The organism is Hamadaea sp. NPDC051192, assembly GCF_040682475.1.
In the GTDB taxonomy this organism is placed as follows: Bacteria; Actinomycetota; Actinomycetes; order Mycobacteriales; family Micromonosporaceae; genus Hamadaea; species Hamadaea flava.
In genome coordinates, this window is record NZ_JBFBAZ010000029.1 from 1 (window position 1) to 56,113 (window position 56,113).

General features: G+C 70.3%; 58 protein-coding genes and 2 pseudogenes (1 of these 60 cut by a window edge). 47 read left to right on the forward strand and 13 right to left on the reverse strand.

Annotated features, from left to right (window positions below; genetic code table 11):
* The coding region (locus AB0M47_RS15050; RefSeq protein ID WP_363413065.1) for a hypothetical protein at positions 1-201 on the reverse strand (201 nt) is incomplete at its 3' end.
* Between AB0M47_RS15050 and AB0M47_RS15055 the strand changes: the two genes are divergently transcribed.
* The 6 genes from AB0M47_RS15055 to mltG all read left to right on the forward strand — a co-directional run bounded on the left by AB0M47_RS15055 (position 200) and on the right by mltG (position 6,570).
* Positions 200-748: a hypothetical protein gene (locus AB0M47_RS15055; RefSeq protein ID WP_363413067.1), complete on the forward strand. Its 549-nt coding sequence runs from the start codon at positions 200-202 to the stop codon at positions 746-748. The genes AB0M47_RS15050 and AB0M47_RS15055 overlap by 2 nt on opposite strands.
* Positions 749-835: 87 nt before the next feature.
* Positions 836-1,291, forward strand: coding sequence for a DUF948 domain-containing protein (locus AB0M47_RS15060; RefSeq protein ID WP_253762196.1), 456 nt, complete (start codon positions 836-838; stop codon positions 1,289-1,291).
* Positions 1,292-1,293: 2 nt separating this feature from the next.
* Positions 1,294-1,620: a hypothetical protein gene (locus AB0M47_RS15065; protein ID WP_253762198.1), complete on the forward strand. Its 327-nt coding sequence runs from the start codon at positions 1,294-1,296 to the stop codon at positions 1,618-1,620.
* A complete protein-coding gene (alaS, locus tag AB0M47_RS15070; protein ID WP_363413069.1) occupies positions 1,617-4,301 on the forward strand; it encodes an alanine--tRNA ligase in 2,685 nt (894 codons plus the stop codon). The genes AB0M47_RS15065 and alaS overlap by 4 nt, the downstream gene beginning before the upstream one ends.
* A complete protein-coding gene (gene ruvX, locus AB0M47_RS15075) occupies positions 4,298-4,795 on the forward strand; it encodes a Holliday junction resolvase RuvX (RefSeq protein ID WP_253762200.1) in 498 nt (165 codons plus the stop codon). The genes alaS and ruvX overlap by 4 nt, the downstream gene beginning before the upstream one ends.
* On the forward strand, positions 4,792-6,570 hold the full coding sequence (gene mltG, locus AB0M47_RS15080; protein ID WP_363413071.1) for an endolytic transglycosylase MltG: 1,779 nt from the start codon (positions 4,792-4,794) through the stop codon (positions 6,568-6,570). Before ruvX ends, mltG begins: the two co-directional genes overlap by 4 nt.
* A gap of 71 nt (positions 6,571-6,641) precedes the next feature.
* Here mltG and AB0M47_RS15085 read toward each other — a convergent pair whose 3' ends face one another.
* A complete protein-coding gene (locus AB0M47_RS15085) occupies positions 6,642-7,202 on the reverse strand; it encodes a peptidoglycan-binding protein (RefSeq protein ID WP_363413073.1) in 561 nt (186 codons plus the stop codon).
* A gap of 87 nt (positions 7,203-7,289) precedes the next feature.
* Between AB0M47_RS15085 and AB0M47_RS15090 the strand changes: the two genes are divergently transcribed.
* Positions 7,290-8,105: a shikimate dehydrogenase gene (locus tag AB0M47_RS15090; protein WP_363413075.1), complete on the forward strand. Its 816-nt coding sequence runs from the start codon at positions 7,290-7,292 to the stop codon at positions 8,103-8,105.
* 167 nt (positions 8,106-8,272) lie between these two features.
* On the opposite strand, the gene AB0M47_RS15095 is transcribed toward AB0M47_RS15090, so the two are convergent.
* The 5 genes from AB0M47_RS15095 to AB0M47_RS15115 all read right to left on the reverse strand — a co-directional run bounded on the left by AB0M47_RS15095 (position 8,273) and on the right by AB0M47_RS15115 (position 14,404).
* On the reverse strand, positions 8,273-10,621 hold the full coding sequence (locus AB0M47_RS15095; RefSeq protein ID WP_363413077.1) for an excinuclease ABC subunit UvrA: 2,349 nt from the start codon (positions 10,619-10,621) through the stop codon (positions 8,273-8,275).
* Between the two features lie 87 nt (positions 10,622-10,708).
* A complete protein-coding gene (locus AB0M47_RS15100; protein ID WP_363413079.1) occupies positions 10,709-11,065 on the reverse strand; it encodes a VOC family protein in 357 nt (118 codons plus the stop codon).
* Positions 11,066-11,274: 209 nt separating this feature from the next.
* Positions 11,275-12,465, reverse strand: a complete 1,191-nt coding sequence (locus tag AB0M47_RS15105; protein WP_363413081.1) for a Bcr/CflA family multidrug efflux MFS transporter — start codon at positions 12,463-12,465, stop codon at positions 11,275-11,277.
* Positions 12,466-12,531: 66 nt separating this feature from the next.
* A complete protein-coding gene (locus tag AB0M47_RS15110; RefSeq protein WP_363413083.1) occupies positions 12,532-13,770 on the reverse strand; it encodes an MFS transporter in 1,239 nt (412 codons plus the stop codon).
* Between the two features lie 31 nt (positions 13,771-13,801).
* Positions 13,802-14,404: a class I SAM-dependent methyltransferase gene (locus AB0M47_RS15115; protein ID WP_363413085.1), complete on the reverse strand. Its 603-nt coding sequence runs from the start codon at positions 14,402-14,404 to the stop codon at positions 13,802-13,804.
* A 70-nt stretch (positions 14,405-14,474) separates the two neighbouring features.
* On the opposite strand from AB0M47_RS15115, the gene AB0M47_RS15120 reads away from it, so the two are divergent.
* From AB0M47_RS15120 to nusB, 7 genes are all read left to right on the forward strand, one after another.
* Entirely contained in the window at positions 14,475-14,738 is a 264-nt protein-coding gene (locus tag AB0M47_RS15120) for a hypothetical protein (protein WP_253762216.1), read from the forward strand.
* A gap of 100 nt (positions 14,739-14,838) precedes the next feature.
* Entirely contained in the window at positions 14,839-16,017 is a 1,179-nt protein-coding gene (aroC, locus tag AB0M47_RS15125; protein WP_363413087.1) for a chorismate synthase, read from the forward strand.
* Positions 16,014-16,517, forward strand: coding sequence for a shikimate kinase (locus tag AB0M47_RS15130; protein WP_363413089.1), 504 nt, complete (start codon positions 16,014-16,016; stop codon positions 16,515-16,517). The genes aroC and AB0M47_RS15130 overlap by 4 nt, the downstream gene beginning before the upstream one ends.
* A complete protein-coding gene (aroB, locus tag AB0M47_RS15135) occupies positions 16,514-17,578 on the forward strand; it encodes a 3-dehydroquinate synthase (protein ID WP_363413091.1) in 1,065 nt (354 codons plus the stop codon). The genes AB0M47_RS15130 and aroB overlap by 4 nt, the downstream gene beginning before the upstream one ends.
* Positions 17,575-18,030 carry a type II 3-dehydroquinate dehydratase gene (aroQ, locus tag AB0M47_RS15140; protein WP_363413093.1) on the forward strand — a complete coding sequence of 152 codons (456 nt, stop codon included), beginning with the start codon at positions 17,575-17,577 and terminating at the stop codon, positions 18,028-18,030. The genes aroB and aroQ overlap by 4 nt, the downstream gene beginning before the upstream one ends.
* Before the next feature lie 64 nt (positions 18,031-18,094).
* Entirely contained in the window at positions 18,095-18,652 is a 558-nt protein-coding gene (gene efp / locus AB0M47_RS15145; RefSeq protein ID WP_253762226.1) for an elongation factor P, read from the forward strand.
* Between the two features lie 23 nt (positions 18,653-18,675).
* Positions 18,676-19,083 (forward strand): transcription antitermination factor NusB, encoded by a 408-nt coding sequence (nusB, locus tag AB0M47_RS15150; RefSeq protein ID WP_363413095.1) that lies wholly within the window; start codon positions 18,676-18,678, stop codon positions 19,081-19,083.
* Positions 19,084-19,136: 53 nt separating this feature from the next.
* Here the strand turns inward: nusB and AB0M47_RS15155 are convergent, their stop codons facing one another.
* Positions 19,137-19,634, reverse strand: coding sequence for a transcriptional regulator (locus AB0M47_RS15155; RefSeq protein ID WP_253762227.1), 498 nt, complete (start codon positions 19,632-19,634; stop codon positions 19,137-19,139).
* Positions 19,635-19,917: 283 nt separating this feature from the next.
* On the opposite strand from AB0M47_RS15155, the gene pyrR reads away from it, so the two are divergent.
* The 16 genes and pseudogenes from pyrR (at position 19,918) to AB0M47_RS15235 (ending at position 37,946) form a co-directional block, all read left to right on the forward strand.
* Positions 19,918-20,496 carry a bifunctional pyr operon transcriptional regulator/uracil phosphoribosyltransferase PyrR gene (pyrR, locus tag AB0M47_RS15160; RefSeq protein ID WP_363413097.1) on the forward strand — a complete coding sequence of 193 codons (579 nt, stop codon included), beginning with the start codon at positions 19,918-19,920 and terminating at the stop codon, positions 20,494-20,496.
* On the forward strand, positions 20,493-21,413 hold the full coding sequence (locus AB0M47_RS15165; protein ID WP_363413099.1) for an aspartate carbamoyltransferase catalytic subunit: 921 nt from the start codon (positions 20,493-20,495) through the stop codon (positions 21,411-21,413). The genes pyrR and AB0M47_RS15165 overlap by 4 nt, the downstream gene beginning before the upstream one ends.
* A gap of 58 nt (positions 21,414-21,471) precedes the next feature.
* Entirely contained in the window at positions 21,472-22,761 is a 1,290-nt protein-coding gene (locus tag AB0M47_RS15170) for a dihydroorotase (RefSeq protein ID WP_363413101.1), read from the forward strand.
* Positions 22,758-23,864 carry a glutamine-hydrolyzing carbamoyl-phosphate synthase small subunit gene (carA, locus tag AB0M47_RS15175; RefSeq protein ID WP_363413103.1) on the forward strand — a complete coding sequence of 369 codons (1,107 nt, stop codon included), beginning with the start codon at positions 22,758-22,760 and terminating at the stop codon, positions 23,862-23,864. Before AB0M47_RS15170 ends, carA begins: the two co-directional genes overlap by 4 nt.
* Positions 23,864-27,190, forward strand: a pseudogene (gene carB, locus AB0M47_RS15180) (carbamoyl-phosphate synthase large subunit); the annotation flags it as partial. The gene carA and the pseudogene carB, both read left to right, overlap by 1 nt.
* Positions 27,191-27,273: 83 nt before the next feature.
* Entirely contained in the window at positions 27,274-28,395 is a 1,122-nt protein-coding gene (locus AB0M47_RS15185; RefSeq protein ID WP_363413105.1) for a quinone-dependent dihydroorotate dehydrogenase, read from the forward strand.
* A complete protein-coding gene (locus AB0M47_RS15190) occupies positions 28,385-29,680 on the forward strand; it encodes an adenosylmethionine--8-amino-7-oxononanoate transaminase (protein ID WP_363413107.1) in 1,296 nt (431 codons plus the stop codon). Before AB0M47_RS15185 ends, AB0M47_RS15190 begins: the two co-directional genes overlap by 11 nt.
* 35 nt (positions 29,681-29,715) lie before the next feature.
* Complete coding sequence (gene pyrF / locus AB0M47_RS15195; protein WP_363413108.1) at positions 29,716-30,549, forward strand: orotidine-5'-phosphate decarboxylase; 834 nt, start codon at positions 29,716-29,718, stop codon at positions 30,547-30,549.
* Positions 30,550-30,781: 232 nt separating this feature from the next.
* On the forward strand, positions 30,782-31,099 hold the full coding sequence (gene mihF, locus AB0M47_RS15200; protein ID WP_253762238.1) for an integration host factor, actinobacterial type: 318 nt from the start codon (positions 30,782-30,784) through the stop codon (positions 31,097-31,099).
* A 192-nt stretch (positions 31,100-31,291) separates the two neighbouring features.
* Positions 31,292-31,888: a guanylate kinase gene (gene gmk / locus AB0M47_RS15205; protein WP_253762239.1), complete on the forward strand. Its 597-nt coding sequence runs from the start codon at positions 31,292-31,294 to the stop codon at positions 31,886-31,888.
* A 34-nt stretch (positions 31,889-31,922) separates the two neighbouring features.
* Positions 31,923-32,192, forward strand: a complete 270-nt coding sequence (gene rpoZ / locus AB0M47_RS15210; RefSeq protein ID WP_253763928.1) for a DNA-directed RNA polymerase subunit omega — start codon at positions 31,923-31,925, stop codon at positions 32,190-32,192.
* Between the two features lie 37 nt (positions 32,193-32,229).
* On the forward strand, positions 32,230-33,432 hold the full coding sequence (gene coaBC / locus AB0M47_RS15215) for a bifunctional phosphopantothenoylcysteine decarboxylase/phosphopantothenate--cysteine ligase CoaBC (protein WP_363413111.1): 1,203 nt from the start codon (positions 32,230-32,232) through the stop codon (positions 33,430-33,432).
* A gap of 126 nt (positions 33,433-33,558) precedes the next feature.
* On the forward strand, positions 33,559-34,749 hold the full coding sequence (gene metK / locus AB0M47_RS15220) for a methionine adenosyltransferase (protein WP_363413113.1): 1,191 nt from the start codon (positions 33,559-33,561) through the stop codon (positions 34,747-34,749).
* Positions 34,750-34,831: 82 nt separating this feature from the next.
* Positions 34,832-36,760, forward strand: coding sequence for a primosomal protein N' (locus tag AB0M47_RS15225; RefSeq protein WP_363413190.1), 1,929 nt, complete (start codon positions 34,832-34,834; stop codon positions 36,758-36,760).
* Positions 36,761-36,877: 117 nt separating this feature from the next.
* Complete coding sequence (locus AB0M47_RS15230) at positions 36,878-37,138, forward strand: hypothetical protein (RefSeq protein ID WP_253762246.1); 261 nt, start codon at positions 36,878-36,880, stop codon at positions 37,136-37,138.
* Positions 37,125-37,946 (forward strand): M15 family metallopeptidase, encoded by an 822-nt coding sequence (locus AB0M47_RS15235; RefSeq protein WP_363413115.1) that lies wholly within the window; start codon positions 37,125-37,127, stop codon positions 37,944-37,946. The genes AB0M47_RS15230 and AB0M47_RS15235 overlap by 14 nt, the downstream gene beginning before the upstream one ends.
* A gap of 153 nt (positions 37,947-38,099) precedes the next feature.
* Here the strand turns inward: AB0M47_RS15235 and AB0M47_RS15240 are convergent, their stop codons facing one another.
* Genes AB0M47_RS15240 through def form a run of 3 tightly spaced genes read right to left on the reverse strand, consistent with a single transcriptional unit; the run spans position 38,100 to position 41,009 of the window.
* The gene (locus AB0M47_RS15240; protein ID WP_363413117.1) at positions 38,100-39,494 is read right to left on the reverse strand and encodes a transcription antitermination factor NusB; all 1,395 of its coding nucleotides are present in this window, start codon (positions 39,492-39,494) and stop codon (positions 38,100-38,102) included.
* Positions 39,494-40,420, reverse strand: a complete 927-nt coding sequence (gene fmt / locus AB0M47_RS15245) for a methionyl-tRNA formyltransferase (RefSeq protein WP_363413119.1) — start codon at positions 40,418-40,420, stop codon at positions 39,494-39,496. Before fmt ends, AB0M47_RS15240 begins: the two co-directional genes overlap by 1 nt.
* A 16-nt stretch (positions 40,421-40,436) precedes the next feature.
* Positions 40,437-41,009, reverse strand: a complete 573-nt coding sequence (def, locus tag AB0M47_RS15250) for a peptide deformylase (protein WP_363413121.1) — start codon at positions 41,007-41,009, stop codon at positions 40,437-40,439.
* A 112-nt stretch (positions 41,010-41,121) separates the two neighbouring features.
* Here def and rpe point away from each other — a divergent pair, with 112 nt between their 5' ends.
* From rpe to AB0M47_RS15285, 7 genes and pseudogenes are all read left to right on the forward strand, one after another.
* On the forward strand, positions 41,122-41,775 hold the full coding sequence (gene rpe, locus AB0M47_RS15255) for a ribulose-phosphate 3-epimerase (protein ID WP_363413123.1): 654 nt from the start codon (positions 41,122-41,124) through the stop codon (positions 41,773-41,775).
* Positions 41,776-41,935: 160 nt separating this feature from the next.
* A pseudogene (locus tag AB0M47_RS15260) lies at positions 41,936-42,901 on the forward strand (response regulator); the annotation flags it as partial.
* Positions 42,902-43,064: 163 nt separating this feature from the next.
* Positions 43,065-44,129, forward strand: a complete 1,065-nt coding sequence (ribD, locus tag AB0M47_RS15265; RefSeq protein WP_363413125.1) for a bifunctional diaminohydroxyphosphoribosylaminopyrimidine deaminase/5-amino-6-(5-phosphoribosylamino)uracil reductase RibD — start codon at positions 43,065-43,067, stop codon at positions 44,127-44,129.
* A gap of 2 nt (positions 44,130-44,131) precedes the next feature.
* A complete protein-coding gene (locus AB0M47_RS15270) occupies positions 44,132-44,737 on the forward strand; it encodes a riboflavin synthase (protein WP_253762256.1) in 606 nt (201 codons plus the stop codon).
* Positions 44,734-45,960 carry a bifunctional 3,4-dihydroxy-2-butanone-4-phosphate synthase/GTP cyclohydrolase II gene (locus AB0M47_RS15275; protein ID WP_363413127.1) on the forward strand — a complete coding sequence of 409 codons (1,227 nt, stop codon included), beginning with the start codon at positions 44,734-44,736 and terminating at the stop codon, positions 45,958-45,960. Before AB0M47_RS15270 ends, AB0M47_RS15275 begins: the two co-directional genes overlap by 4 nt.
* A gap of 1 nt (position 45,961) precedes the next feature.
* Positions 45,962-46,432, forward strand: a complete 471-nt coding sequence (gene ribH / locus AB0M47_RS15280) for a 6,7-dimethyl-8-ribityllumazine synthase (protein ID WP_363413129.1) — start codon at positions 45,962-45,964, stop codon at positions 46,430-46,432.
* 44 nt (positions 46,433-46,476) lie between these two features.
* On the forward strand, positions 46,477-47,307 hold the full coding sequence (locus AB0M47_RS15285) for a GerMN domain-containing protein (RefSeq protein ID WP_363413131.1): 831 nt from the start codon (positions 46,477-46,479) through the stop codon (positions 47,305-47,307).
* On the opposite strand, the gene AB0M47_RS15290 is transcribed toward AB0M47_RS15285, so the two are convergent.
* Positions 47,304-47,933, reverse strand: coding sequence for an MBL fold metallo-hydrolase (locus AB0M47_RS15290; protein WP_363413133.1), 630 nt, complete (start codon positions 47,931-47,933; stop codon positions 47,304-47,306). The two genes, AB0M47_RS15285 and AB0M47_RS15290, sit on opposite strands and share 4 nt — an antisense overlap.
* Before the next feature lie 85 nt (positions 47,934-48,018).
* Here AB0M47_RS15290 and AB0M47_RS15295 point away from each other — a divergent pair, with 85 nt between their 5' ends.
* Together AB0M47_RS15295 and hisG are read left to right on the forward strand one after the other, a co-directional pair.
* Positions 48,019-48,282 (forward strand): phosphoribosyl-ATP diphosphatase, encoded by a 264-nt coding sequence (locus AB0M47_RS15295; protein ID WP_363413135.1) that lies wholly within the window; start codon positions 48,019-48,021, stop codon positions 48,280-48,282.
* Positions 48,283-48,331: 49 nt separating this feature from the next.
* Entirely contained in the window at positions 48,332-49,180 is an 849-nt protein-coding gene (gene hisG / locus AB0M47_RS15300) for an ATP phosphoribosyltransferase (protein WP_363413137.1), read from the forward strand.
* A 228-nt stretch (positions 49,181-49,408) separates the two neighbouring features.
* On the opposite strand, the gene AB0M47_RS15305 is transcribed toward hisG, so the two are convergent.
* Complete coding sequence (locus AB0M47_RS15305; protein WP_363413139.1) at positions 49,409-49,810, reverse strand: YidB family protein; 402 nt, start codon at positions 49,808-49,810, stop codon at positions 49,409-49,411.
* A gap of 117 nt (positions 49,811-49,927) precedes the next feature.
* Here AB0M47_RS15305 and AB0M47_RS15310 point away from each other — a divergent pair, with 117 nt between their 5' ends.
* The 8 genes from AB0M47_RS15310 to pheT form a co-directional block, all read left to right on the forward strand.
* Positions 49,928-50,389 carry a PH domain-containing protein gene (locus tag AB0M47_RS15310; RefSeq protein ID WP_363413193.1) on the forward strand — a complete coding sequence of 154 codons (462 nt, stop codon included), beginning with the start codon at positions 49,928-49,930 and terminating at the stop codon, positions 50,387-50,389.
* Between the two features lie 391 nt (positions 50,390-50,780).
* Entirely contained in the window at positions 50,781-51,377 is a 597-nt protein-coding gene (infC, locus tag AB0M47_RS15315) for a translation initiation factor IF-3 (protein ID WP_308197843.1), read from the forward strand.
* A gap of 61 nt (positions 51,378-51,438) precedes the next feature.
* Positions 51,439-51,633, forward strand: coding sequence for a 50S ribosomal protein L35 (rpmI, locus tag AB0M47_RS15320; RefSeq protein ID WP_253762263.1), 195 nt, complete (start codon positions 51,439-51,441; stop codon positions 51,631-51,633).
* A 34-nt stretch (positions 51,634-51,667) separates the two neighbouring features.
* A complete protein-coding gene (rplT, locus tag AB0M47_RS15325) occupies positions 51,668-52,039 on the forward strand; it encodes a 50S ribosomal protein L20 (protein WP_253762264.1) in 372 nt (123 codons plus the stop codon).
* A gap of 8 nt (positions 52,040-52,047) precedes the next feature.
* Positions 52,048-52,827 (forward strand): RNA methyltransferase, encoded by a 780-nt coding sequence (locus AB0M47_RS15330; RefSeq protein WP_363413142.1) that lies wholly within the window; start codon positions 52,048-52,050, stop codon positions 52,825-52,827.
* A gap of 7 nt (positions 52,828-52,834) precedes the next feature.
* The gene (locus tag AB0M47_RS15335; RefSeq protein WP_253762266.1) at positions 52,835-53,083 is read left to right on the forward strand and encodes a hypothetical protein; all 249 of its coding nucleotides are present in this window, start codon (positions 52,835-52,837) and stop codon (positions 53,081-53,083) included.
* Positions 53,084-53,385: 302 nt separating this feature from the next.
* Positions 53,386-54,468: a phenylalanine--tRNA ligase subunit alpha gene (gene pheS / locus AB0M47_RS15340; protein WP_253762267.1), complete on the forward strand. Its 1,083-nt coding sequence runs from the start codon at positions 53,386-53,388 to the stop codon at positions 54,466-54,468.
* 1 nt (position 54,469) lies between these two features.
* Positions 54,470-56,113 carry the 5' portion of a phenylalanine--tRNA ligase subunit beta gene (pheT, locus tag AB0M47_RS15345; protein ID WP_363413145.1) on the forward strand. The gene runs 837 nt beyond the window's last position, so the window shows 1,644 of its 2,481 coding nt (coding positions 1-1,644); its start codon is at positions 54,470-54,472; the stop codon falls past the right edge of the window.

Sequence of the window (56,113 nt, forward strand, 5' to 3'; positions counted from 1 at the left end):
GATGCCGCTGGAGGTGATCACGATCTGGTCGACGCCGGCGAAGTAGCCGCCGCTCGCCGCGTTCTTGCCGACGATGCGCAGGGTCAGCGTGTGGTCGACACGGCGCGGCCTGCAGGCCGGTGTCGGCGCGTTCAAGGACGCCCGCTCGGAGCTGCGCAAGCGGATGCGCGAGCGGCAGCGCCTGCGGATGCTCACGCTCATGGCGGTCGTCGTCACCGTGCTCGGCGCGCTGCCGCTGTACCTGCTGGTGCAGGCGGCGACCCGGGATCCGGTGTTCACCTCGCTCGACGCGCTCCAGGTCCCGGCCTGGGCCGCGACCAGCCACGCCGACGAGGTCGACGGGAGCCGGTGGTGCGTCATCGAATGCCGGTACCGCGAACGGGACGTCGCCTCGCAGAAGTCGCCGGACGAGACCAACACCGCCTACGTCAAGGCCTTGCAGGACGCCGGATGGCAGCGCTGGAGGGTGCCGGACTGTCCGATGCAGGCGGCCGGGGTCACAGTGGAGGGCCACTACACCTGCTGGCGCAAGGACGAGTACACACTCGACCTTTGGGTAAGGAACAAGCCGTGTCCCGACGAGTTGCTGCGCAACCGGCCGACGGTCGGCCCGTCGGGATCGACGGCCGCCTCACCCGGGACGCAGGACTGCAACGGTTCGCTGGTGTCGTTCAAGGTCTATAACGCCATCGCGGACGACCGGCTCAACCGGACCGGCACCGACGCGACCACGTCTCCCGGCGGCTAGCCGCCGGAGATCAGCGGGGCGCAAGGGGCGCAACGCGGCCGAAAAGGTAAGGTCTGCACGTCGGGCTGAGTCGAGGGAGGCCGCGCCATGCGTGGTTGGGAGATCGCGGCGTTGGTCGCCGCGGGGGCGTTCGCGGTGCTGATGCTCGCATTGGTCGTGCCCGTGCTGCGGCTGCGGCACACCATCGACGCCGCGACGCAGACCTTGAAAGACGTTCAGGTGCGCACCGGCCCGCTGCTCGACGAGGTGCACGGCACGGTGGACAACGTGAACACCGCGCTCGGCCAGGTGCAGGTCACCCTGGACGGGGTGAACGTGCAGCTCGCGCGGGTCGACACCATGACGCAGCACGCCCAGGCCGCCACCGCCAACGTGGCCAACCTGGTCGGCGTCGTCTCGGCGGCCGCGTCGAGCCCGCTGGTCAAGGCGGCGGCGTTCAGCTACGGCCTGCGCCGCGCCAACTCCGCGCGCCGCCAGGCTGACGACGAGAAAGCGGTCCGCGCGACGCTCAAGGCGCAGCGCAAGGCCGCGAGGGGGCGGTAGTGGTGAAGCGGCTGCTCTGGCTGGGCGCGGGGCTGGCCATCGGGGCCTTGGTCGTACGCGCGGTGAGCAAGCGCATGCAGCGGCTGACGCCCGGTGGCATCGCCGAGAGCGTGTCCTCCTCGATCGGCGGGATCGGCGAGACGATGCGCGAATTCGTGGAGGACGTCCGCGACGGCATGGCCGAGCGGGAGGATGAGATACATCGGGCGTTCGCCGACGGCGTGGCGCTCGACGACACCACGGCCCTGCCCTGGGCCCGTGGCGTCGGGGAGAAGTTCTACTCGAGCCAGTATTTCAGAGAACAGCAGGAAGGTGACACAAGCCGATGAGAACCGCCGAGGTCAAGCGCCGGTTCCTGGCCCACTTCGAGGCGAACGGTCACACGGTGGTGCCCAGCGCCCCGTTGCCCGCCATCGACGACCCGAACCTGTTGTTCATCAACGCCGGCATGGTGCAGTTCGTCCCGTACTTCCTCGGCCAGCAGCCCGCGCCGTTCAAGCGTGCCGTCAGCGTCCAGAAGTGCATCCGGACGCCGGACATCGACGAGGTCGGCAAGACCAGCCGGCACGGCACGTTCTTCCAGATGAACGGGAACTTCTCGTTCGGGGACTACTTCAAGGCCGAGGCGATCAAGCTGTCGTGGGAGCTGATCACCAACCCGATCGAGGCCGGCGGGTTCGGCATCGACCCGGAGAAGATCTGGGCGACGGTCTACCTCGACGACGACGAGTCCATCGAATACTGGCGCAACGTCGGGCTGCCGGCTGAGCGGATCGTCCGCCGGGGCAAGGCCGACAACTTCTGGTCGATGGGCATCCCCGGCCCGTGCGGTCCCTGCTCGGAGATCTACGTCGACCGCGGCCCGGCGTACGGGCAGGAGGGCGGTCCCGCCGTCGACGAGGACCGCTACATGGAGATCTGGAACAACGTCTTCATGCAGTTCGAGCGCGGTCCGGGCACCGACAAGGAGAACTACCCGATCCTGGGCGAGCTGCCGGCGAAGAACATCGACACCGGTATGGGCCTGGAGCGGATGGCCTCGATCATGCAGGGCGTCGACAACCTCTACGAGATCGACGAGGTCCGCCCGCTGATCGACAAGGCGTGCGAGATGACCGGCAAGCGGTACAACGTCACGCATACGCACACGGCCAGTGAGTCGCACCCCGACGACGTCCGGCTGCGCGTCATCGCCGACCACGTCCGCACCGCGCTGATGCTGATCGGCGACGGGGTCACGCCGTCCAACGAGGGCCGTGGCTACGTGCTGCGCCGGATCATGCGGCGGTCCATCCGGGCGATGCGCCTGCTGGGTTGGCAGGAGCAGGCCCTGCCGCAGCTGCTGCCGGTGGCGCGGGACTGCATGGCCCCGTCCTACCCCGAGCTGGCCACCGACTTCGAGCGCATCTCGCAGTACGCGTACGCGGAGGAGGACGCGTTCCTGTCGACCTTGCGGGCCGGCACGACGATCCTCGACACCGCGATCGCGGAGACGAAGCAGGCCAGCGGCGCGACCCTGGCCGGGGACAAGGCGTTCCAGTTGCACGACACCTACGGCTTCCCGATCGACCTGACCCTGGAGATCGCGGCCGAGCAGGGTCTGTCGGTGGACACCGACGGCTTCCGGGCGCTGATGGCCGAGCAGCGTAAGCGGGCCAAGGCCGACGCCCACGCCCGCAAGACCGGCCATGCCGACCTGTCGGCGTACCGGGGTTCGCTGGAGGCCGGTGGCGAGGTTCAGTTCACCGGATACGCCGAGATCGCCCGCGAGTCGCGCGTACGCAGTCTGCTGACGCCGGCCGGCGAGGCGCTGACGGTGGCCGGCGAGGGCGACCTGATCGAGCTGGTGCTCGACACGACGCCGTTCTACGCCGAGGGCGGCGGCCAGCAGGCCGACACCGGCTTCATCACGGTCGGCTCCGGCCGGGTCCAGGTGATGGACGTGCAGAAGCCGATCCCGGGCCTGATCGTCCACAAGGTCAAGGTGCTGTCCGGCGAGGTCCGGGCGGGCGAGGCCGGGTTCGCCGAGATCGACATCACCCGCCGCAAGGCGATCTCCCGGGCGCACACGGCGACCCACCTGGTGCATCAGACGATGCGCAACTTCCTCGGCGAGGCGGCGACCCAGGCCGGGTCGCTCAACGCGCCGGGCCGGCTGCGGTTCGACTTCAACACGCCGGGCGCCGTCCCGGGCAGCGTGCTGGTCGACGTCGAGCAGAAGATCAACGAGGTCCTGCTGGAAGACCTGGAGGTCCGGGCGTTCCTGACCTCGCAGGCCGAGGCGCGGGCGATGGGCGCGATGGCGCTGTTCGGCGAGAAGTACGGCGACGTCGTGCGGGTCGTCGAGGTCGGCGAGTACGCGCGGGAGCTGTGCGGCGGTACGCACACCGAGCGCTCCGGCCAGCTGGGCCTGGTGAAGATCCTCTCCGAGTCGTCCATCGGCTCCGGCGTACGCCGGGTGGAGGCGCTGGTCGGCCTGGACGCGTTCAGCTACCTGGCCAAGGAGCACCTGCTGGTGTCGCGGCTGGCCGAGCTGTACCGGGTGCCGAACGACCAGGTCGCCGACCGGGTCGAGCAGACGGTGGCGCAGCTGCGCGACGCCGAGCGCGAACTGGAGAAGATGCGGGCGCAGATGGTGCTGGCCGGGGCGGCGTCCCTGGCGGGCGCGGCGACCGATCTCGGCGGGATCGCGTTCGTCGGCACCGAGGCCCCTGAGGGCGCCGGCGCCAACGACGTACGCACCCTGGCCCAGGAGGTCCGCGGCAAGATCGCGGCCGATCGTCCCGGCGTGGTCGCCGTGGCGGCCCGCGCCAACGGCAAGGCGTCGCTGATCGTCGCGGTCAACGGAGCCGCCCGAGCCCGGGGCTTGGACGCGTCGGCGCTGGTCAAGGGTGCGCTGTCGGGCCGGGGCGGCGGCAACGCCGACCTCGCCCAAGGCGGTGGCCTGCCCGCTGAGGATGCGCCGAAGCTGCTGGCCGCCGTCGAGAACGCGGTACGGCAGGCCGCGTGACTTCTCCGTGGGTCCGGGGCGTACGCCTCGGCATCGACGTGGGTTCGGTACGCGTCGGGGTCGCCAAGTGCGACCCCGACGGCATTCTCGCCACCCCCCTCATCACCCTCGCCCGGGATTCCTCGGTCGACGTCTCGGTCCTCGACTTGGCCGGGATCCGGTCCGCCACTGTGGGCGTACCAGCTGATATCGCGGAGATCGCGCGCCTCGTGACTGAACATGACAGCGTAGAGGTTGTCGTGGGTTTACCAGTCAATCTTGCGGGAATGGAGGGTCCGGCCGCGAAAAAGGTTCGCGAATATGTCCGGGTTCTTGCTGAAGCCATCGCTCCTGTCCCAATTGTCATGGCGGACGAGAGGATGTCAACCGTTACGGCAGCCCGTAGGCTCTCCGATCGAGGCGTGAAGGGAAAACGCCAGCGAGCCGTCGTGGATCAGGCGGCCGCCGTAGAGATCCTGCAGCACTACCTGGAGAGTCGACGGAGGCAAGGATGATCGACGACCTGAACCTCGATTTCGAGGATCATGATCGCGGTCGTGGCCGGCGCCGACGGACCGAGCGCTGGGACAGCGGCGCCGAGCACCGCCGGCAGGACGCGAGTCAAGACCAGTGGCAGCAGCAGGGTGGTTGGGCTGGTTCCGGCGCACAAGCGCGTGGTGGTTATGAGCCCCGGTACGACAGTGACCCCCGCTACGACAGCGATCCCCGGTACGACACGGGAACGCAGCGCGGCTACGACCCCCGCTACGACCAGGATCCGCGCTACGCGCCGGATCCGCGATACGCGCCGGACCCCCGTCAGGACACGGGAACGCAGCGTGGTTACGACCCGCGCTACGCGCAGGACCCCCGTTACGACACCGGTTCGCAGTCCGGCTACGACCCCCGGTACGACAGCGACCCCCGTTACGCCAGCGAACCCCGCTACGAGCCCGACCCCCGCTACGACACCGGTTCCCGGGCGTACCGCAAGCTCGACGACCGGTACGACACCGGTTCCCGGCGCGGCGGCTTCCTCGAAGAGGGTTACGACGGGGACGGCCCCGGCCTCCTGCCCGGTGGCGGCGACTATCGCGACGATGACGACGGCGGCAAACGCCGTCCGCGCAAGACGAAGAAGAAGCGGCGCGGCCGCAGCTTCCTCGCCCTCTTCATGACGCTGCTCCTGCTGGGCGCGCTCGGCGGCGGCGCCTACCTGGCGTACGACAAGGTCGCGGGCTACTTCCTCACGCCGGACTACGACGGCGCGGGCACCACCGAGACAGTGGTGATCGAGGTCAAGGACGGCCAGCTGCTCGGCGACATCGCCAACACGCTGGTGACGGCGGACGTGGTGAAGAGCTACAAGGCGTTCGTCTCGGCCGCCGAGGAGGACCCGAAGGCCAAGAACATCCAGGCCGGGTTCTACAACATGCACAAGCAGATGAGCGGCAAGGCCGCCGTCGCCGCGATGCTGGATCCCAAGAACCGCAACGTCCATCAGGTGACCATCGCCGAGGGCATGATCAGCATCGACATCTACGCGGTGCTGTCCAAGGAACTGAAGATCCCCGTCGAGGACTTCAAGAAGGCGGCCGCGAACCCGAAGGCGCTGGGCATTCCGGACTGGTGGTTCGTCCGCAAGGACGGCAAGAAGGTCGCCACCGGCGTCGGCGCCATCGAGGGCTTCCTGTTCCCGGAGACGTACGCGTTCCCGCCGAACGCGACGGCCGAGTCGGCGCTTAAGCTGATGGTGAACCACTTCCTGACGGTCACCGGAGAGATGGGCTTCGCCGAGAACGTCCAGAAGAACCTGGGTGGGGTCTCCCCTTACGAGGCGCTCATCGCCGCCTCCATCGGGCAGAAGGAGATCATGTTCGACAAGGATCTCCCCAAGGTCGCCCGTGTGCTCTACAACCGGGCGTACAAGGACTTCCCGTGCAACTGCCTCCAGGTCGACAGCGCGGTCAACTACTGGCTGCGGATTTCGGGCAAGAAGGCGAAGGACTCCAACGACATCACGACGGCCGAGCAGATGGACACGAAGAGCCCCTATCGGACGCACGTGAACGCGAGCACGCCACCGGCGAAGGGCATGCCGGCCGGGCCGATCTCCAACCCGGGCAAGGCGGCTCTCCAGGGTGCGATGGCTCCGGCGGCCGGTAACTGGACCTACTTCATGTCCATCGACAAGAAGGGCACGATGGGGTACGCGCACAGCCAGGCGGAGTTCGACGCTCTCATCAGAACGGCCTGTAAGAACGGCGTCCTGTACGGCGACCTCTGCTGATCACTCTCGACGAATGAGCCCGGCCGCGACGCGGCCGGGCTCATTCGTGTTCAGGCGGATTCGCGGCGAACTCAGCAGTAGTCAGGCGCCGAGTTGTAGTACGCCCGCCAAGAGCCTTGGCCGCCCGTCTGGTTCAGGATGACGTAGCCGTTGTGGTAGGTCGACGAGTCGAAGTCCCGCATGAGATACAGGACGTGGACTTTGCCGTGGTACTGGGCGTTGCCCACCGAGTCGCCGAGCGGGGCTTCGAGCTGGTCGTCCGCGCGGCCGAACGTCTCGGTCCCGACGACTCCGTCGACGCCTACACCGTGGTCGCGTTGCCAATTCCGAGTCGTGGCAGTCGTGTTCGGGCCGAAGTCGCAGTCGACGTCGGCCACATCGAAAGTGGTCCCGTCGCTCTCCTTGGTGCCGTCGGCCCAGAGGATCCACTGCCACAGCAGCGTCGCCCCGCTGAAGCGATGCGAGCTGGACGACAGCACCCCTTCGTCACCGAAGTCGTTCTTGATGGCACCGGCCCCGGCGATGAAGCCTTCCGAGGTGTTGGCCTGCGCGGGTGCCGCGATCGTCAGGCTGGCGGCGATGGCCACCGCCGAGGTGACGGCCAGCAGGACGCGTTTTGTACGATTCCCCATGTCGTTCCTCCCGTGGTTACCGGCCCGGGGATCGGAACCAGTGATGAATGAGAATACGGAAATCAACGGTTTCGTAGGGGGCGCCGCATGTCAGCCCAGCACAGGGCCGCTGTGCTCGGTCAGCCGATCGAGCACTCGCTGTCCCCGGTGATCCACAACGCCGGGTACGCCGCCGCCGGGCTCGGCGGGTGGGCGTACGAGCGGATCGAATGCTCGATCGACCGCCTGCCGGGGCTGATCGCGGGGCTGGGGCCGGAGTGGGCCGGCCTGTCGCTGACCATGCCGCTCAAGGAGGCCGGACTGACCGTGGCCGACGAGGTCGCCCCGACCGCCGCCGCGCTCGGCGCCTGCAACACCCTGGTACGCCTACCGTCCGGCGGCTGGCGTGCCGAGAACACCGACGCGCCCGGGATGGTGGACGCGTTGGGCTGGGCCGGTGTCACGAGCGCGCAGCGGGTGGCGATCCTCGGGGCCGGCGGCACCGCGCGGGCGGCGCTGGCCGCGGCAGGGGAGTTGAAGGCGGCCGTGATCGAGGTGCACGCCCGGCGCGCGGCGGCGGTCGACGAGCTTCGGCCGGTCGCCGAACTGCTCGGCCTGCCCGACATCGCGTACGCACCCTGGCCGTCGCCGGCCCAGGTCGCCGAGGCTGACGTCGTGGTCTCGACGCTGCCGTTCGGAGTCGCCGACGACCTGGTCGTGCCGTGGCGGCCGGAGACGGTCGTGTTCGACGCGGTCTACAAGCCCTGGCCGACCCCGTTGGCGGGATCGGCCGCGGCGGCGGGCTGCCGGATCGTGTCCGGCCTCGACCTGCTGCTGGCCCAGGCGGTGCATCAGTTCGAGATGTTCACCGGGGTCAGCGCACCGGTCGAGGCCATGCGTACCGCCCTCTTCAGCGCCGCCTAGGCTGGCCGCTTTCGCGCTGGCCGCTTTCGCGCTGGCCGCTTCGCGCTGGCCGCTTCGCGCTTCGCTTTCGCGCTGGATCAGGGATCCGGGTCGAATCTTTCCCCAAGATTCGACCGAGATCCGTGATCCAGTGCCGTCCGCAGCCGGCGGCGGACGCCGTTGGCGGCTTAGCCGCCGATGTAGTGGGCGAGGTGCTCGCCGGTCAGGGTCGCGGGCTTCTTGACGAGGTCGGCGGGAGTGCCTTCGAAGACGACCTGGCCGCCGTCGTGACCCGCTCCCGGGCCGAGGTCGATGATCCAGTCGGCGTGGGCCATCACGGCCTGGTGGTGCTCGATGACGATCACCGACTTGCCGGAGTCCACCAGCCGGTCGAGCAGCCCGAGCAGGTGCTCCACGTCGGCGAGGTGCAACCCGTTGGTCGGCTCGTCGAGCACGTAGACGCCGCCCTTCTCGGCCATGTGCACGGCGAGCTTGAGGCGCTGCCGTTCGCCGCCGGACAGGGTGGTCAGCGGCTGGCCCAGGCTGAGGTAGCCGAGTCCGACGTCGGCGAGCCGGTCGAGGATCGCGTGCGCCGCCGGCGTACGCGCGTCGCCGGAGCCGAAGAACTCCTCGGCCTCGGTCACCGGCATCGCCAGCACCTCGCTGATGTCGCGCCCGCCGAGTCGGTATTCGAGGACCGAGGCCTGGAACCGCTTGCCTTCGCACTCCTCGCAGACCGTCGAGACCTGAGCCATGATGCCGAGGTCGGTGTAGATGACCCCGGCGCCGTTGCAGGCCGGGCAGGCGCCTTCGGAGTTGGCGCTGAACAGGGCGGGCTTCACGCCGTTGGCTTTGGCGAACGCCTTGCGGATCGGGTCGAGCAGGCCGGTGTAGGTCGCGGGATTGCTGCGCCGCGAGCCCCGGATGCCGGTCTGATCGACGCTCACCACACCATCGAGTTTGGACACCGAACCGTGGATCAGGGAACTCTTCCCCGAACCCGCCACGCCGGTCACCACGACGAGTACGCCCAACGGGATGTCGACGTCCACGTCCCGGAGGTTGTGCGTACCGGCGCCGCGGATCTCCAGCTTGCCGGACGGTTTGCGTACCTTGGCCTTCAGTGCGGCCCGGTCGTCGAGGTGCCGGCCGGTCAGCGTCCCGCTGCTACGCAGACCTTCGACCGTGCCCTCGAACATCACCTCGCCACCGGCCGAGCCCGCGCCGGGACCGAGGTCGACGACGTGATCGGCGATCGCGATCGCCTCCGGCTTGTGCTCCACGACCAGGACCGTGTTGCCCTTGTCTCGCAACCGCTGGAGGAGGCCGTTCATTCGCTGGATGTCGTGCGGGTGCAGGCCGATGGTGGGCTCGTCGAAGACGTAGGTGACGTCGGTGAGCGACGAACCGAGGTGCCGGATCATCTTCGTCCGCTGCGCCTCGCCGCCCGACAGCGTGCCGGACGGCCGATCCAGGGAGAGATAGCCGAGCCCGATCTCCACGAACGAGTCCAGCGTCTGCTGCAACGCCGTCAGCAGGGGAGCGACCGAGGGCTCGTCTAGACCGCGTACCCAATCGGAGAGGTCGCTGATCTGCATCGCGCAGGCTTCGGCGATGTTGATGCCCGCGACCTTCGACGACCGGGCCGGAGCGGCCAGGCGGGTCCCCTCGCACTCCGGGCAGGTCGTGAAGGTGACGGCCCGCTCGACGAAGGCTCGGATGTGCGGCTGCAGGGCGTCGACGTCCTTGGAGAGGAACGACTTCTGGATCTTCGGGATCAGGCCCTCGTAGGTGAGGTTGATGCCGTCGACCTTGATCTTCGTCGGCTCCTTGTGGAGCAGGTCGTGCAGCTCCTTCTTGGTGAACTTCTTGATCGGCTTGTCCGGGTCGAAGAAGCCGGAACCACGGTAGATCCGCCCGTACCACCCATCCATGCTGTAGCCGGGGATGGTCAGCGCGCCCTCGTTGAGCGACTTCTCCTCGTCGTAGAGCGCCGTCAGGTCGAAGTCGCTGACCGAGCCCATGCCCTCACACCGTGGGCACATGCCGCCGGTGCTGGTCCGGGAGAACGTCTCGGTCTTGCCCTCGCCGCGCTCGACGGTGATCGCACCGGTGCCGCTGACCGAGGGGACGTTGAACGAGTACGCGTTCGGCGAGCCGATGTGCGGTACGCCGAGCCGGCTGAACAGGATGCGCAGCATCGCGTTGGCGTCGGTCGCGGTGCCGACCGTCGAGCGGACGTTGGCGCCCATCCGCTCCTGGTCGACGATGATGGCCGTGGTCAGCCCGTCGAGGACGTCGACCTCCGGCCGGGACAGCGTCGGCATGAAGCCCTGGACGAAGGCGCTGTAGGTCTCGTTGATCATCCGCTGCGACTCGGCGGCGATCGTGTCGAAGACCAGCGAACTCTTGCCCGAGCCGGACACGCCCGTGAACACGGTCAACCGGCGTTTGGGGATCTCGATGCTGACGTCCTTGAGATTGTTCTCGCGTGCCCCATGCACACGGATCAAGTCATGGCTGTCGGCAGCGTGCATCGTCACTCCGTCCCTCGTGTCTGATTCGGCCGGTCCCAAAGTAGCCGGGCCCGCCGACATTCGGCGGACCCGGCTGACTACTACGGGTTACTTGTCCTCGAGGAGGCCCAGCACATTGCCGTCGGCGTCGGTGAACGTGGCCACCGTGCGTCCTGGACCGACCTCGCGCGGCTCGTCCTTTACCTTCCCGCCCGCGGCGGTCACCTCGGCCAGCTTGGCGGCGATGTCCGAGACATGCCAGTACGCCACCGGCGACGCCATGGACTGCGGCCCGCCCTTCGGCACGAGTCCGATGTGCTGGCCGGCGAGGTCGTAGCCGACGTAGTACTCCGAGTCGGCCTGCGGCTCGATGCCGAGCAGTGCGGTGTAGACCGCCTTGGCGGCCGCGAGATCGGACACCGGGTGCAGAACGGTCTTAATGCCCTCGTTGGACACGTCAGTCATAGTCACTCCTAGCTCACGGATTTCCCCTCTGACCTCACGCTACGTGCTGGGGGTGGGCCGTGCTTCTTCATTCCTGATCGATTCCGCCCGACGTCGGTCCTAGGCCTGTTTGATCAGGGGGTTGGGGGACCGAGCAGGGTGCTATGGACACGACACGCCGGTCGATCGCGACCGATAGTTCATGATCACGCGGATAACCCCGGGCGGGGTCAGGCGGTGACGGGGCGAAGCTCGTCCCGGGTCAGCAGCGAGACGACGACGAGCGAGGCGAAGGCGAAGCCGAGCATCACGGCGGCCATGGGCACTCCGCTGGCCGCGCCCAGCGCCGCGACCAGCGGCCCGGCGATGGCGCTGATGGCTGATTGGGTCGCGCCCATGAAGGCGGCGGCCGTGCCGGCCATCTCGGGATGCTGGTCGAGGGCGAGCGCGGTGCTGTTGGGGAAGACGACGCCGAGGCTGCCGATGAACAGGAACAGCGTGGCCATCACCAGGGGCAGGCTGCCGGTCTCCGCGCCGGCCAGCAGCACGGCGGTCGCGCCGAGTCCGATGACCAGCGCGGTGAAGAGCAGGGCGCGGGGCGTACGGCGGCCGACGATCCGGGCCGAGAGCTGTCCGGCAGTGACCAGGGCGATCGCGTTGAGGCCGAAGATCAGGCCGTAGACCTGCGGCGACACTCCGAAGACGTCTTGCAGGACGAACGAGCTGCCGGACAGGTAGGCGAACAGCCCCGCGAAGCTGAGCCCACCGGCCAATGAGTATCCCAGGTAGCGCCGGTCGCCGGCGAGCCGGCCGAAGCCGCGCAGAACCGTTGTCAGGCCGCCGGTGCGCCGGGCCGAGGCCGGCAGTGTCTCCGGCAGGAACCGCAGGATCGCCACACCCAGGAGCACGCCGTAGGCCGCCAGCAGCACGAAGATGCCGCGCCAGGTGGTGAAGCGCAGGACCGCCGCGCCCACCGTCGGGGCCACGACCGGCGCGACGCCGAACACGAGCAGGATGCGCGACAGGTAGCGGGAGGCCTCGGCGCCCGAGTACAGGTCCCGGACGACCGCCCGCGAGATCGCCGTGCCGAACCCGCCGCCGATGCCCTGGAGCAGCCGCAACGCCACCAGGATCGGAATGCTGGGGGCGAACGCGATGAGCACCGAGGTGATCGCGAACACGACCGTGCCGACGAGCACCGGGCCGCGGCGGCCGAACCGGTCCGAGATCGGCCCGCCCAGCAGCTGCCCGACCCCGATGCCCACCAGCGCCGCGGTCAGCGTGAGCTGCACCTGGGGCGCCGTCACGCTGAGGTCCTCGGCGATCGCGGGGAAGGCCGGCAGGTACATGTCGAACGAGAACGCGCCGACCGCGCTCAATCCACCTAGGACGGTCAAGAGCAGGCCAGGTCGCACACGCACGGTCACATGCTCGGCCAACGCGCGCCTCACTCTTTCCATTTCTTGATACGCCGAGAGTAGTGATCGTCACACGACAGGTCGAGGCGAGCGCAACTCGGTGACGCCACGCACCAGGAAGACGCCGTACGTCGAGGCGACCATGACGAAGACGGCGATGGCCACGAAGGCGCCCATGCCGATGGTGGAGGCGAGCAGCGGGGCGACCGCGATGGCGATGGGCTGCAGGGCGAAGTTGCCGATCGACTCCAACGAGAAGACGCGCCCGTGGACCTCGGCCGGGAACTCGGTCTGCAACGCGGTGAACCACAGTACGAAGAAGACGCCGATGCCGCCCCAGGCCAGCATCTCGACCAGGCACCACAACGGCAACGACACCGGCAGGGCCAGGCAGAGCGGCAGGATCGCACACGGGACGAGCGCGTTCATCGCCCAGAGGCCGGGGCGCTTCGTCCGGATCCTTCCGGCGACGGCCGAGCCCAGCATCATGCCGATCGAGGCGGACGCCGACAGCCACCCGTACGCCTCCGGCCCCCACCGCTGCTGGCTGACGATCGGCACGAGGGCGTAGTTCGGGGCGAACAGGAAGAACACCTGCAACGTCCCCTGGATCATGATCACCAGCGCCCAGGGGCGGCGGCGTACCTCCCGGATGCCGTCGCGCGCCTCGGTGAGCACAGCTCGTACGCCCGGCGGCACATCCCCGGTACGCAGGGCGGGCAGCCGCAGCCAGAGCAGCGTCACCAGGCTTACGGCGTACGTGGCGAGGTCGACGACGAACGCGCCCCGAGCGCCCACCGTGGCGATCAGTACGCCGCCGAGCAGCGCACCGCCGGCCGCGCCGAGCCGCTTCGTGGCCGATTCGAGCGCGTTCGCCTTCTGCAGCAGCGCCTCGGGCACCACCTGCGGCATGGCGGCGCGGTGTGCGGGCTGGTAGATCGCCCCACCGACGCCGACCAGGCAGGCCGCCCCCATCAGCAGCGCCAGCGGGCCGGATTCGGCGAAGGCGAGGAATCCGGCGACGCCGACCACGCAGACGGCGTCCGAGATCGCCATGACGACGCTGCGGGAATAACGGTCGGCGATCACCCCGCCGAACAGCAGCAGGAGCACACCGGCCAGCGCCTGTGCCGCGATGACCAGGCCGAACGCGGTGGCGCCCCGGGCCGGCAGGACCAGCGCGGGCAACGCGATCAGCGACACCGAACTGCCGACGACGCTGGTCACCTGCCCCAGCCAGAAGGCCAGATAGCGCGGGTACGCGAACAGGGCGCGATAACTCGGCGGGACGGCGTCGGCGGTGGTCACGCCGACATCCTGCTGTCTTCGGCGACGGTGATCAAACCAGTTTGGCCGCGCGTACGCCCAGCCAGGCCCGGTAGTGCGACCGGTGCGCCGCGTCGAGGACGGTCAGCCCGGCCTCGGCCAGCAGCGCGGTGAGCGAATCGAGCCGGTGGTACGCGAACCACCGCAACCCGTCGCCGCCGTATCCGTGCCGTTCCCAGCCTTCGCCGTCGCCCTCGGCGACCACGAGGTGCACGGCGCCGCCCGGCCGCACCACGCGGGCGAACTCGGCCAGCACCTCGGGAACGTGGTCGTGCGGGATGTGCAGCAGCGCCGCCTGGCACCACAGCCCGTCGAGGCAGCCGTCCCGGAGCGGCAGCGCACGCATGTCGGCCTGCGCCACGCCGGCGTGCCCGCCGGCTCGGAGCATCTCGGCGGACAGGTCAAGCCCGATCGTGCGGAAGCCGATCCCGCGCAGCAGAGCCAGATCGCGCCCGGGCCCGCAGCCGACGTCGGCGACCCGGGAACCGGCGGAAATCCGACTGGCCAGCCAGTTCAGGTCGGCCGTCAACTCCGGATAACCCTCCGCCTGCGCCTCGGCGAACTGCGCGGCGATCACGTCGTACGTCGATCGGGTAACGGACACCGCGTCGGCCATGGCGTGGAGGGTACGCCCGGCGTTAATGTTGCCGCTGCCCGTGCGGGACCCAACGCGGGTAGGAGGTCGGTTGGACTCCACGGAGCTGCAACGATTGCACCGGCTCGTCATCGAGTTCCTCGGCGACGTCGCCGTCGACGTATTGGATTATCCGACCGGCGCGATCGCCCTCACCATCTATCGCCACAGCCGGGTCGCCGTCCTCGACGGGATGGCCGACCGATCCCAGTGGGGCGTCACGGTCATCACCGAACCCGAGTTCTTCCACGCGGGCTACGACCAGGTCTTCGAAACGCTCGCCGAAGCCTTGGCCTACCTCCGCGACCGCACCTGACCCGGCACCGCACCGCGGATGCGGCGCTGGGCGTACCCCAATGTGAGACGCGGGGCACGGGGTGGCGGAGGTCGCCGGCGGGGCGTGACAGACTGATCAGGTGTTGCGTTGGTTGACCGCAGGGGAGTCGCACGGCCCGTCCTTGACGGCTGTGCTGGACGGCCTGCCCGCCGGTATCGAGATCACGAGCGCCGAGATCGGCCGCGACTTGGCGCGGCGGCGGCTGGGTTATGGCCGGGGCGCCCGCATGTCGTTCGAGCAGGACGTCGTGACCGTGACCGGTGGTGTCCGGCACGGGCTGACGCTCGGCAGCCCCGTCTCGATCATCGTCGGCAACTCCGAGTGGCCGAAGTGGGAGACGGTGATGGCGGCCGATCCGGTCGACTCGGAGCTGCTCGCCGCGCAGGCGCGTAACGCGCCGCTGACCCGGCCCCGCCCGGGGCACGCCGACCTGGCCGGGATGCAGAAGTACGGGCACACCGACGCCCGGCCGATCCTGGAGCGGGCCAGCGCCCGGGAGACGGCTGCCCGGGTGGCCGTCGGCGCGGTCGCCAAGGCGCTGCTCAAGCAGGGGCTCGGCATCGAGATCGTCTCGCACGTCGTCGAGCTGGGCTCGGTCGCGGCCAAGCCGGGCCTGGTCCCGATGCCCGCCGACGCCGAGCGGGTCGACGCCGACCCGTTGCGCTGCCTCGACCCGGAGGCGAGCGCGGCGATGGTCGCCGAGGTCGACGCGGCGAAGAAGGACGCCGACACGCTGGGCGGCGTCGTGGAGGTGCTGGCCTACGGGGTGCCGCCGGGCCTGGGCAGCCACACCCAGTGGGATCGCAAGCTCGACTCGCGGCTGTCCGCCGCCCTGATGTCGATCCAGGCCATCAAAGGTGTGGAGATCGGCGACGCCTGGTTGCAGGCCCGGTCGCGGGGGTCGGTCGCGCACGACGAGATCTTCCCGAGCCCGGACGGCGTACTGCGCAACACCGACCACGCGGGCGGGCTGGAAGGCGGCATCACCAACGGCCAGCCCGTGCGCGTACGCGCGGCGATGAAGCCGATCTCGTCGCTCAACCGGGCGCTGAACACGATCGACGTGACGACCGGCGAATCGGCGACCGCGATCAACCAGCGGTCCGACGTCTGCGCCGTGCCGGCCGCGGCCGTGGTCGCCGAGGCGATGGTGGCGCTGGTGCTGGCCGAGGCGGCGCTGGAGAAGTTCGGCGGGGACTCGGTCGCTGAGATCCGCCGGAACCTCGACGGCTACCTCGAGAACCTGGTGATCCGATGAGCCGGCCGGTCGCGGTGCTGGTCGGCGCGCCCGGCAGCGGCAAGACCACCATCGGCGAGCTGCTGGCCGACGCGCTGGGCGTACCGTTCCGGGACGTCGACGCCGACATCGTGGCGAGCGCCGGCAAGCCGATCTCGGACATCTTCGTCGACGACGGCGAGGAGCACTTCCGGGAGCTGGAACGGGCCGCTGTGGCCGTCGCGCTCGCCGAGCACGCCGGCGTCGTCTCGCTCGGCGGCGGGGCCATCCTCGCCGAGCCGACCCGGGCGCTGCTGGCCGAGCACACCGTCGTCTACCTGAGCGTCGACCTGCCCGACGCGGTGCACCGCATCGGGCTGGGCCAGGGCCGGCCGCTGCTGGAGCTGAACCCGCGGGCCACCCTGAAGTATCTGCTGGACCAACGGCGTCCGCTGTACGAAGAGGTCGCCACCATCACGGTGAAGACCGACGGCCGCGAACCCGCCGACATCGCCGCCGAGCTGCGCCAGGCGCTGGCATGACCACCACGATCACCGTCGGCGGGCCGCGGCCCTACGAGGTGCTCGTCGGGCGGAGCCTGCACGGCGAACTGCCCCGGCTGGCCGGCAAGGCCACCCGGGCGGCGGTGATCTTCACGCGGTCGGTCGAGCACTACGCCCAGCACGCGGCGCACGCGCTCATCGACGGCGGGCTGAGCGTACTGCCGATCGAGATCCCCGACGCCGAGGCGGGCAAGACCCTCGCGACCGCCCAGTTGTGCTGGGACGCGCTGGGGGCCGCCGGGTTCACCCGGTCCGACGTCATCGTGGGCGTCGGCGGGGGAGCGGCGACCGACCTCGCCGGCTACGTCGCCGCCTGCTGGCTGCGCGGTGTCGCCTGGATCCCGGTCTCGACCAGCGTCAACGGCATGGTCGACGCCGCGATCGGGGGCAAGACCGGGATCAACGTCGCCGCCGGCAAGAACCTCGTCGGCGCGTTCCACACGCCGGCCGGCGTGCTGTGCGAGCTGTCGGCGCTCGACACACTCCCTGGTGACCAGTTGCGCGCCGGGCTCGCCGAGGTGGTCAAGGGTGGGTTCATCGCCGACCCGGTGATCCTCGACCTGTTCGAGGCCGACCTGGCGGCCGCGACCGATCCCGCCGGGCCTGTGCTCCGCGAGCTGATCGAGCGGAAGGTACGCGTCAAGGCCGAGGTGGTCGCGGAGGACCTGACCGAACAGGGCCGCCGCGAGATCCTCAACTACGGGCACACCCTCGGGCACGCCATCGAACGCGTCGAGGGCTACACCTGGCCGCACGGGCACGCCGTCGCGGTCGGGATGGTGTACGCCGCGCTGCTGTCCCGGCGTACCGGCCGGGTGGACGTGGTGGACCGGACCCGGAAGATCCTGACCGATCTGGACCTGCCGGTGACCTATCGCGCGGACGCCTGGGAGCGGCTGCTGCCCGCGATGCGCGTGGACAAGAAGGCACGCGGCGCCGCGCTGCGGTTCGTCCTGCTGGACGAGGTGGCCAAGCCGGTGACCGTGCCGATCGAGGACGAGGCGCTGCTGCGCGCCGCCTACGAGGAGCTTGTACGGTGACGAAGGTTTATGTCTTGAACGGGGTGAACCTGGGCCGGCTCGGCTCCCGGCAGACCCTGATCTACGGCGCGACCAGCTACGAGGACCTGGCCAAGATGTGCGTCGTGGAGGGCGAGCGGCTCGGCCTGGACGTCGAGTGCCGGCAGACCGACGACGAGACCGAGATGATCCACTGGCTGTACGAGGCCGCCGACGAGGCGATCCCGGTGGTGCTCAACTCGGCCGCGTGGAGCCACTACTCGTACGCCCTCCGGGACGCCTGCGCGATGTTGAAGGCCCCGCTCGTCGAGGTGCACATCTCGAACATCCACGCGCGGGAGGAGTTCCGCCACCACTCGGTGATCTCCGGGGTGGCGACCGGGGTGATCGCCGGGCTCGGCGTCGACGGCTATCGGCTGGCCCTGTCCTACCTGTCCCGCGTGATCACCGACACCTCGGCTCCAGCGGCCTGATGACCGGCCGGTAAACTGGTCAGGCTTGTTCGTTATCAATTTCGCATACCCGGGAGCTTTTCCAGTGGCCAGCACGAACGACCTCAAGAACGGCTTGGTGCTCAACCTCGACAACGAGCTGTGGAGCGTGGTCGAGTTCCAGCACGTCAAGCCGGGTAAGGGTCCCGCGTTCGTGCGGACGACCCTCAAGCACGTGCTCTCGGGCAAGGTCGTCGACAAGACCTTCAACGCCGGCACCAAGGTCGAGACCGCCAACGTCGACAAGCGCTCGATGCAGTACCTGTACGCCGACGGCGAGGACTTCGTCTTCATGGATCTGGACACCTACGACCAGATCCACGTCTCCGGGACGACCGTGGGCACCAACGCCAACTACCTGCTGCCCGAGGCCGAGGTGGTCGTCGCCACCCACGAGGGCGCCCCGCTGTACATCGAGCTGCCGACCTCGGTCATGGTCGAGGTCACCTACACCGAGCCGGGCCTGCAGGGCGACCGCTCGACGGGCGGCACCAAGCCCGCGACCATCGAGACCGGCGCCACCGTGCAGGTTCCGCTGTTCATCACCACCGGCGAGAAGATCAAGGTCGACACCCGCGACGGGCGTTACCTGGGCCGCTCGTAATGGCGGAGGCACCGAAGTCGCAGATGCCCGCTCGCCGCAAGGCGCGCAAGCGGGCTCTGGACGTCCTCTACGAGGCCGACCTGCGCGACCGCAACATCGCCAAGACGCTGTCGGACTACGTCGAGCGGCTGGAGTTCCCGCGCCCGGAGCACCTGCCCTACGCGGTGTCGCTGGTGGAAGGCGTGTCCGCCCACCTCGACCGGATCGACGAGCTGATCGCGAGCTACGCCGAGGGCTGGACGATCGACCGCATGCCGGTGGTCGACCGCAACCTCGCCCGGATCGCCGTCTACGAGCTGCTCTACGTCGAGGACGTGGACGACCCGGTGGCGATCACGGAGGCGGTCGAGCTGGCCAAGGAGTTGTCGACCGACGACTCGCCGCGCTTCCTCAACGGCATTCTCGGCCGGATCGCCGACTACGCCCACTGATCGCGTCGTACGCGAAAAGCCGCCCCTCGGGGCGGCTTTTCGCGTACGCGGGGTCAGCTGCCGGCGAAGAAGGCTCGCGGGTCGGGCACGAGCACTCCCAGCTCGGCCAGCCGGTCGGTGAACTCCGACGGCGACTTGTCGTACATGATGGCGAGCGCCCGCATGTCGTCCGCGCGGATCGACAGGATGCGGCCGTTGTAGTCGCCGCGCTGCTGCTGGATGGCGCGGGCGTACCGGGCGACGTAGCCCAGCTCCTCGTTCGAGGACTCGTAGAGCTTCTCGAGGTCCAGAACGATCTTGGTGGCGCGTTCCTCGCTCTGCTTGACCTCGGCGCCGTCCGGAAGCAACTCGGACACGGGTACCCGGTAGAAATCGGCCAGCTCGGCCAGGCGCGAGACGGTCACCGCGCGGTCGCCGCGCTCGTAGGAGCCGACCACCACGGCCTTCCAGCGGCCGTTCGACTTCTCCTCCACGCCCTGCAGGGAGAGGCCCTGCTGAGTGCGGATCGAGCGCAGCCGGGCACCCAGTGACCTGGAGTATTCCGTCGACATCTACACCCTCCCACAGTGCTGATCCACGAGTGATCGTTACGCAGCGTGACGGTACGTCGGTTACGCGCTGTGGTCAAGTGCTGCTAGCCCACTTGTTGGTACGCCGATGGGCCGAACGGCTTCCCCGCGCCTGCCTGAACCGGCGGGACGACCCTCACATTGGCTGCTCATAGCCGAGTTGGTAGGGTCGTCGAAGACCTTGACGATCTCCTTGCGGGGAGCCGGAGAGGCATATCCAGACACTCTTTAATCCCGTCCCGTGAGGCGGGGAAGGGGGTCCCTGTTGGCCTACAAAGTCATACTCTCAGAAGCGGACATTCACCGCGTACTCGATCGAATCGCTCATCAGATTCTCGAGAAGACTCAGGGTGCGAGCGACGTCGTCCTCCTCGGAGTCGCCACCCGCGGAGTTCCGCTGGCCCATCGGCTCGCCGAGCGCATCAACGCCTTCGAGCAGGTCAAACTGCCGGTCGGCACGCTCGACATCACGCTCTACCGCGACGACCTCGCGCGGCAGTCCATCCGGGCGGTCGGCCGGACCGAGCTGCCCAGCGGCGGCATCGACGGCTGCCAGGTGATCCTCGTCGACGACGTGCTCTACTCCGGGCGTACGGTGCGGGCGGCGCTCGACGCGATCAGTGATCTCGGCCGCCCCGCGGCGGTGCAGCTGGCCGTCCTCGTCGACCGCGGCCACCGCCAGCTGCCGATTCGGGCCGACTACGTCGGCAAGAACATCCCGACCTCCCTCGCCGAGCAGGTCAAGGTGCTGCTCAGCGAGGTCGACGGCGTGGACGAGGTCCGGCTCGCCACCAGCGGCGCGTCGGCTGAGCCTGCCGGAGCGCAGTCAGGGAGTGCCCTGTGATCAAGCATCTGCTGTCGGCGGCCGACCTGGACGCCGTGACCGCCACCCAGATCCACGACATCGCCGCCGAGATGGCGACGGTCGCGGGCCGGGAAGTCAAGAAGCTGCCGACGCTGCGTGGGCGTACGGTGGTCAACCTGTTCTATGAGGACAGCACCCGGACCCGGACCTCCTTCGAAGTCGCCGCCAAGCGGCTGTCGGCCGACGTCGTGAACTTCTCGGCCAAGGGCTCCAGCGTCGAGAAGGGCGAGTCGCTCAAGGACACCGCCTGGACGCTGCAGGCCATGGGCGCCGACGCCGTGGTCATCCGGCATCCCGCCTCGGGCGCGCCGCACCGGCTCACGCACTGGGTGCACGGCAGCGTCCTCAACGCCGGCGACGGCACCCACGAGCACCCGACCCAGGCGCTGCTCGACACGTACACGATGCGGTCGCGCATGGGCAAGGTCGAGGGCCTCAACGTGGCGATCGTCGGCGACGTCCTGCACAGCCGGGTCGCCCGGTCGAACGCGCTGCTGCTGCACACGCTGGGCGCGAAGGTGACCCTGGTCGGCCCGCCGACCCTGGTGCCGCCCGCGTTCGGCAGTCTCACCCCGAGCCTGGGCGTCAGCTACGACTTCGACTCGGTGCTGCCCCACGCCGACGTGGTGATGATGCTGCGAGTCCAGAAGGAGCGGATGAACGCGGCCTTCTTCCCGTCGTCGCAGGAGTACTACAAGCGCTACGGGCTGGACAGCGCGCGGCTGCGGCGGATGCCGGACCATGCGATCGTCATGCACCCCGGCCCGATGAACCGAGGCGTCGAGATCGCTCCCGAGGTGGCCGACTCGCCCCGCTCCACCATCGTCGAACAGGTCGCCAACGGCGTCTCCGTCCGGATGGCGTGTCTCTACCTGCTCCTTGGAGCAGGTCGATGACTCAGTCTGCTCCTTGGAGCGCGTCGATGAAACTCAGCTTGTTGCTTGGAGGTCGTTCGTGAGCTACCTGATCCGCAACGTCAGCGTGCTGGGCGGCGCTCCCGTCGACCTGGTCGTCCGCGACGGAGTGATCGTCGACAGCGCGGACGGCACCGAAGAGGTCATGGACGGCACCGGGCTGATCGCCCTGCCCGGCCTGGTCGACCTGCACACGCACCTGCGCGAGCCCGGCCGGGAGGACGCCGAGACCGTGCTGACCGGTTCCCGGGCCGCCGCGCTCGGCGGCTACACCGCGGTCTGCGCGATGGCCAACACCAACCCGGTCGCCGACACGGCCGGCGTCGTCGAGCAGGTCTGGCGGCTCGGCCGGGAGGCCGGGCTGGTCGACGTGCAGCCGATCGGCGCGGTCACCGTCGGCCTCGGTGGCGAGAAGCTCGCCGAACTCGGGGCGATGGCCGACTCCGCCGCCACCGTCCGGATCTTCTCCGACGACGGCATGTGCGTGCACGACCCCCGCCTGATGCGCCGGGCACTGGAATACGTCAAGGCGTTCGACGGCGTCATCGCGCAGCACGCCGAGGAGCCGCGGCTCACCCAGGGCGCGCAGATGCACGAGGGCGACGTCTCGGCCCGGCTCGGGCTGACCGGCTGGCCGTCGGTCGCCGAGGAGGCGATCATCGCCCGCGACGTGCTGCTCGCCGCGCACACGGGTGCCCGCCTGCACGTCTGCCACGTCTCCACGGCCGGCAGCGTCGAGGTCATCCGCCAGGCCAAGGCCCGGGGCGTACGCGTCACCGCCGAGGTCACGCCGCATCACCTGCTGCTCACCGACGAGGCGGTCGGCGGTTCGATCGAGGGCACCGCGCCCTACGACCCGGTGTTCAAGGTGAACCCGCCGCTGCGTACCGCCGAGGACGTCGAGGCGCTGCGGAGCGGGCTCGTCGACGGCACCATCGACGTCGTCGCCACCGACCACGCCCCGCACGCCGCGCAGGACAAGGAATGCGAGTGGGCGTACGCCCGGCCGGGCATGCTCGGCCTGGAGACCGCACTGCCGATCGTCCTGCACACCGTCGGCGACGCGCTGGGCTGGGACGGCATCGCCGACCGCATGTCGCGTACGCCGGCCCGCATCGCCGGGCTCGACGAGCACGGCCACACCCCGGTCCCGGGTTCCCCGGCGACCTTCATTCTGATCGATCCGCAGGCCCGGTTCACCGTCGATCCGGCCGCGCTCGCCAGCCTCAGCGCCAACACCCCGTACGCGGGGATGGAGTTGCCCGGCAAGGTGGTCGCGACCTTCCTGCGGGGTAAGCGCACGGCCCTCGACGGGAAGGCAGCAGCATGAGTGAAGCCATCTTGGTGTTGGAAGATGGCCGGACCTTCCGCGGCGAGGCGTTCGGCGCCGTCGGGGAGACGTTCGGCGAGGCCGTGTTCAGCACGGCGATGACCGGTTACCAGGAGACGCTGACCGACCCGTCGTACCACCGTCAGGTCGTCGTGCAGACCGCGCCGCACATCGGCAACACCGGCGTCAACGGCGAGGACGACGAGTCCGACCGGATCTGGGTCGCCGGATACGTGGTCCGCGACCCGTCGCGGGAGGCCTCGAACTGGCGGGCGACCGGCGAACTCGAGGACCGGCTCAAGGCCGAGGGGATCGTCGGCATCGCCGGGATCGACACCCGGGCGCTGACCCGGCACCTGCGCGACCGCGGCGCCATGCGGGTCGGCGTGTCCAGCGTGGACCTCGACCCCGCCTCGCTGCTGTCGAAGGTGCTGGCCAGTCCGCAGATGGTCGGGGCGGACCTGTCCGCTGAGGTGACCACGCGTCAGGCGTACACGGTGGACGCCGAAGGCGAGAAGCTCTTCACCGTCGCGGCGCTGGACCTGGGCATCAAGCGCAACGTGGCGCGGCGCTTGGCCGCGCGCGGGGTGACCACCCACATCCTGCCGGCGACCTCCACCCTGGAGGACCTGCTGGCCGTGCAGCCGGACGCGGTCTTCTTCTCGCCCGGACCGGGCGACCCGGCGACCGCCGACCACCCGGTGGCCCTGGCCCAGGAGGTGATGCGCCGCCGGATTCCGCTGTTCGGGATCTGCTTCGGCAGCCAGATCCTCGGCCGGGCGCTCGGCTTCGGCACCTACAAGCTGGGCTACGGCCACCGGGGCGTCAACCAGCCGGTGATGGACCGCACCACCGGGAAGGTGGAGGTCACCAGCCACAACCACGGCTTCGCGGTCGACGCGCCGTTGGACAAGGTGGTCGACACCGAGTTCGGCCGGGTCGAGGTCTCCCATGTCTGCCTGAACGACAACGTGGTCGAGGGGCTGCGGGCGCTGGACGTGCCCGCCTTCACCGTCCAGTACCACCCCGAAGCGGCAGCCGGCACACACGACGCCGACTACCTCTTCGACCGGTTCAAGCAGCTCATCGAGGGGACGCACTGATGCCGAAGCGCGAAGACCTGAAGCACATCCTGGTCATCGGCTCCGGTCCGATCGTCATCGGCCAGGCCTGCGAGTTCGACTACTCCGGTACGCAGGCCTGCCGGGTCCTGCGGGCGGAGGGCATCCGCGTCTCGCTGGTGAACTCCAACCCCGCGACGATCATGACCGACCCCGAGTTCGCCGACGCGACCTACGTCGAGCCGATCACGCCGGACTTCGTCACGAAGGTGATCGAGCGGGAGCGGCCCGACGCGATCCTGCCGACGCTCGGCGGGCAGACCGCGCTGAACACCGCGGTGGCCCTGCACGAGGCCGGCGTGCTGGACAAGTACAAGGTCGAGCTGATCGGGGCGAACATCGACGCCATCCGGCGCGGTGAGGACCGCCAGCTGTTCAAGGAGATCGTGGCGCGCGCGGGTGCCCGGGTCGGCATGGCCGACGAGGCGCTGGTGCCGCGTTCGCGGGTGTGCCACTCGATGGACGAGGTCCGCGAGACCGCGGCCGACCTGGGGCTGCCGGTCGTCATCCGGCCGAGCTTCACCATGGGCGGCCTCGGGTCCGGCATGGCGCACACCGACGAGGACCTGGAGCGCATCGCCGGGTCCGGGCTGGCCGCCTCGCCGGTGCACGAGGTGCTCATCGAGGAGAGCGTGCTCGGCTGGAAGGAGTACGAGCTGGAGCTGATGCGCGACAAGCACGACAACGTCGTGGTCGTCTGCTCCATCGAGAACCTCGATCCGATGGGCGTCCACACCGGAGACTCGGTGACCGTCGCCCCCGCGATGACCCTGACCGACCGCGAGTACCAGATCATGCGGGATCTCGGCATCGCGGTGCTGCGCGAGGTCGGCGTGGACACCGGCGGCTGCAACATCCAGTTCGCGATCGACCCGGAGAACGGCCGGATCGTCGTCATCGAGATGAACCCGCGGGTGTCGCGGTCCTCGGCGCTGGCGTCCAAGGCGACCGGCTTCCCGATCGCCAAGATCGCGGCGAAGCTCGCCATCGGTTACACCCTCGACGAGATCCCCAACGACATCACCCTGCAGACCCCGGCCGCCTTCGAGCCGTCGCTGGACTACGTCGTGGTGAAGATCCCCCGGTTCGCCTTCGAGAAGTTCCCGGGCGCCGACCCGGAGCTGACCACCACGATGAAGTCGGTCGGCGAGGCGATGAGCCTGGGCCGCAACTTCACCGAGGCGCTCGGCAAGGCAATGCGGTCGATGGAGACCAAGCAGGCCGGCTTCTGGACTGTCGTGGATCAGTTCGACACCGCGGAGGAGGCGCTGGCGGCGCTGAAGATCCCGCACGACGGGCGGCTCTACACGATCGAAGCGGCGCTGCGCCTGGGCGCGACCATCGAGCAGGTGCACGAGGCCAGCGGGGGAGTGGACCCCTGGTTCCTCACCCAGATCGCCTCGCTGATCAAGCTACGCGAGCAGGTGACGAGCGCGGCGGTGCTGGACGAGCCGTTGCTGCGCCGGGCCAAGCGCGCCGGGCTGTCCGACCGGCAGCTCGCCGCCCTGCGTCCGGAGCTCGCCGGCGAGGAGGGCGTACGCACGCTGCGGCATCGCCTCGGGCTGCGCCCCGTCTACAAGACGGTGGACACCTGCGCGGCCGAGTTCGCGGCGAAGACGCCGTACCACTACTCCAGCTATGACGAGGAGACGGAGGTCGCCCCGAGCGACCGCCCGAAGGTGCTCATCCTGGGCTCCGGACCGAACCGGATCGGGCAGGGCATCGAGTTCGACTACTCCTGCGTGCACGCCGTCATGGCGCTGCGGGCGGCCGGGTTCGAGACCGTCATGGTCAACTGCAACCCGGAGACCGTCTCGACCGACTACGACACCGCCGACCGGCTCTACTTCGAGCCGCTGACCTTCGAGGACGTCCTGGAGGTCTGGCACGCCGAGCACAGCTCGGGCACGGCGGCCGGGGGGCCTGGCGTGGTGGGCGTGATCGTCCAGCTGGGCGGGCAGACCCCGCTCGGCCTGGCCCAGCGGCTCAAGGACGCCGGGGTGCCCATCGTCGGCACCAGCCCGGAGTCGATCCACCTCGCCGAGGAGCGGGGCGCGTTCGGCGCGGTGCTGGCCAAGGCCGGCCTGCGCGCGCCGGCGCACGGCACCGCGACGTCCTACGAGGACGCCAAGAAGATCGCCGACGAGGTGGGCTACCCCGTCCTGGTGCGACCGTCGTACGTGCTCGGCGGGCGCGGCATGGAGATCGTCTACGACGACGACACGCTGCGCGACTACATCGGCCGGGCGACCGACATCTCGCCGGAGCACCCGGTGCTGGTCGACCGGTTCCTCGACGACGCCATCGAGATCGACGTCGACGCGCTGTGCGACGCCGACGGCGAGGTCTACATCGGCGGCGTCATGGAGCACATCGAGGAGGCGGGCATCCACAGTGGTGACTCCTCCTGCGCGCTGCCACCGATCACATTGGGAGCCGCGCACCTGAAGGTCGTCCGCGACTTCACCGAGAAGATCGCGCGCGGAGTCGGCGTACGGGGGCTGCTCAACGTGCAGTACGCCCTCAAGGACGACGCCCTCTACGTGCTGGAGGCCAACCCGCGCGCGTCGCGTACGGTGCCGTTCGTCTCCAAGGCGACCGCGGTCCCGCTGGCCAAGGCGGCGGCCCGGATCATGCTCGGGGCGAGCATCGCCGAGCTGCGGGCCGAGGGCATGCTCGAGGCCACCGGCGACGGCGGCCAGTTGCCCGAGCACGCCCCGGTCGCGGTCAAGGAGGCGGTGCTGCCGTTCAAGCGGTTCCGCACCCCGGCCGGCAAGGGCGTCGACTCGCTGCTCGGCCCGGAGATGAAGTCGACCGGTGAGGTCATGGGCATCGACATCGCCTTCGGGCAGGCGTTCGCCAAGTCGCAGGCGGCCGCGTACGGGTCGCTGCCGACGACCGGCAAGATCTTCGTGAGCGTCGCCAACCGCGACAAGCGGGCCATGATCTTCCCGGTCAAGCGGCTGGCCGACCTCGGTTTCGAGATCATCGCGACCGAGGGCACCGGCGAGGTGCTGCGGCGCCACGGCATCGGCTGCGAGGTGGTCGGCAAACACTACGCCGGCGACCAGCGCGACGCCCTCTCGCTCATCGCCGCCGGCGAGGTCAAGCTCGTGATCAACACCCCGCAGGGCTCGGGGGCCGGTGCGCGCTCCGACGGCTACGAGATCCGCTCGGCCGCGGTCGCGGCCGACATCCCGTGCATCACGACGGTCCCCGGCGCAGCGGCGGCGGTGATGGGCATCGAGGCGCTCATCGCCGGAGATCTACGGGTACGCCCACTGCAGGAACTGCACAAGGCGCTCAGGCCCGAGCTCCTGGGGGAGCCCGGGCCTGAGCGCCCGGAGGCCGCAGTGACATTCGAAGCGGGGCCGTCGCTGGGAGCGGAGCTGTGAGCTTCTTCGAGTCCTTCGTACGCCCGGCGCTGTTCCGGATCGGCGGAGGCGACGCCGAGGCGGCCCACGAGGCGACCCTGCACCGGCTGGCCGGGATGTCCGGGCGGCACCGGGTCCTGGAGTCCTTGCGCCGCCGGTACGCGGTGGCCGCGCCGACCCGGGTGTTCGGGGTGGACTTCCCGAACCCGGTCGGCCTGGCCGCCGGGATGGACAAGAACGGGATCGCCCTGCCCGCGTGGCCGGCGCTGGGCTTCGGCTTCGTCGAGGTCGGCACGGTCACGGCGAAGGCGCAGCCGGGCAACGACAAGCCCCGGCTGTTCCGGGCGCCGGCCAGCGAGGCCGTCGTCAACCGGATGGGGTTCAACAACGAGGGCGCGATGGCGCTGGCCGGACGGCTCACGGCGTTGCTCGGCGAGCCGGCCCGGCGGCCGAACGTGCCCGACACCCCGGCGACCCTGATCCGCACCCGTACGCCGGGCGACCTGCCCGCGCTGGCCGGCCCGCTGGGGCTGCGCGCCCCGTTGGGCATCAGCCTGGGCAAGTCGAAGGTCACGCCGTTGGAGGAGGCGGTCGACGACTACGTCTACAGCCTCCAGCTGCTGCGCCCGTACGCCGACTATGTGGCGGTCAACGTCTCGTCGCCGAACACTCCGGGCCTGCGCGAGCTGCAGGACCGCGGCCACCTGAACGAGCTGCTGGCCGCCCTGGTCAAGGAGGCGAAGGGCACGCCGGTGCTGGTGAAGATCGCACCGGACCTGACCGACAGCGCGATCGGCGAGGTCTTGCAGGTCTGCGCCGACCGGGGAGTCGCCGGGCTGATCGCCACCAACACGACGCTGGGTCGCGACGGGCTCGTCCCGGCCGACGCCCAGCTCGCGGGGGAGGCGGGTGGCCTGTCCGGCAAGCCGCTGACCGAGCGCGCCCGCAAGGTCGTCTCGTTCGTGCACGCCGAGACCGGCGGCAAGCTGCCCGTCATCGGGGTCGGCGGGATCATGTCGGCCGACGACGCGACCCGGCTCCTCGACGCCGGCGCCAGCCTCGTCCAGCTCTACACCGGGTTCATCTTCCACGGCCCGGCGTTGGTCCGGGCGGTCGCTGTGGCGGCCCATGGACGCTGACGAGCTGCTCCGGCTCGACCGGGAACATGTCTGGCACCCGTACGGGCCGATGCCCGGGCGGATGGAGCCGCTGGTGGTGCGGTCGGCGTCGGGCGTACGCCTGACCTTGGACGACGGCCGGGAACTGGTCGACGGGATGTCGAGCTGGTGGTCGGCGATCCACGGCTACCGCCATCCGGTGCTCGACGCCGCCCTGGCCGAGCAGGCGGGCCGGATGAGCCACGTGATGTTCGGCGGGCTCACCCACGAGCCCGCCGTACGCCTGGCGCAGACCCTCGTCGAGATCACCCCGGCCGGGCTGGAGCACGTGTTCCTGGCCGACTCCGGCTCGGTCAGCGTCGAGGTCGGCATCAAGATGGCGGTGCAGTACTGGCGGTCGCTGGGCCGCCCGGCCAAACGCCGCCTGCTGACCTGGCGCGGCGGCTACCACGGCGACACGTTCCACCCGATGAGCGTGTGCGATCCCGAGGGTGGCATGCACAGCCTCTGGGGCGACGTGCTGCCTCGGCAGATCTTCGCCGACCTGCCCCCGGCCACCTTCGAGCAGGCGTACGCCGATGAGCTGCGCGCCGCGCTCAAGGCGGAGGCGGACGAGATCGCCGCGATCATCGTCGAGCCCCTGGTCCAGGGGGCGGGCGGCATGCGGTGGCACCATCCGGCGTACCTGCGGGTGCTGCGGGAGCTGGCCGACGAGTTCGGGGTGCTGCTCATCTTCGACGAGATCGCGACCGGCTTCGGGCGTACCGGCCGGATGTTCGCCGCCGATCACGCCGGCGTGACCCCCGACATCATGTGCGTGGGCAAGGCGCTGACCGGTGGATACCTGACGCTGGCCGCGGCGTTGTGCACCTCGGAGGTCGCCGGGGGGATCTCGCGCGGCGAGGTGCCGGTGCTGGCGCACGGGCCGACCTTCATGGGCAACCCGCTGGCCTGCGCCGTGGCGAACGCGTCTCTCGGCCTGCTGCTGTCGTCCGACTGGGAGACCGAGGTGCGCCGCATTTCCGCAGGTCTGAGCGCTGGTCTCGACGCGGCGCGGCACCTGCCCGGCGTACGCGACGTGCGGGTGCTCGGGGCCATCGGGGTGATCCAGCTGGATCACGAGGTTGCCATGGCGCCCGCGACCGCTGCGGCGGTGGCGCACGGCGTGTGGCTGCGCCCCTTCCGGGATCTGATCTACGCCATGCCGCCCTATGTGACCTCCGACGCCGATCTCGCGCTGGTCACCGGCGCGATGCGGGCCGCCGCCGAGGCCTCGCACTCAGCCTTCTCACAGCATTCGTCCTGATTTCGCCGTTATTTCGTCGTGAACGGAGCACCGTCATGGAACCCTTCGGCAGTCGCCTGCACCAAGCCCTGGCCAAGCGCGGACCGCTGTGCGTTGGCATCGATCCCCATGCTTCGCTGCTGGCCGCGTGGGGTTTGAGTGATGACGTGGATGGTGTCGAGCGGTTCAGCCGAACGGTGGTAGAGGCATTGGCCGAACGGGTAGCTGTCTTTAAACCCCAGGCCGCATTCTTCGAGCGATTCGGCTCGCGTGGCATGGCCATTCTTGAGTCAACTATCCGACAGTTGCGGGATGCCGGAGCCCTTGTCTTGCTGGACGCGAAACGCGGTGATATCGGCTCGACGATGGCCGCGTACGCCGACGCGTACCTGAATCCATCTAGCCCGATCTATGTGGACGCGATCACCGTGAGCCCGTTCCTCGGCTTCGGATCGCTCCGCCCGGCGTTCGACTCGGCCGCCTTGCACGGTGGTGGGGTATTCGTCCTGGCCCTTACATCGAACCCTGAAGGATCGCAGGTCCAGCATGCCCGGACGGCCGATGGGCGGACGGTCGCCCAACTGATACTAGATGAGATTTCCCAGCTCAACACGGGTGCGGAACCGCTGGGCAGCATCGGCGCGGTGGTCGGGGCGACTGTCGGGCGGACCGGCGAGGACCTGTCCCGGACCAATGGGCCGTTCCTCGTTCCGGGGCTCGGCGCGCAGGGCGGCGACCCCGCCGGACTGCGCGAGATCTTCGGCGACTCCATCGACGCCGTCCTTCCCTCGTACTCGCGTGAGGTGCTCGCGGGCGGGCCGACGGTTCGCGGCCTGATCGAGGCTACTGAGCGGTCGCTCGATGCGTGCCGCCGCGCCCTGGGCGGGTGACCGGTGACGCCACTCACGGCGTAACCATTTTGTGATCATGCGTGGTGACGTTGCCGAAAGCGGCTCTGACCGCTAGTTTTCCCCGCGACTGGAAACCACAGGCGTCACCGTAGGTGACACGTGACCCAGGCACAGGCAAAACGTCGTCCGTCCCACCCGGGGCGGACGTGTAGACCAACGAACGAGCGGTGGGTCGACCCCTCGACCGCCGCGTGGGACCTGAGGAGAACTGGTGCCGCTCCCCACACTGAGCCCCGAGCAGCGCGCTGCCGCGCTCGAGAAGGCCGCTGAGATTCGCAAGGCCCGGGCCGAGCTGAAGGAACAGCTCAAGAAGGGTCAGACCACGCTGGACGCGGTGCTGAGCCGTGCCGAGGCCGACGACGTCGTCGGCAAGCTGAAGGTGTCGGCGGTGCTGCAGTCGCTGCCCGGCATCGGCAAGATCCGCGCCACGCAGATCATGGAGAAGCTGAAGATCGCCGACTCGCGCCGTCTGCGCGGACTCGGTGAGCAGCAGCGCAAGGCTCTGCTCGCCGAGTTCTCCGGCAACTGAGCTGACGTGACACACAAGGCCGCCGCCCGTTTCGGGCGGCGGCCTTGTGCTTGCCCAGGCCAGCCGTCGCGGCGACGCGAGTCGCGGCAGATGTGATCTGTGACGTGATCTGTGCCGGGGTAACGCGACAAGATCAGCTGCGTTGGGTAGAAAGGGACCCAACGAGCGCTGCCCATCTGGCGAGGAGAAGAAGTGACCGACGTATCCCGACCGCCGGCCCGCCTCACCGTGCTGTCCGGCCCGTCCGGGGTCGGCAAGGACAGCGTGATCGAGTGGATCAAACCGCGCGCTCCCTGGGTGTGGTTCTCCGTCTCGGCGACCACGCGGAAGATGCGTGACGGCGAGGTCGACGGCATCCACTACCACTTCGTGAACCGGGCCCAGTTCCGCCACCTGGAGGCCTCCGGGCAGCTGCTGGAATGGGCCGAGTTCGCGGGCAACCTCTACGGCACGCCCCGCGCGGGCGTCGAAGCCCGGCTCGACCAGGGCATCCCGGTCCTGCTGAAGATCGACATCCAGGGCGCTCGCCAGGTCCGGGCGGTCATGCCCGAGGCCCAGCTCGTCTTTCTCGCCCCGCCGAGCGTCGAGGAGTTGCACCGGCGCCTGCGCGGCCGGGGGACCGAGGACGAGGAGACCATCCGGCGCCGGCTGCTGCACGCCGACGAGGAGCTGGCCTCGCAGAAGGAGTTCGATGTCACCGTCGTCAACGACTCGGTCGAACGCGCTGCTGACGAGTTGCTAGGATTACTCGGTTCACGACAGCTCGCGCCGATCCGGGCGCACGGCTGACAAAACAGACACAAGTTTTTCTAGGGACGTGAAAGTGGCCGCAACCGTCGCCAACCCAGAGGGCATCACCAACCCGCCCATCGACGAGCTGCTGGAGAAGACCTCCTCGAAGTACGCGCTGGTCATCTTCGCGGCGAAGCGCGCGCGCCAGATCAACGCCTACTACTCGCAGCTCGGCGAGGGCCTGCTGGAGTACGTCGGCCCGCTGGTGGAGACCACTCCGCAGGAGAAGGCGCTCTCGATCTCGATGCGCGAGATCAACGCCGGCCTGCTCGTCGCCGAGCCGACCGGCGAAACCGCCTGATCAGGCGCTGAAACTCGGCAGAGAACAGAATCCGACGGTGAGCAGGGTCGTCCTCGGCGTCAGCGGCGGCATCGCCGCGTACAAGGCGTGCGAGTTGCTGCGCCTGCTCACCGAATCGGGTCACCAGGTCCGCGTCGTGCCGACCGAGGCCGCCCTGCGGTTCGTCGGCGCGCCCACCTGGGAGGCCTTGTCCGGTCAGCCGGTCGCGACCGGAGTCTTCACCGACGTCCCCGAGGTGCCGCACGTCCGCCTCGGGCAGACCGCGGATCTGGTGCTCGTCGCGCCCGCGACGGCCGATCTGCTGGCCAAGGCGGCCCACGGGCTCGCCGACGACCTGCTCACCTCGACCCTGCTCACCGCCCGCTGTCCGGTCGTCTTCGCGCCGGCCATGCATACGGAGATGTGGGAGCACCCGGCCACCGCCGACAATGTGGCGACGCTGCGCCGCCGGGGCGCGATCGTGATCGAGCCCGCCGTCGGCCGCCTCACCGGCGCCGACTCCGGCAAGGGCCGCCTGCCCGACCCCGCCGAGATCTTCGCGATCGCGCGGCGGGTGCTCGCTGGGCGTACCGCCGCCGACCTGGCCGGCCGGCACGTCGTGGTCACCGCCGGCGGCACCCGGGAACCGCTCGACCCGGTCCGCTTCCTCGGCAACCGCTCGTCCGGCAAGCAGGGGTACGCGTTCGCGACGGCCGCGGTCGCCCGCGGTGCGAAGGTCACCTTGATCGCGGCCAACGTGGCCCTGCCCACCCCGGCCGGGGTCGAGCTGGTCCGGGTCGGCAGCACGGCCGAGCTGCGAGACGCCGTCCTGGCGGCGGCCGGGGTCGCCGACGCGATGGTGTTCGCCGCCGCGCCCGCCGACTTCCGCCCCGCGCAGTACGCCGAGCAGAAGATCAAGAAGACGGCCGACGGGTCAGCGCCCAGCCTCGAACTGGTCACCAATCCCGACATCGCCGCCGAGGCGGGTGCGATGAAACGGCCCGGCCAGGTGCTCGTCGCGTTCGCCGCGGAGACGCACGACGCGCTCGACAACGGCGCGGCCAAGCTCGTCAAGAAGCGGGCCGACCTGATCGTGGTGAACGAGGTCGGCGCCGACAAGGTCTTCGGGGCCGACGACAACGACGTCGTGGTGCTGGGGGCGGACGGATCCTCGACAGCGCTCGGCCGGCGACCCAAAGAGGATGTCGCCGACGCCGTCTGGGACCTCGTCCTGGACCGCTGGTCGGCGAAGACCGACTGAAGAGTCCGAATTGTGAACACACGGCCGGTCGCCGGATCGGCGTACGCGCAGGTTGACTAGACTGCCGCGATAACTTGCAATCGTTGAGCGTCTTGCCGTTGGCAAGCGGACCGTTGAGGGAGCACTGTGGCACGCCGTCTCTTCACCTCCGAATCGGTCACGGAGGGTCACCCCGACAAGATCGCCGACCAGATCAGCGATGGCATCCTCGACGCGCTGCTGACGCAGGACCCGCACAGCCGGGTCGCCGTGGAAACCCTGATCACGACCGGCCAGGTGCACGTCGCGGGTGAGGTCACCACGAAGGCGTACGCCGACATCCCGACGATCGTCCGCGAGACGATCCTCGGCATCGGCTACGACTCCTCGAAGAAGGGCTTCGACGGCGCGTCCTGCGGCGTCAGCGTCTCGATCGGGTCGCAGTCGCCCGACATCGCCCAGGGCGTCGACTCCGCCCTGGAGCAGCGCGAGGGCGGCCACGACCTGCTGGACTCCCAGGGCGCCGGCGACCAGGGCATGATGTTCGGCTTCGCCTGCTCGGAGACGCCCGAGCTGATGCCGCTGCCGATCGCGCTCGCGCACCGGCTGGCCCGCCGGCTCTCCGCGGTCCGCAAGGACGGGGTGATCCCGTACCTGCGCCCGGACGGCAAGACCCAGGTCACCATCGAGTACAACGGCCTCAAGCCGGTCAAGCTGCACACCGTCGTGGTGTCCTCGCAGCACGCCCCGGACATCTCGCTCGAGTCGCTGCTCACCCCGGACGTCCGCGAGCACGTCATCGCGCCGGAGCTGGAGAGCCTGGGCCTCGACACCGAGGGCTACCGGCTGCTGGTGAACCCGACCGGCCGCTTCGAGATCGGCGGCCCGATGGGCGACGCCGGCCTCACCGGCCGGAAGATCATCGTCGACACCTACGGCGGCTACGCCCGCCACGGCGGCGGCGCGTTCTCCGGCAAGGACCCGTCCAAGGTGGACCGGTCGGCGGCGTACGCGATGCGCTGGGTCGCCAAGAACGTCGTGGCGGCCGGGCTGGCCGAGCGGTGCGAGGTGCAGGTGGCGTACGCCATCGGCAAGGCGCACCCGGTGAGCCTGTTCGTCGAGACGTTCGGCACCGAGGTCGTCCCGGTGGACCGGATCGAGAAGGCCATCAACGAGGTCTTCGACCTGCGTCCGGCCGCCATCATCCGGGACCTGGAGCTGCTGCGCCCGATCTACCAGCAGACCGCGGCGTACGGCCACTTCGGCCGCGAGCTGCCCGAGCTGGCCTGGGAGCGGACCGACCGGGTCGCCGACCTGAAGTCCGCGGCGGGGGCGTGACCCACCTTCGTCGTAGTGACCTGATAAACCAGGTGACGTGACGAGCAAGACCAAGCGCAGCGACCGGCAGCCCGCATCGGGGTTGCCGGTCGCTCGCGTCTGCGTCGACGTGCCGCTGCCGCACCTCGACCGGCCGTTCGACTACCTGGTCCCGGCGGATCTCGACGCGGCGGCCCAGCCGGGCACCCGGGTGCGGGTCCGGTTCTCCGGCCAGCTCGTCGACGGCTGGCTGCTCGACCGGGTCGAGCACACCGAGCTGGACCGGAAGCTGGCGTTCCTGGAGAAGGTCGTGTCGCCGGAGCCGGTGCTGCGCCCGGAGATCATCCGGCTCGCCCGTGACATCGCCGACCGGTACGCCGGCAGCCTGATCGACGTCCTGCGGCTGGCCGTGCCGCCCCGGCACGCGGCGGCCGAGAAGGCGGCCCCGAAGACCCCGAAACCACCTGGCCGGCGGGAAGAGCGCCCCGGCTGGGGGCACTACGCCGCCGGGCAGGCCTTCCTGCGGGCGCTGGCCGACGGCAAGTCCCCCCGGGCGGTCTGGTCGGCCCTGCCGGGGGAGCGCTGGCCGGACCGGGTCGCCGCCGCCGTCGCCGACACGCTGGCGAGCGGCCGGGGTGCGGTCGTGATCGTGGCCGACTACCGGGACCTGGACCGCCTCGACGCCGCCCTGACGGCCGCGCTGGGCGGCGACGACCAGCATGTGGCCCTATCAGCGGCACTGGGACCGGCCGAGCGCTACAAGCGCTTCCTGCGCGTCAGCCGGGGCGAGGTGCAGGTGGTCATCGGGACGCGGGGCGCGTCCTTCGCCCCCGTACGCGACCTCGGCCTGGTGGTCATCTGGGACGACGGCGACGACCTGCACGCCGAACCGCGGTCGCCCTACCCGCACGCGCGGCAGGTGCTGCTGAGCCGGGCGCAGCTGACCGGTTGCGCCGCCCTCGTCGGCGGGTACGCCCGGACGGCCGAGGGCCAGCTGCTGGTGGAGACCGGGTGGGCGAAGGAGATCACGCCGTCCCGGGAGACGTTGCGGGTGCTGTCGCCGCGCATCGTCACCGCCGACGACCGCCAGCTGGCCCGCGACCCGGGCGCCGTCGCGGCCCGCCTGCCGAGCGTGGCGTGGGACGCCGCCCGGGAAGCGATGCGAGCCGACGCCCCCGTGCTGATCCAGGTGCCCCGCCGGGGTTACGTGCCCTCGGTGGCCTGCCAGGAGTGCCGGGAACGGGCCCGCTGCTCCCGCTGCTCCGGCCCGCTGGCGCTGCCGGGCAACGCCGGTCCGCCGGCCTGCCGCTGGTGCGCCCGCCCGGCCGCCGACTACACCTGTCCGCGCTGCGGCGGCCGCCGCCTGCGTGCCTCGGTGACCGGCGTCCGGCGTACGGCGGAGGAGCTGGGCCGGGCGTTCCCCGGGGTGCCGGTGCGTACGTCCGGCGGCGAATCGGTCCTGGCGACCGTCCCGGCGGAGGCGTCGCTGGTCCTCGCCACGCCCGGCGCGGAACCCATCGTGGACGGACCGGGCTACGGCGCGGTGCTGCTGCTCGACACCTGGGCGATGCTGACCCGGGCCGACCTGCGCGCCGCCGAGGAGGCGCTGCGGCGCTGGATGGCGGCCGCCGCGCTCGCCATCCCCGCCGGCAAAGGCGGCAAGGTGGTCGTGGTCGCCGACGGCTCGATGATCCCGGTGCAGGCGCTGCTGCGCTGGGACGCCGCCTGGCTGGCCGAACGGGAGCTGGCCGACCGGCGGGCGCTCGGCTTCCCGCCCGCCGCGCGGATGGCGTCGCTCACCGGTCCACCGGCCGCCGTCGCCGAGCTGACCGAGTCCGCCGACCTGCCGCCGGGCACCGAGCAACTCGGCCCGCTGGAGATCGGCGAGGGCTCCGAACGGTTGCTGCTGCGGGTCCGGCGGTCGGAGGCGGCGGCGTTGGCGCATGCGCTGCACGCGGCCGCCGGGACGCGCAGCGCGCGCAAGTCGGCCGACGCCGTCCGGGTTCAGCTCGATCCGCTGGAACTGCTCTAGCCCAGCCGCCTGTTCCCGTCGCCCGTTCGGGGTCGGCTGCGCGACACCGTCTCGGTCACCCTCGCCGCACGCTGTCCGGTACGCCGGTGACGAGGCGGTACGCGAGAGGAGCCGGCCATGGCCGAAGGCGTCCCAGTCTGGGAGACGAGCTGGAGCGTACGCGAATTCGAGCCGGACGAGGTCGTCGAGGAGGTCTCCTGCCAGCCGGTCGACGAGCGCAACGACGGGCTGAACTGGCAGGGCAACCGGATCCCGACCGCCGAGGACTTCGAGGAGGCCGCCATCGGGCGCAATGTGCCCGGCGACGGCGGACCCGACGACGTCGACGAGGACCCCGAGGCCCCGGCGGGGGAGGCGGAGACCGATGCCCCCGCGTGACGCGTACATGAAACGGCCGCACGGGGTGAGCCTCGACCGGGCTCAGCAGAACGGTTGGGGCCCCGGCTGGCCGAACTGCCAGAAGAGCAAGATCGTCGAGCTGTCGGCCGGCGGGGTGAAGGTCAGCGTACGCCGGGAGCTGGCCGAGCTGGTGGGGCTGCTGCTCACCGCGACGGTCGTCCTGCACCGGTACCGCCTCAAGGCGCATGCCACCGGTGGCTACAACTGCCGCAGCATCCGGAACAAGAACACGCCCAGCAACCACTCGTGGGGGCTGGCAGTCGATCTGAACTGGAACGACAACCCGTTCCAGAAGCCGTTCAAGTCCGACCTGCCGGTCGAGGTCATTCCACTGTGGTGGAACTGCGGCTTCTACTGGGGCGGCTGGTACTCGACCAAGCCCGACCCGATGCACTTCGAGTACGTCTTCACCCCGGCCGACGTCCCGCGCCACGTGCGCAAGGCAAAGGAGCTGATCATGCCGTTCCGCGACGACGGCGACGCCCGCGCGCTGATCTTCCGGGTCGAGGGCCTGCTCGCCATGCGGGAGACCATCGACAACCACGTCAACAACCCGCACGAGCCGAACAAGCTGACCGCCGTGGTCAACGCGATCGCCATGGATGCCAAAGGCGCCCGAGCCTCGGCCGGTGACGCCGCCGCGGCCGCCCGGCTTGCGGCGGAATCCGCCCGGGCCGCGCAGACCGCCGCCGAAGCGGCCCAAGCCGCAGTGCTCGACCCGGCCGCGCTGGAGGCGCTCCTCGAACGCGTCGTACGCCGGGTGCTCGCCGAGCCCCCGCCCGCCTGACCCGCCTGCCTCCGCCCCGCGGCCGCTCCGCGTCCCGTCCAGCGCCTGGATCAGGGATCCGGGTCGAATCTTGGACCATGATTCGACCCGGATCCCTGATCCAGCGCCAAAATCGGCGCGGCGGACGTAGCGCGAGCCGTAAAAGTGGGCGGGTCAGGCGGTGCGACGGAGGACGGCAAGGAACATGGCGTCGGTGCCGTGCCGGTGCGGCCACAGCTGCACCGTCGGCCCGCCGCCGAGGCCGGGCATCGGCGGAAGCAGCGGCCGGGCGTCCACGAAGTCCATCGTGGACGGCGAACGACGGGCCGCCTCGACGACGCTGACCTGCGTCTCCACCACGTGCGGCGAGCACGTCACGTACGCGACCAAGCCGCCGGGCCGGACCGCCTGGAAGGCCGCCCCCAGCAGTTCCCGTTGCAGCCGGGTCAGCGGCGGCAGGTCCGACGGCTGGCGGCGCCAGCGGGACTCGGGCCGTCGCCGCAGCGAGCCGAGCCCGGTGCAGGGCGCGTCGACCAGGACGCGGTCGAAGCCGTCGGCCGGTAGCGCGGGATCGCGTCCGACCGCCCGGCCGTCGGTGCAGACCACGTCGGCGGGCAGTCCGCGGACGGCCAGCTCGACGAGGCGAGCCCGATGTGGCTGCACCTCGACGGCGGTCAGCCGGGCGCCTCGTTCGGCCGCCAGCGCGGCCAGCAACCCGGCCTTGCCGCCCGGTCCGGCGCACAGGTCGAGCCAGCGCTCGTCCGAACCTTCCAGCTCCGCGTTGACCAGCGCCGCCGCGACGAGCTGCGAACCTTCGTCCTGCACGTGCGCCCGGCCGTCGCGGATCGCGGCGAGGTCGCCCGGCGCGCCGCCGGACAGGTAGACCGCGTACGGGGAGAACGCTCCGGGCGCGCCGCCGACCTCGTCGGCGAGGTCCACCGCGTCGGCCCGGCCCGGCCGCGCGCACAGGTGCACCGGCGGGCGTTCGTTGTCCTCGGCGAGCAGTTGCGCGGTCTCGGCCAGGTCCCCGCCGAGCGACTCGGAGAACGCCCGCACGATCCACTCCGGATGGCTCCAGGCCGCGGCCAGGTGCGCGATCGGGTCGTCGCCCGCCGGTGGCGCGACCACGCCGACCCATTCGTCGAAGGTCCGTTCGCTCACCCGGCGCAGCACCGCGTTCGCGAAGCCGATCGCCCCCGGTGCCACTTCCCGCACCAGTTCCACCGTCTCGCCGACGGCCGCGTGCGGGGGCACTCTGGTCTGCAGGATCTGGTACGCGCCCAGCCGCAGAGCGTCCCGGGCGGGTGGATCGATGCGGTCGATGTCGCGTCCGGCGGCCTCGGCGAGGATGAGGTCGATGGTGCCCTGACCGCGCAGCGTCCCGTAGGTGATCTCGGTGGCGAAGGCGGCGTCCCGGCCGAACAGCTCCCGGTCGCGCAGGATCTGCGGCAGGACGATGTTTGCGTACGCGCCGTCGCGGTGCACGGCCAGCAGTGCCTCGTACGCGGCCGCGCGGGCGGGGTCGATGGTGCTGCGCCGGCCGCCGCGCCGGGCGGGTGCGGCCCGCATCAGCCGAGCCGTTCTTGCGTGCTGAGGTGCAGACCCCGGGCCCAGTCGGCGGCCCGCATGGCCTTCTTGCCGGCCGCGCGTACCTCCCCGAGGACGACGGGATCGGTCGCTGTGCCGACCAGCACCCGGTTCTTCTCGACCAGCAGGTCACCGGGCTCCAGGCGGGGACCGGCGGGCAACGGGGTGACCGCGCCGAGTTTGAGCCGCTCGTCGCGGTGCAGCGTCCACGCGCCCGGATTCGGGGTGGCCGCCCGGATACGACGGTCGACGGCGAAAGCCGGTTCGGTCCAGTGCACCTGCGCGTCCTCCACGGTGATCTTCGGGGCCAGGGTGATGCCGTCCATCGGCTGCGGGACCGGCGTGACCGCGCCCGCCTCGATCGCGTCCAGCACGCTGACGAGCAGGCCCGCACCGTCGACGGCGAGCCGGCCGAGCAGGTCGCCCGCGGTGTCGGCCGGGCGGATCTTCTCCGCCATCGTGCCGAAGACCGGGCCGGTGTCCAGGCCGGCTTCCAGCTGGAAGACCGACGCGCCGGTGATCTCGTCACCGTGCCAGATCGCGTGCTGCACCGGTGCCGCGCCGCGCCAGGCGGGCAGCAGCGAGAAGTGCAGGTTCACCCAGCCGAACCGGGGGATCTCCAGAGCGGCGGGCGGCACGAGCGCGCCGTACGCCACGACCGGCACACAGTCCGGCGCGATGTCGGCCAGCCGGGCGAGGAACTCCGGATCCCTGGGCCGCTCCGGGGTCAGCACCTCGATCCCGTGGTCGTCGGCCCAGGCGCCGGCGGGGGAGCGCACGACGTGGCGGCCACGGCCGGCCGGCGCGTCGGGGCGGGTCACGACGGCCACCAGTTCGTGGTCCGAGGCGGCCAGGGCGTCCAGGGACGGGAGAGCGACCTCCGGCGTACCGGCGAAGACGAGACGCATCAGTTCAGTCCGCCCTTCAACGACCGAGCCCGAACGGGCTGGGACCGGCTTGGGGGTGGACGGCGTGCGGGCTGACCTTGATCCGGGTGTTCGCCGGGTCGTACCAGTCGGCCCGGCGGATCTCCTTGAGCGCCTTCTTGCGCTCGTCGGTCTCCAGCCGGTCGATGAAGATCACCCCGTCGAGGTGGTCGGTCTCGTGCTGGACGCAGCGGGCCATCATCCCGGTTCCAACGATCTGCAGCGGGTCGCCGGACTCGTTGAAGCCCCGGGCCACCACGTTCTGCCGGCGCTTGGTGTCGAAGTAGAGACCGGGCAGCGACAGGCAGCCCTCCTGGCCGTCCTGCTCCTCGTCGTCCGGGAACTCCAGCACCGGGTTGATCAGATGCCCGACGACGTCGTCCACGTCGAAGGTGAACACGCGCAGGCCGACGCCGATCTGTGGCGCCGCCAGCCCGGCGCCGCCGTTCTTGCGCATCGTCTCCACCAGGTCGCCGACGAGCCGCCGCAGCTCCTTGTCGAAGTCGACCACGGGGTCTGCCGGCGTACGCAGAACCGGGTCGCCGAAGTAGCGGATGGGCTGGACAGTCACGTCGGACGGCTCCTTCGCAGAAACGCGGGTGAAGAACGCGAGTACAAGTGCCCCCAGTCTACGGACTCCGGTACGCCGAGGGCGGAGCGACGAGATGACCTAGGCTGAGCGCGTGACGCCGATCATCGCGCCCAGCCTGCTCGCAGCCGACTTCGCCCGGCTCGCCGAGGCCGCCCAGGCCGTCCACGCCGACGCCGACTGGCTCCACGTCGACGTCATGGACTACCACTTCGTCCCGAACCTGACGATCGGGCTGCCGGTCGTCCAGAGCCTGCGGGCGGCCACCGATCACCCACTGGACTGCCACCTCATGATCGAGGCGCCGGAGCGGTGGGCCGTCGGGTACGCCGAGGCCGGCGCGTACAACGTGAGCTTCCACGTGGAGGCCGCCGCCGACCCGATCGCGCTGGCCAAGAACCTGCGGGCGGCCGGGGCCAAGGCGGGCCTCGCGGTCGACCGGGACACCCCGATCGAGCCCTATCTGGAGCTGCTCCCGCACTTCGACACCCTGCTGATCATGACGATCAAGGCCGGGTTCGGCGGCCAGAAGTTCATGCCGGAGATGCTCGACAAGGTACGCACGGCGCGGCGGCACGCCGACGCCGAAGGCCTGCAGATCCGGGTCGAGGTCGACGGCGGCATCGCCGCGGACACCATCGAGCAGGCGGCCGAGGCCGGCGCGGACGCGTTCGTCGCCGGGACGGCCGTGTTCGGCGCTGTCGACCCGGCTGACGCCTGCCGTCGCCTGCGCGCCCTGGTCAGCTAGCCGACCTCGGAGCAATAGTCAGCTGAGTCGCCTGGCCTGATCCGCCGGTCCGGTACAACCATATGTTCCCAAGATTCGAAGCGGATCACTGATCCGTCCGGCGTGGTCCGCGTAGACTTCGACAACGCCAGTTGGTGCGCGCGAGATAGCATGCACCACAATGGACAGTGGGGTCGGCTTGGGTTTCCCGGGACACGGCGGCGACGCCGAGGTCATCCTGGTCGTCGACGACGACCGTGACATCGTGCGCTTCGTCGAGGTGAACCTGCGCCTGCACGGTTTCGAGGTGATGACCGCCCACGACGGGGAACAGGCCCTCTCGGTGATCGAGCAGCGGCGCCCCGATCTGGTGATCGTGGACCTGATGATGCCCACTTTGGACGGCATCGGGCTGACCCGGCGGCTGCGCGCCGACCCGCTGATGGCGGCGTTGCCCATCATCATGCTGACGGCCCGCGCGATGACCGCCGACAAGGTGCTCGGGCTGTCCGCCGGGGCCGACGACTACCTGGTCAAGCCGTTCGACACGCTGGAACTGGTGGCCCGCGTCCGCTCGACGCTGCGGCGCAACCAGGAATACCGCGAGGTGTCGCCGCTGACCGGACTGCCCGGCAACACCCGCATCCTGCGGGAGATCTCCGACCGGGTACAGAGCGGCTGCGACTACGCGGTCTGCTACATCGACGTCGACCGGTTCAAGACGGTCAACGACGCGTACGGGTTCGGCCGGGGGGACGAGTTCATCACCGCGCTGGCCCGCTCGCTGCACCGGGCGGTCGCCGAGGCCGGCCTGCCGCCGGTGTTCCTCGGCCACGTCGGCGGCGACGACTTCGTCCTCGTGCTCACCCCCGACCAGGTACGCCCGGTGACCACCCGATCGGTCGAGCTGTTCGAGTCGGCCGCCGACGACCTCTACGACCCCGACGCGGCGGCGCGCGGCTATCTGGAGCTGACCGACCGCCGGGGCAACGTGCAGCGGGCCAACCTGGTCACCCTCTCGATCGGGGTCGCGTTGTCGACCGCCCGGCAGTTCGACGATCCCCGTGAGGTGATCGCGGCGGCGTCGGAGATGAAGTCGGTGGCCAAGAGCCAGCCGGGCTCGTTCGTGGCGATCGACCGCCGCCGGATGGACGACGAACCCGACAGCGGCGGCTTCGGCGACTACAGCACCCCGCCGCACGGCATCCCGCTGCCTCGTACGCCCTCCGAGCACGGTGCTGAGCTGTGATCAAGGTATCCCGGGCAGCCCGGGGCTGACCCCGGTCACCGCCCTGCGGGAAGATGTGCCCATGACGGAGGCCACACCCGCCGAGCATGCCGCGATGGCCCGTGCGATCGAACTCGCCGCCCGCGGACTCGGCACGACCAGCCCCAACCCCGTGGTGGGCTGCGTGATCCTGGACAGCTCGGGGGAGGTCGCCGGCGAGGGCTTCCACGCGTACGCGGGCGGCCCGCACGCCGAGATCGTGGCGCTGGCCCAGGCCGGGGAGAAGGCCAAGGGCGGCACGGCGGTGGTGACCCTGGAGCCGTGCAACCACACCGGGCGGACCGGCCCGTGCAGTCAGGCCCTGATCCGGGCCGGGATCGCCCGCGTGGTGATCGCCGTGCTCGACCCGACCGACGCCGCCAAGGGTGGCGCGGAGACCCTCCGGGAATCCGGCGTGCTGGTCGTCTCCGGCGTACGCGAGGCCGAGGCGACCCGGGGCAACGTCATGTGGCTGTCCTCCGTACGCCGCAAGCGCCCGTACGTGATCTGGAAGTTCGCCTCCACGGTGGACGGCCGGTCGGCGGCCGAGGACGGCACGAGCATGTGGATCACGTCCGAGGCCTCCCGGATGGACGTGCACGCGCTGCGGGGCACGGTGGACGCGATCATCGTCGGCGTCGGCACCGTCATCGCCGACGACTCCCGGTTGACCGCTCGCAATCTCCGCGACGGCAGTCTGGCCATCCGGCAACCCCTTCGCGTCGTCGTGGACTCCGTTGGGCGTACCCCCGAGAACGCGAAGGTCAGGGACGGCGCGGCCGCGACCTGGATCGCGACCTCGGCCGAGGTGGGCGCGGATGCCGAGGGGCGCGTGGACCTGGTGGCCCTGATGAGCCGGATGTACGAGCGGGGCGTGCGCAGCGCCCTGCTGGAGGGCGGCCCCACGCTGGCCGGCGCGTTCCTCGCGGCCGGGCTGGTCGACAAGATCGTCGGGTATGTGGCGCCGAAGCTGCTCGGCGGCGGCCCGGCGGCGCTCATGGGCGCCGGTGTGAAGACCATCACCGAGGCGATCGAACTCGATGTCACCGACGTTGATCGGGTTGGACCGGATCTCCGGATCACCGCCGTGCCGAAGAGGGAGAATTAGGCGTGTTCACCGGCATTGTCGAGGAGCTGGGCGAGGTAGTCGAGCTCACCTGGAAGGGCGAAGGCGCACGGCTGGCGATCAAGGGGCCGGTGGTGACCTCCGACGCCGGGCACGGCGACTCGATCGCGGTCAACGGCGTCTGCCTGACCGTCGTGGAGAATCTGGGCGACGTCTTCACCACCGAGGTGATGAAGGAGTCCTTCGACCGCAGCGCGCTCGGCGGCCTGCAGGTCGGCGACCGGGTCAACCTGGAGCGGGCGGTCAAGGTGTCCGACCGGCTCGGCGGGCACATCGTGCAGGGGCACGTCGACGGGGTCGCCACGATCACCGAGCGCGTCCCGGGCGATCTGTGGGAGATCGTCCGGTTCACTCTTCCGGAGGATCTTTCCCGCTATCTCGTGGAGAAGGGCTCCATCACGGTCGACGGAATCTCGCTGACTGTGACTGAGATCTCCGAAGACGCGTTCGCGGTGAGCCTCATTCCCACCACACTGGAAGTGACGACACTGGGCCGTAAGGGCGTCGGTGACCAGGTGAACCTGGAGGTCGACGTGATCGCCAAGTACGTCGAGAAGATGGTGGGCAACGGCGGAGGGAACCGGGCATGACGCTGTCCTCGATCGAGACCGCGATCGCCGAGGTCAAAGCCGGTAAGGCCGTCGTCGTCGTGGACGACGAGGACCGCGAGAACGAAGGCGACCTGATCTTCGCGGCCGAGCTGGCCACGCCCGAGTTGCTCGCCTTCACCGTCCGCTACACCTCCGGCTACATCTGCGCCCCGATCCTGGAGCCCGACGCCGATCGCCTCGACCTGCCGCCGCAGTGGCACACCAACCAGGACCGGCGGGGGACGGCGTACACGGTCACCGTGGACGCCCGGGAAGGCGTGAGCACCGGCATCTCCGCCGCCGACCGCGCGCACACGATCCGGCTGCTCGCCGACCCCGTGACCCGGCCCAGCGACCTGTCCCGTCCCGGGCACGTGGTGCCGCTGCGGGCCAAGTCGGGCGGCGTCCTGCGCCGCCCCGGGCACACCGAGGCCGCCGTGGACCTCGCCACCCTCGCCGGGCTGCGCCCGGCCGGGGTGCTCTGCGAGCTGATCAACGACGACGGCACGATGATGCGGCTGCCCGAGCTGACCGCGTTCGCCCAGGAACACGGGCTGGCCATCATCTCCATCGCCGACCTGATCGAGTACCGGCGGCGGACCGAGCGGCTGGTCGAACGGATCGCCGGCGCCCGACTGCCCACCGAGTACGGCGAGTTCACCGCGGTCGGCTACCGCGCCACCAACGACAACGCCGAGCACATCGCCCTGGTCTTCGGCGAAATCGGCGACGGCGAGGACGTCCTGGTCCGGGTGCACTCCGAGTGCCTGACCGGCGACGTGTTCGCGTCGGTGCGCTGCGACTGCGGACCCCAGCTGCACGCCGCGCTGGAGCGGGTCGCCGAGGAGGGCCGCGGCGTCGTGCTCTACATGCGCGGGCACGAAGGCCGGGGCATCGGGCTGCTGCACAAGCTGCAGGCGTACCAGTTGCAGGACGGCGGCCGCGACACCGTGGACGCCAACCTCGACCTCGGGCTGCCCGCCGACGCCCGCGACTACGGCACCGGCGCGCAGATCCTCTACGACCTCGGCGTACGCACGATGCGCCTGCTCACCAACAACCCGGCCAAGCGCGCCGGGCTGGAAGGCTACGGCCTGTCCATCGTGGGCCGTGAGCCGCTGCCGGTCCGCCCGCACCCGGAGAACCTGCGCTACCTGCAGACCAAGCGGGACCGGATGGGCCACCTGATCGATCTCGAACCGCCGACTGAAGGAGTCGCCTGACATGGCCGGATTCGGCGCGCCCGAGGACAGCGCGGTCGACGCGCACGGGCTGACCCTCGGCATCGTCGCCACCCGCTGGAACGGCGAGCTGGTCGACCAGATGCTCGAGCGGGCGCTCGCGGCCGCCAAGGCCAGCGGGGTCAGCGACGTCGAGGTCCACCGGGTCGCCGGTTCGGTGGAGATCCCGGTGGTCGCGCAGGCGCTCGCCAGCCGCAAGGACGCCGTGGTCGCCCTGGGCGTCGTCGTGCGCGGCGACACCCCGCACTTCGACTACGTCTGCCGCTCGGTCACCGACGGCCTGACCCGCCTCGCGCTCGACGAGCGCACGCCGATCGGCCAGGGCGTGCTCACCGTCAACACGATCGAGCAGGCGCGCGACCGGGCCGGGCTGCCCGGCTCAGGCGAGGACAAGGGCTGGGCGGCCACGATCGCGGCGCTCGACGCCGCGGTCACGCTGCGATCACTGTCTTAGATACGTCACTGGTGTCCGCTCCGCCGGGGGCGTTCACTGGAGGCATGCGGGTTCTCGCGGCTTCACTCGGGCTCGCCCTGCTGGCGGGCTGCACAGCTCCGGCGCCGACACCGTCGGGGTCACCCTCTGCCTCCACCGCGGCGTCCGCGTTGGCGTCCGCCGGCGGGAGCGGCTTGCTTCCCGTCTACTACACGCTTTCCGACCGGGGTACGCCGAAACTAGTGCGCGAATTCCACCGGTTGGCCGTCGCAGCGGACACGCCCGCGGGGAAGACCACCGCGGCGGTGGCGGAGATGTTGCGCCCCAGCGCCCTCGATCCGGACTACCACACGCTGTGGCCGGCGGGCGTACGCGTCACCGGCAGCTCGGTCGACGGCGACGTGGTCACGGTGGACCTCACGGGCCTCACCAGCGGCGTGGGCGCCGAGGCGGAAGGTCAGGCCGTCCAGCAGCTCGTCTGGACCGCCACCGCGAACTCCGGGGCGTCTCGCGTACGCATCCGGGTGGACGGCGCCACCGTGGAGACCGTCTTCGGCCACATCTCCGTCAAAGACCCGGTACGCCGAGCCGAGGCGGTCGACACCCTGCACCTGGTCTGGGTGATCTCCCCGCAGCAGGGCGAGACCGTCGGCCGTGACGTCACCCTGCACCTGGCCGGGATCGTCTTCGAGAACACCCTCAACTACGAGATCCTGCGGGACGGCAAGGTCGTCCAGCACGAGGTCGTCACCCTCGAACCCGGACATCCGGCGATGGGGGAGAAGAAGGTGACGGTGCGGTTGTCGCCGGGCTCCTACGTCGTGCGGGCCTACGAGATCTCGATGGCCGACAGCAGCCGTCAGCACGTCGACAACCACACCTTCACCGTGAGCTAGAGCTCGGCGCCGCTCCCGATCGGGATGCGGGAGTACGCCGTCTGGCCCTTCATCTCCATCCACCGGTCGAACCCGGCGAAGCCGATGTCCTCGGAGAACATCCGGTCGTGGATCGGGTGCGCCCGCTTCGGGGCGACCGCCCGGACGAAGTCCAGCGCCTCCCGCAGCTTGAGCCACGGCGCGGAGGCCGGCACGAGCAGCACGCCGACCTCGGCCTCGGGCACGAACAGGGCGTCACCGGGGTGGTAGAGCGCCCCGGACGAGGTCCCGACGAGGTAGCCGACGTTGGCGCAGCCCGGCAGGCCCTCGTAGATCTCGGCGTGCTCGCCGCCGACCACGGTGACGTCGAACCCGGCGGCGGTGAACGTGTCGCCGGTCGCCACGGTGGTCACCGCGTCGCCCATCTTCTCGCGCAGCTCGCCGGCGATCAGCTCGGGCGCGAAGACCCGCACGTCCTGCTGGGCCAGCCGCTCCGCGTCGACGTGATCGTGGTGCTCATGGGTGATGAGGACGTCGGTGACACCCTCGAAGACCTCCGGCTCCGACCACACGCCGGGGTCGATCAGCAACGTCCGGTCGCCGTCGTGCAGGCGTACGCAGGCGTGCGTGAACTTGATCAACTGCATGGTTTCGAGCGTACGCCGTTCTCGCTCCGTGGAACCCGTCACGTCCAGGGTCGCGGTCGTGATCGCATCGGGCAGAATTGCGGGCGTGAAGACGTTCGAGGAGCTCTTCGAGGAGCTGCGGGCGAAGGTCGCCGCCGGTGACCCCGCGTCGGGCACGGTCAAGGCCGTCCAGGGTGGGGTGCACTCGGTCGGCAAGAAGGTGGTCGAGGAGGCCGCCGAGGCGTGGATGGCCGCCGAGCATGAGGGGCCAGAACGCGCCGCCGAGGAGATCTCGCAGCTGCTCTACCAGGCTCAGGTGCTGATGCTCGCGACCGGGATCGAGCTGAAGGACGTCTACCGACATCTCTAGATCGGGTTTGTCCGTCCGTTCCAGACACCGATCTTGAGGAATCTTCAGAATGCTGCGCATCGCCGTGCCCAACAAGGGCACCCTGTCCAAGCCCGCCATCGAGATGCTGCGTGAGGCGGGCTACCGCCAGCGCACCGACGACCGCGACCTCGCCTGCCTCGACACCGACAACGACATCGAGTTCTTCTACCTGCGTCCGCGCGACATCGCGACCTACGTCGGCTCCGGCGACCTCGACCTGGGCATCACCGGCCAGGACCTGCTCGTCGACGGCGGCACCCCGGTCGAGCAGCTGCTGGAGCTGGGCTTCGCCGGGGCCACCTTCCGATTCGCCGCCCCGCAGGGCACCGTCGCCGACCTCGGCTCGCTCGACGGCAAGCGCATCGCCACGGCGTACCCGGGGCTGGTCGAGCGCTACCTGGAGGAGCGCGACATCAAGGCGCGCGTCGTCGAGCTGGACGGCGCGGTCGAGAACGCCGTACGCCTCGGCGTCGCCGACCTGATCGCCGACGTCGTCGCGACCGGGGCCACGCTCCGGCAGGCCGGACTCGTCCCCATCGGCGACCCGATCATGGTCTCCGAGGCGGCGCTGATCCACCGGACCGGCGACGACCCCGCCCAGCCGCCGGTCGCCCAGCTGCTGCGGCGGCTGCAGGGCGTCCTGGTCGCCCGGCGCTACGTCATGCTCGCCTACGACTGCCGGGCCGACCGGCTCGACGAGGCGGTCGCGCTGACCCCCGGCATCGAGTCGCCGACGGTCTCCCCGTTGCACCGCGAGGGCTGGGTCGCCGTGCAGGCGATGGTCCAGCGGGCCGGGATGCACCGGATCATGGACGAGCTCTACGACATCGGCGCCCGGGCCATCCTGGTCACCGACATCCACGCCTGCCGCCTCTAACCCCCACCTGCTCCCGCCCCCCACGCGCTCGCTCCGCTCGCCCCCCAACCCGCTCGCTCCGCTCGCCCCCGCTCCCTGCCCGTTGATCATGGAGTTAACTGTGGTCTCGACGGCGTGTCGAGGGTGCAAACCCCATGATCAACGGCGAGCGGACGGGGCGGCGAACAGCGAGCGGCGGTGAGCGGACAGCGCGGTGGGCGGGGCGGGCGAGCGGCGCGAGCAGGGCGGTCAGGAAGCGGGTTTCATGAGCTGGCTCATCAGTTGCTGAAGGTCGGTGGCCTGCGGCAGCTGGCCGTCCGGCGTCGCCGAGTTGACCAGCTGCGGCAGCACTTCGGCGAGGTCGTGCGCGGCCACTTCAGGTGAGACGCCGGCCGAGGCCGCCGCCGAGTTGATGTTGTCCGTGCCGAGCGCCTGGGCCACCTGGCTGCCGGTCACCGGGGCGTTCTGCCCGGTGCCGACCCACGAGGTGGTCTGGTCGCCGAGGCCGCCTTGGCTGAGCTGTTCCAGCAGACCGGACAGCTGCGTACCCTGGCCCTGCTGGCCGCCCATCTTGCCCATCAGACTGGTGAGCAGCTGGCGTACGGTCGGGTCGCTGAGCAGCTTCATGATCTGGTTCACATCGATTGCCATGCCCGTCATTCTGCGCAAAAGCCGCATTGTGTGCCGTCGCTTCCGGCGAACCGCCCCGCAGCGGCGTACGCCGTGCTAAGTGGCAGGATGGACGCCGTGGCAGCAGCGGAGACGGTGATGATCGACGTCCGGCCCAAGCGCGTACGCGTGGTGGCGTGGGTCGCGGCGGTCGCGATCCTGGCGGTGTTCGCCGCGGTGGCGACCGCGCTGACCGGGTCGATCGGCGAGGGCAACGCGGTGTTCCGCCCGGGTGACCAGGCCGCCATGATCGGCCTCGGGGTCTGCGGCGCGCTGGCCGCGCTCGCCTTCGGCCGTCCCCGGGTCTGGGGCACCGAGCAGGGCATCCGCGTCCGCAACGTGTTCGCGACCTATGAGCTGCCGTGGAACGTCGTCCGGGCGATCCGGTTCGACCATGGGCACCCGTGGGCGCAGCTGGAGCTGCAGGACGACGACACGGTGTCGGTCCTGGCCATCCAGGCGGTCGACAAGGAGCACGCCCTCGTCGCCGTACGCGGACTGCGCAGCCTCCACGCGGCGCACGCCACCGCAGCGGCGAGTACTCCCGATTCGCGGTCCTGAACGCTGCCTGGTAAAGTTGGCGAGTCGACCTTGCCGACGCTCGCATCACCCTCGGGTGATCCGGGTAGCTCAGCCGCCGAGTGGCAGCAGAGCAGTCGGCCACAAAGCGGAGCGCCTGCTCCCACCCGGTCACCTTGAGTGAATCGGGTCCGGTCACCGGCCTCGGGCCGCCGTCCGCGCGACGGTAGCCGCCGAAGGTCCGGGTCGTACGCCTGACAGCGTGCGTGGACCGGTCGAGCGGGCCCTGGCATGCGCCGGGGCCTTCTGCTTTGGGCCACCGGGACACGGCGCGAGCCCGCTCGGTGGCGCACAAAGACACGGTCCACGCCTTCGCACCCGCGAGGGAGCGGACGCCGAAGGTCGGCACGGACACTAGTTTGGAGGAGGCCACATCAGCGTCGAGCCACGCGTCAACGATCAGATCAGGGCACGTGAGGTCCGTCTGGTCGGCCCTGAGGGTGAGCAGGTCGGCATCGTTCCGATCGAGCGCGCCCTGCAGTTGGCCGCCGACGTCGATCTGGATCTGGTCGAGGTCGCGCCGATGGCCCGCCCGCCCGTCTGCAAGCTCATGGACTTCGGCAAGTTCAAGTACGAGAGCGCGCTCAAGGCGAGGGAAGCCCGGCGTAACCAGCAGCAGACCATCATCAAGGAGATGAAGCTGCGTCCGAAGATCGACCAGCACGACTACGAGACCAAGAAAGGTCACGTCGTGCGCTTCCTCAAGGCCGGGGACAAGGTCAAGGTGACCATCATGTTCCGCGGCCGGGAGCAGAGCCGCCCGGAGCTGGGCTACCGCCTCCTGCGCCGGCTTGAGGAAGAGGTCTCGGAACTGGGCTTCGTCGAGGCCGCCCCGAAGCAGGACGGCCGAAACATGATCATGGTGCTCGCACCGAACCGTGCGACCAAGGCCATTGTCCGCGGCGCGAAGTCCGACGAGGACGCGCCGGCCGAGGCCGACGAAGCAGTACAGCCGGCCGCCGAGGGCTGACCAGCCCGATGGCGGGCCGCCAGAGCACCGTACATAGCTATATCAGGGGAGATACTTCGCAATGCCGAAGATGAAGAGCCACACCGGCATGGGCAAGCGGGTCAAGGTGACCGGCACCGGCAAGATCATGCGTCAGCAGACCGGCCTGCGCCACCGCCTCGAGGTGAAGGCGTCCAAGGAGACGCGCAGCCTCAGCGGGACCGTCGAGGTCGCCAAGAACGACCTGCCCCGCGTCAAGAAGATGCTCGGCCGCTGACGCGCGCCACGACGAACTGAAGGAGTAGATCGACATGGCACGCGTCAAGCGGGCGGTCAACGCCCAGAAGAAGCGCCGTACCCTGCTGGAGGCCGCGAGCGGCTACCGCGGCCAGCGCTCCCGGCTCTACCGCAAGGCCAAGGAGCAGGTACTGCACTCGATGCAGTACGCGTACCGCGACCGTCGTGACCGCAAGGGCGACTTCCGCCAGCTGTGGATCACCCGGATCAACGCGGCCGCCCGCGCCAACGGGATGACCTACAACCGCCTCATCCAGGGCCTCAAGCTCGCTGAGGTGGAGGTCGACCGCAAGATCCTGGCCGACCTCGCCGTGCACGACGAGGCTGCGTTCGCCGCCATCGTCGACGTCGCGCGCAAGGCCGTCGCGGCACAGGCTCAGGCCTGAGCGACACCATGACGACGGGGGGTGCGCCGTTCACTCGGCGTACCCCCCGCGTCGTGTCCGCGGTCAAGCTTCAGCGCCGCAAGGACCGCGAGGCCCAGGGCGCCTTCCTCGCCGAGGGGCCGCAGGCGGTCGCCTCGGCGCTTTCCTCCGGAGTGGTACGCGAGATCTTCGCGACCGCCGATCGCATAGCGGATTACCCGGGCGCGTCCCTCGTGGCCGACGACGCCATGGCCGCCCTGTCGGAGACCGTTCAGCCGCAGGGCGTCGTCGCCGTCTGCGATCTCCTCGACGTCCCGCTGGCCGACGCGCTCGCCAAGGAACCCCGCCTCGTCGCGGTGGTGTTGGAGATCCGCGATCCCGGCAACGCCGGGACGATCCTGCGTACGGCGGACGCGGCGGGCGCGCAGACCGTGATCTTCGCCGGTGACGCCGTCGACCCGTACAACGGCAAATGCGTACGCGCCAGCGCGGGCAGTCTGTTCCATGTGGACGTCGTGCGGGAACGCGACTGGTCGGCGCTGTTCTCCCAGTTGCGCGAGGCCGGCCTGCAGACGCTGGCCACGAGCGGGTACGCCGCTCGCGACCTCGACGACCTCGCGGACACCGGTCGCCTCGCTGGGCGTACCGCCTGGATCTTCGGATCGGAGGCCCACGGACTGCCGGACGCCGCGTTGAGCGAGTCCGACGAGGCTGTGCGAGTGCCGATCTACGGCGGCGCGGAAAGCCTGAACCTGGCAGCCGCCGCCGCGGTGTGCCTGTACGCCTCCGCGCGCGCTCAGCGCTCATGATGGTGGGATGGCACCCCTCGCCGGTTTCGGTACCGCGGTCATCCTGTTGATCATCGGCCTCGGCCTGTTGTTCGCCCGGCACGTGTTCCGGCTCTACACCGGGCTGGCCGTCCTCGTGATCGCGCTCGTCGCGGGCGCGCTCGCCGGGGTTTCCGCGCAGCAGGCGGTGATCGCGGCCGCGCTGCTCGTCGGGGCGATCCTGATCGCGGGCGTCGGCGCGGTCGCCTCCGTCGCCCTCCTGGCCCGCCGCCCCTAACCCCCGCCGCCCTCCGCTCGCCGCTCGCCACCCGACGCTTCGCCGCGTTGATCATGGAGTTAACTGTGGTCTGGGCGGTGTGTCGCAGCTGTGAAGTCCATGATCAACGCGACGGGTCGCCCGGAGAGCGGGCGGGCGGCGGGTTGGGTAGGATGGCGGCGTGCGCATGACCACCTCCTTTAGCCGGCCCGCTGGTAGCGGGCGGCTGGGCTGAGCGCACTTTCCTCCTCCAGCGAGCACCGGCGGGCGGCGACCGAGTCGCGAGTCCCTAAACTGTTCGGGTTGCCGCATCTGGAGATCTGATGACTTACCGCTCTGACCCGTACGACCCCAAGCAGGTCGCGTTGCTCGATTCCGACGCGCTGGACGCCGCCGTGGCCGAGGCGGGCCGGGCGTTCGCGGACGCCGCCGACCTCGACGCGCTGGCCGCGCTGAAGTCTGTCCACCTGGGCGACCGCGCCCCGGTTTCGTTGGCCCGCCGGGAGATCGGCGCGCTGCCCCCGGCCGCGAAGGCGTCGGCCGGCCAGCGGGTGAACGCCGCCCGCACCGCCGTTCAGGCCGCTTTCGACGCGCGCCAGGAAGTGCTCACCGCCGAGCAGGCCGAGCGCGTGCTGCGGGAGGAACGCGTCGACGTGACGCTGCCCGCCGACCGGCGTCCCCGGGGCGCCCGGCATCCGCTGACCACGCTGATGGAGCGGGTCGGCGACATGTTCGTCGGGATGGGTTACGAGATCGCCGAAGGACCTGAGGTCGAGTTGGAGTGGGCGAACTTCGACGCCCTCAACATCCCGGCCGACCACCCCGCCCGGGGCCTGATGGACACGTTCTGGGTGCAGGGCGCGGGCGAGGCCACCGAGTCCGGCCTGGTGCTGCGTACGCACACCTCGCCGGTGCAGGCCCGCACGATGCTGTCGCGCAAGCCGCCGATCTACGTCGTCGTGCCCGGCCGGGTCTATCGCACCGACGAACTCGACGCGACGCATTCGCCGGTGTTCCACCAGGTCGAGGGCCTGGTCGTGGACAAGGGCATCACCATGGCGCACCTGAAGGGGACGCTGGACCACTTCGCGCGGGCCATGTTCGGCCCCGACGCGCGGACGCGCTGGCGGCCGCACTACTTCCCGTTCACCGAGCCGTCGGCCGAGTTCGACGTGTGGTTCGCCGAGCACCGCGACGGCCCGCAGTGGGTCGAGTGGGGCGGTTGCGGCATGGTCAACCCGAACGTGCTGCGGGCCTGTGGGATCGATCCCGACGTCTACTCCGGTTTCGCGTTCGGCATGGGGATCGACCGTACGCTGATGTTCCGCAACGGGGTGTCCGACATGCGGGATATGTTCGAGGGCGATGTGCGGTTCACCCGCGCGTTCGGCATGGAGGTGCACTGAGATGCGGGTGGGTCTGTCCTGGCTGCGAGAGTTCGTGGCGCTGCCCGAGTCGGTGACCGCCGCCGAGCTGGACGCCGCGTTGAACGACCTCGGCATCGAGGTCGAGGAGATCGTCGACCAGCGCGAGACCGTGCGCGGCTCGCTGGTGGTCGGCCGGGTGCTGACCGTCGAGGAGCTGACCGGCTTCAAGAAGCCGATCCGGTTCTGCACTGTGGACGTCGGCGCCGCCAACGGAACCGGCGAGCCGCAGGAGATCGTCTGCGGCGCGACCAACTTCGTCGCCGGTGACCAGGTCGTCGTGATCCTGCCCGGCGGGGAGCTGCCGGGCGGCTTCCAGATCGGCGCACGCAAGACGTACGGGCACATGTCGGCCGGCATGATCTGCTCGGCTCGGGAGCTGGGCATCAGCGACGAGCACGACGGGATCATCGTGCTGCCCGCCGCGTTGGCGGTCGCGCCCGGTGACGACGCGCGCCCGATCGTCGGCCTCGACGACATGCTGATCGACGTCACCCCGACGCCCGACCGCGGCTACCAGATGTCCGTCCGGGGGCTGGCTCGCGAGCTGGCGCACTCGTTCGGCGTGCCGTTCACCGATCCCGGTCTGGCCGCCGCGCCCGGTGCGACGAGCGGCGACGCCTGGGACATCGTGATCGACGATCCGGCCGGCTGCGACCGGTTCGCGGCTCGGCTCGTGCGCGGGGTCGACCCGGCCGCCGCGACGCCGGACTTCATGGCACGCCGGTTGACGGCGGCCGGCGTACGCGTCCTCGGGTTGCCGATCGACATCACGAACTACGTGATGCTCGAACTCGGTCAGCCGATGCATGCCTTCGACGCCGACCGCGTCCAGGGCGCCCTGGTGGTCCGCCGGGCGGCCGAGGGCGAGAAGCTGACCACGTTGGACGGTGTCACGCGCGTACTCGCCGCTGAGGACATGGTCATCTGCGACGACAGCGGCCCGATCTCGCTGGCCGCCGTGATGGGCGGGCAGACCAGCGAGGTCGCGCCCGAGACGACGAGCGTCCTGTTCGAGGCGGCGCACTGGGACCCGGTGATGGTCGGCCGGACCGCGCGGCGGCACAAGCTGTTCAGCGAGGCGGCCAAGCGCTGGGAGCGCGGCGTCGACCGCGAGCTGTGCCTGGTCGGCGTCGAACGGGCGGTGAACCTGCTCATCGAGCATGGCGGCGGCAAGGCCGGTGACGAGATCACCGACGCGAACTACCCGCCGGAGCCGTTCTCGCTGAGCCTGGACCCCGGTCTGCCGACCCGGCTGATCGGCGTGAACTACAGCCCCGAGCGGGTGGCCGAGGTGCTGGCCGACGTCGGCTGCCACGTGGCCATCGGCGACGACTTCCTGGTCACCCCGCCGAGTTGGCGGCCCGACCTGCTGCAGCCCGCCGACCTGGTCGAGGAGGTCGTCCGCCTGGACGGCCTGGACAAGGTGCCGAGCGTGCTGCCGATCGCCCCGCCCGGCAACGGCCTGACCCCGCAGCAGCGCCGTCGCCGCTCGATCGGCCGGGCGCTGGCCGAGCAGGGCTACGTCGAGGCGATCTGCAACCCGTTCGTGTCGGCCGCCGCGCTGACCTCGCTCGGGCTGCCGACCGACGCCGTACGCCTGGCGAACCCGCTGTCGGACGAGGAG

Coding starts and splice junctions, on each gene's coding strand:
- AB0M47_RS15055 (WP_363413067.1), top strand. CDS start 200: ATGGCGGTCGTCGTCACCGTGCTCGGCGCGCTGCCGCTGTACCTGCTG.
- AB0M47_RS15060 (WP_253762196.1), top strand. CDS start 836: ATGCGTGGTTGGGAGATCGCGGCGTTGGTCGCCGCGGGGGCGTTCGCG.
- alaS (WP_363413069.1), top strand. CDS start 1,617: ATGAGAACCGCCGAGGTCAAGCGCCGGTTCCTGGCCCACTTCGAGGCG.
- mltG (WP_363413071.1), top strand. CDS start 4,792: ATGATCGACGACCTGAACCTCGATTTCGAGGATCATGATCGCGGTCGT.
- AB0M47_RS15085 (WP_363413073.1), bottom strand. CDS start 7,202: ATGGGGAATCGTACAAAACGCGTCCTGCTGGCCGTCACCTCGGCGGTG.
- AB0M47_RS15090 (WP_363413075.1), top strand. CDS start 7,290: ATGTCAGCCCAGCACAGGGCCGCTGTGCTCGGTCAGCCGATCGAGCAC.
- AB0M47_RS15095 (WP_363413077.1), bottom strand. CDS start 10,621: ATGCACGCTGCCGACAGCCATGACTTGATCCGTGTGCATGGGGCACGC.
- AB0M47_RS15100 (WP_363413079.1), bottom strand. CDS start 11,065: ATGACTGACGTGTCCAACGAGGGCATTAAGACCGTTCTGCACCCGGTG.
- AB0M47_RS15115 (WP_363413085.1), bottom strand. CDS start 14,404: ATGGCCGACGCGGTGTCCGTTACCCGATCGACGTACGACGTGATCGCC.
- AB0M47_RS15130 (WP_363413089.1), top strand. CDS start 16,014: ATGAGCCGGCCGGTCGCGGTGCTGGTCGGCGCGCCCGGCAGCGGCAAG.
- aroB (WP_363413091.1), top strand. CDS start 16,514: ATGACCACCACGATCACCGTCGGCGGGCCGCGGCCCTACGAGGTGCTC.
- nusB (WP_363413095.1), top strand. CDS start 18,676: ATGCCCGCTCGCCGCAAGGCGCGCAAGCGGGCTCTGGACGTCCTCTAC.
- AB0M47_RS15155 (WP_253762227.1), bottom strand. CDS start 19,634: ATGTCGACGGAATACTCCAGGTCACTGGGTGCCCGGCTGCGCTCGATC.
- carA (WP_363413103.1), top strand. CDS start 22,758: ATGAGTGAAGCCATCTTGGTGTTGGAAGATGGCCGGACCTTCCGCGGC.
- AB0M47_RS15190 (WP_363413107.1), top strand. CDS start 28,385: ATGGACGCTGACGAGCTGCTCCGGCTCGACCGGGAACATGTCTGGCAC.
- pyrF (WP_363413108.1), top strand. CDS start 29,716: ATGGAACCCTTCGGCAGTCGCCTGCACCAAGCCCTGGCCAAGCGCGGA.
- AB0M47_RS15230 (WP_253762246.1), top strand. CDS start 36,878: ATGGCCGAAGGCGTCCCAGTCTGGGAGACGAGCTGGAGCGTACGCGAA.
- AB0M47_RS15235 (WP_363413115.1), top strand. CDS start 37,125: ATGCCCCCGCGTGACGCGTACATGAAACGGCCGCACGGGGTGAGCCTC.
- AB0M47_RS15240 (WP_363413117.1), bottom strand. CDS start 39,494: ATGCGGGCCGCACCCGCCCGGCGCGGCGGCCGGCGCAGCACCATCGAC.
- fmt (WP_363413119.1), bottom strand. CDS start 40,420: ATGCGTCTCGTCTTCGCCGGTACGCCGGAGGTCGCTCTCCCGTCCCTG.
- ribD (WP_363413125.1), top strand. CDS start 43,065: ATGACGGAGGCCACACCCGCCGAGCATGCCGCGATGGCCCGTGCGATC.
- AB0M47_RS15275 (WP_363413127.1), top strand. CDS start 44,734: ATGACGCTGTCCTCGATCGAGACCGCGATCGCCGAGGTCAAAGCCGGT.
- ribH (WP_363413129.1), top strand. CDS start 45,962: ATGGCCGGATTCGGCGCGCCCGAGGACAGCGCGGTCGACGCGCACGGG.
- AB0M47_RS15285 (WP_363413131.1), top strand. CDS start 46,477: ATGCGGGTTCTCGCGGCTTCACTCGGGCTCGCCCTGCTGGCGGGCTGC.
- AB0M47_RS15290 (WP_363413133.1), bottom strand. CDS start 47,933: ATGCAGTTGATCAAGTTCACGCACGCCTGCGTACGCCTGCACGACGGC.
- hisG (WP_363413137.1), top strand. CDS start 48,332: ATGCTGCGCATCGCCGTGCCCAACAAGGGCACCCTGTCCAAGCCCGCC.
- AB0M47_RS15305 (WP_363413139.1), bottom strand. CDS start 49,810: ATGGCAATCGATGTGAACCAGATCATGAAGCTGCTCAGCGACCCGACC.
- AB0M47_RS15310 (WP_363413193.1), top strand. CDS start 49,928: ATGATCGACGTCCGGCCCAAGCGCGTACGCGTGGTGGCGTGGGTCGCG.
- rpmI (WP_253762263.1), top strand. CDS start 51,439: ATGCCGAAGATGAAGAGCCACACCGGCATGGGCAAGCGGGTCAAGGTG.
- rplT (WP_253762264.1), top strand. CDS start 51,668: ATGGCACGCGTCAAGCGGGCGGTCAACGCCCAGAAGAAGCGCCGTACC.
- AB0M47_RS15330 (WP_363413142.1), top strand. CDS start 52,048: ATGACGACGGGGGGTGCGCCGTTCACTCGGCGTACCCCCCGCGTCGTG.
- AB0M47_RS15335 (WP_253762266.1), top strand. CDS start 52,835: ATGGCACCCCTCGCCGGTTTCGGTACCGCGGTCATCCTGTTGATCATC.
- pheS (WP_253762267.1), top strand. CDS start 53,386: ATGACTTACCGCTCTGACCCGTACGACCCCAAGCAGGTCGCGTTGCTC.